Annotated in this window: 43 protein-coding genes and 2 pseudogenes (2 of these 45 cut by a window edge); 20 read left to right on the top strand and 25 right to left on the bottom strand. The window is 61.3% G+C overall.

Annotated elements, in window-relative coordinates:
- Together BLEFHOIH_RS17320 and BLEFHOIH_RS26770 are read left to right on the top strand one after the other, a co-directional pair.
- Positions 1-320: the 3' end of a hypothetical protein gene (locus tag BLEFHOIH_RS17320; protein ID WP_125461766.1), read on the top strand. It extends 412 nt beyond the left edge of the window; only the last 320 of its 732 coding nucleotides appear in the window; its start codon lies off the left edge, out of view; its stop codon occupies positions 318-320.
- Positions 321-334: 14 nt separating this feature from the next.
- Positions 335-1,738 (top strand): hypothetical protein, encoded by a 1,404-nt coding sequence (locus BLEFHOIH_RS26770; protein ID WP_088347273.1) that lies wholly within the window; start codon positions 335-337, stop codon positions 1,736-1,738.
- A 589-nt stretch (positions 1,739-2,327) separates the two neighbouring features.
- On the opposite strand, the gene BLEFHOIH_RS17330 is transcribed toward BLEFHOIH_RS26770, so the two are convergent.
- Positions 2,328-5,969, bottom strand: coding sequence for an ATP-binding protein (locus BLEFHOIH_RS17330; RefSeq protein ID WP_088347274.1), 3,642 nt, complete (start codon positions 5,967-5,969; stop codon positions 2,328-2,330).
- Positions 5,970-6,540: 571 nt separating this feature from the next.
- On the opposite strand from BLEFHOIH_RS17330, the gene BLEFHOIH_RS17335 reads away from it, so the two are divergent.
- On the top strand, positions 6,541-8,628 hold the full coding sequence (locus BLEFHOIH_RS17335) for an ATP-dependent helicase (RefSeq protein ID WP_088347275.1): 2,088 nt from the start codon (positions 6,541-6,543) through the stop codon (positions 8,626-8,628).
- Between the two features lie 46 nt (positions 8,629-8,674).
- Here the strand turns inward: BLEFHOIH_RS17335 and BLEFHOIH_RS17340 are convergent, their stop codons facing one another.
- The 6 genes from BLEFHOIH_RS17340 to BLEFHOIH_RS17365 form a co-directional block, all read right to left on the bottom strand.
- Positions 8,675-11,764 carry a DEAD/DEAH box helicase gene (locus BLEFHOIH_RS17340; RefSeq protein ID WP_088347276.1) on the bottom strand — a complete coding sequence of 1,030 codons (3,090 nt, stop codon included), beginning with the start codon at positions 11,762-11,764 and terminating at the stop codon, positions 8,675-8,677.
- A 4-nt stretch (positions 11,765-11,768) separates the two neighbouring features.
- Complete coding sequence (locus BLEFHOIH_RS17345) at positions 11,769-13,208, bottom strand: EH signature domain-containing protein (protein WP_088347277.1); 1,440 nt, start codon at positions 13,206-13,208, stop codon at positions 11,769-11,771.
- 22 nt (positions 13,209-13,230) lie between these two features.
- A complete protein-coding gene (locus tag BLEFHOIH_RS17350; protein ID WP_088347278.1) occupies positions 13,231-14,112 on the bottom strand; it encodes an OmpA family protein in 882 nt (293 codons plus the stop codon).
- Positions 14,112-16,319, bottom strand: coding sequence for an anti-phage ZorAB system protein ZorA (zorA, locus tag BLEFHOIH_RS17355; protein ID WP_088347279.1), 2,208 nt, complete (start codon positions 16,317-16,319; stop codon positions 14,112-14,114). Before zorA ends, BLEFHOIH_RS17350 begins: the two co-directional genes overlap by 1 nt.
- A 728-nt stretch (positions 16,320-17,047) precedes the next feature.
- The gene (locus tag BLEFHOIH_RS17360; RefSeq protein WP_088347280.1) at positions 17,048-18,043 is read right to left on the bottom strand and encodes a 2-dehydropantoate 2-reductase; all 996 of its coding nucleotides are present in this window, start codon (positions 18,041-18,043) and stop codon (positions 17,048-17,050) included.
- Between the two features lie 144 nt (positions 18,044-18,187).
- The gene (locus BLEFHOIH_RS17365; RefSeq protein WP_170937219.1) at positions 18,188-19,270 is read right to left on the bottom strand and encodes a hypothetical protein; all 1,083 of its coding nucleotides are present in this window, start codon (positions 19,268-19,270) and stop codon (positions 18,188-18,190) included.
- Between the two features lie 79 nt (positions 19,271-19,349).
- Between BLEFHOIH_RS17365 and BLEFHOIH_RS26775 the strand changes: the two genes are divergently transcribed.
- Entirely contained in the window at positions 19,350-19,661 is a 312-nt protein-coding gene (locus BLEFHOIH_RS26775) for a type IV secretory system conjugative DNA transfer family protein (protein WP_245297072.1), read from the top strand.
- A 291-nt stretch (positions 19,662-19,952) separates the two neighbouring features.
- Here the strand turns inward: BLEFHOIH_RS26775 and BLEFHOIH_RS17375 are convergent, their stop codons facing one another.
- From BLEFHOIH_RS17375 to BLEFHOIH_RS17390, 4 genes are read right to left on the bottom strand one after another with little or no spacing between them, the layout of a single operon-like run.
- Complete coding sequence (locus BLEFHOIH_RS17375; protein WP_088347283.1) at positions 19,953-20,819, bottom strand: ThiF family adenylyltransferase; 867 nt, start codon at positions 20,817-20,819, stop codon at positions 19,953-19,955.
- A complete protein-coding gene (locus BLEFHOIH_RS17380; protein ID WP_088360662.1) occupies positions 20,812-21,330 on the bottom strand; it encodes a hypothetical protein in 519 nt (172 codons plus the stop codon). The genes BLEFHOIH_RS17375 and BLEFHOIH_RS17380 overlap by 8 nt, the downstream gene beginning before the upstream one ends.
- Before the next feature lie 4 nt (positions 21,331-21,334).
- Complete coding sequence (locus BLEFHOIH_RS17385; protein ID WP_088347285.1) at positions 21,335-21,724, bottom strand: hypothetical protein; 390 nt, start codon at positions 21,722-21,724, stop codon at positions 21,335-21,337.
- On the bottom strand, positions 21,721-22,470 hold the full coding sequence (locus BLEFHOIH_RS17390) for a multiubiquitin domain-containing protein (RefSeq protein WP_088347286.1): 750 nt from the start codon (positions 22,468-22,470) through the stop codon (positions 21,721-21,723). The genes BLEFHOIH_RS17385 and BLEFHOIH_RS17390 overlap by 4 nt, the downstream gene beginning before the upstream one ends.
- 226 nt (positions 22,471-22,696) lie before the next feature.
- On the opposite strand from BLEFHOIH_RS17390, the gene BLEFHOIH_RS17395 reads away from it, so the two are divergent.
- The 7 genes and pseudogenes from BLEFHOIH_RS17395 to BLEFHOIH_RS27325 all read left to right on the top strand — a co-directional run.
- Positions 22,697-23,020: a hypothetical protein gene (locus BLEFHOIH_RS17395; RefSeq protein WP_088347287.1), complete on the top strand. Its 324-nt coding sequence runs from the start codon at positions 22,697-22,699 to the stop codon at positions 23,018-23,020.
- Positions 23,017-24,135 carry an ImmA/IrrE family metallo-endopeptidase gene (locus BLEFHOIH_RS17400; protein WP_088347288.1) on the top strand — a complete coding sequence of 373 codons (1,119 nt, stop codon included), beginning with the start codon at positions 23,017-23,019 and terminating at the stop codon, positions 24,133-24,135. The genes BLEFHOIH_RS17395 and BLEFHOIH_RS17400 overlap by 4 nt, the downstream gene beginning before the upstream one ends.
- Positions 24,136-24,588: 453 nt before the next feature.
- Complete coding sequence (locus BLEFHOIH_RS17405) at positions 24,589-25,359, top strand: type IV toxin-antitoxin system AbiEi family antitoxin (RefSeq protein ID WP_245297073.1); 771 nt, start codon at positions 24,589-24,591, stop codon at positions 25,357-25,359.
- Positions 25,343-26,770: a nucleotidyl transferase AbiEii/AbiGii toxin family protein gene (locus BLEFHOIH_RS17410; protein ID WP_088347290.1), complete on the top strand. Its 1,428-nt coding sequence runs from the start codon at positions 25,343-25,345 to the stop codon at positions 26,768-26,770. Before BLEFHOIH_RS17405 ends, BLEFHOIH_RS17410 begins: the two co-directional genes overlap by 17 nt.
- Positions 26,771-26,795: 25 nt before the next feature.
- Positions 26,796-27,245 (top strand): hypothetical protein, encoded by a 450-nt coding sequence (locus BLEFHOIH_RS17415; protein WP_210191581.1) that lies wholly within the window; start codon positions 26,796-26,798, stop codon positions 27,243-27,245.
- A 158-nt stretch (positions 27,246-27,403) separates the two neighbouring features.
- Positions 27,404-28,354, top strand: a complete 951-nt coding sequence (gene dmeF, locus BLEFHOIH_RS17420; RefSeq protein ID WP_088347291.1) for a CDF family Co(II)/Ni(II) efflux transporter DmeF — start codon at positions 27,404-27,406, stop codon at positions 28,352-28,354.
- Positions 28,351-28,479: pseudogene (locus BLEFHOIH_RS27325) on the top strand (cation transporter); the annotation flags it as partial. The gene dmeF and the pseudogene BLEFHOIH_RS27325, both read left to right, overlap by 4 nt.
- Here BLEFHOIH_RS27325 and BLEFHOIH_RS26780 read toward each other — a convergent pair.
- A complete protein-coding gene (locus tag BLEFHOIH_RS26780) occupies positions 28,419-28,643 on the bottom strand; it encodes a hypothetical protein (protein WP_170937221.1) in 225 nt (74 codons plus the stop codon). The pseudogene BLEFHOIH_RS27325 and the gene BLEFHOIH_RS26780 sit on opposite strands and share 61 nt — an antisense overlap.
- 461 nt (positions 28,644-29,104) lie before the next feature.
- Between BLEFHOIH_RS26780 and BLEFHOIH_RS17430 the strand changes: the two genes are divergently transcribed.
- Positions 29,105-29,974, top strand: a complete 870-nt coding sequence (locus tag BLEFHOIH_RS17430) for a hypothetical protein (protein ID WP_125461767.1) — start codon at positions 29,105-29,107, stop codon at positions 29,972-29,974.
- A 58-nt stretch (positions 29,975-30,032) separates the two neighbouring features.
- Here BLEFHOIH_RS17430 and BLEFHOIH_RS26785 read toward each other — a convergent pair whose 3' ends face one another.
- A complete protein-coding gene (locus BLEFHOIH_RS26785) occupies positions 30,033-30,194 on the bottom strand; it encodes a hypothetical protein (RefSeq protein WP_170937222.1) in 162 nt (53 codons plus the stop codon).
- Positions 30,195-30,615: 421 nt separating this feature from the next.
- On the opposite strand from BLEFHOIH_RS26785, the gene dcm reads away from it, so the two are divergent.
- Genes dcm through BLEFHOIH_RS17450 form a run of 4 tightly spaced genes read left to right on the top strand, consistent with a single transcriptional unit; the run spans position 30,616 to position 42,302 of the window.
- The gene (dcm, locus tag BLEFHOIH_RS17435; protein ID WP_088347293.1) at positions 30,616-31,815 is read left to right on the top strand and encodes a DNA (cytosine-5-)-methyltransferase; all 1,200 of its coding nucleotides are present in this window, start codon (positions 30,616-30,618) and stop codon (positions 31,813-31,815) included.
- The gene (locus tag BLEFHOIH_RS17440) at positions 31,812-34,337 is read left to right on the top strand and encodes a hypothetical protein (RefSeq protein ID WP_088347294.1); all 2,526 of its coding nucleotides are present in this window, start codon (positions 31,812-31,814) and stop codon (positions 34,335-34,337) included. Before dcm ends, BLEFHOIH_RS17440 begins: the two co-directional genes overlap by 4 nt.
- A 41-nt stretch (positions 34,338-34,378) precedes the next feature.
- A complete protein-coding gene (locus tag BLEFHOIH_RS17445; protein ID WP_088347295.1) occupies positions 34,379-36,430 on the top strand; it encodes a hypothetical protein in 2,052 nt (683 codons plus the stop codon).
- A gap of 22 nt (positions 36,431-36,452) precedes the next feature.
- The gene (locus tag BLEFHOIH_RS17450; protein WP_088347296.1) at positions 36,453-42,302 is read left to right on the top strand and encodes a DEAD/DEAH box helicase; all 5,850 of its coding nucleotides are present in this window, start codon (positions 36,453-36,455) and stop codon (positions 42,300-42,302) included.
- Positions 42,303-42,466: 164 nt separating this feature from the next.
- Here BLEFHOIH_RS17450 and BLEFHOIH_RS17455 read toward each other — a convergent pair whose 3' ends face one another.
- The 5 genes from BLEFHOIH_RS17455 to BLEFHOIH_RS17475 all read right to left on the bottom strand — a co-directional run bounded on the left by BLEFHOIH_RS17455 (position 42,467) and on the right by BLEFHOIH_RS17475 (position 48,492).
- Entirely contained in the window at positions 42,467-42,877 is a 411-nt protein-coding gene (locus BLEFHOIH_RS17455; protein ID WP_210191580.1) for a very short patch repair endonuclease, read from the bottom strand.
- 149 nt (positions 42,878-43,026) lie between these two features.
- The gene (locus BLEFHOIH_RS17460) at positions 43,027-43,989 is read right to left on the bottom strand and encodes a hypothetical protein (protein ID WP_125461768.1); all 963 of its coding nucleotides are present in this window, start codon (positions 43,987-43,989) and stop codon (positions 43,027-43,029) included.
- Between the two features lie 398 nt (positions 43,990-44,387).
- Entirely contained in the window at positions 44,388-45,557 is a 1,170-nt protein-coding gene (locus BLEFHOIH_RS17465; RefSeq protein ID WP_088347299.1) for a hypothetical protein, read from the bottom strand.
- Between the two features lie 2 nt (positions 45,558-45,559).
- Positions 45,560-47,851 (bottom strand): hypothetical protein, encoded by a 2,292-nt coding sequence (locus BLEFHOIH_RS17470; RefSeq protein ID WP_088347300.1) that lies wholly within the window; start codon positions 47,849-47,851, stop codon positions 45,560-45,562.
- Between the two features lie 410 nt (positions 47,852-48,261).
- The gene (locus BLEFHOIH_RS17475; protein ID WP_245297062.1) at positions 48,262-48,492 is read right to left on the bottom strand and encodes a helix-turn-helix transcriptional regulator; all 231 of its coding nucleotides are present in this window, start codon (positions 48,490-48,492) and stop codon (positions 48,262-48,264) included.
- Between the two features lie 169 nt (positions 48,493-48,661).
- On the opposite strand from BLEFHOIH_RS17475, the gene BLEFHOIH_RS17480 reads away from it, so the two are divergent.
- Complete coding sequence (locus BLEFHOIH_RS17480; protein WP_088347301.1) at positions 48,662-48,916, top strand: hypothetical protein; 255 nt, start codon at positions 48,662-48,664, stop codon at positions 48,914-48,916.
- Between the two features lie 99 nt (positions 48,917-49,015).
- Here the strand turns inward: BLEFHOIH_RS17480 and BLEFHOIH_RS17485 are convergent, their stop codons facing one another.
- Both BLEFHOIH_RS17485 and BLEFHOIH_RS17490 read right to left on the bottom strand, forming a co-directional pair.
- Entirely contained in the window at positions 49,016-50,758 is a 1,743-nt protein-coding gene (locus BLEFHOIH_RS17485; RefSeq protein WP_170937223.1) for a DUF3363 domain-containing protein, read from the bottom strand.
- 289 nt (positions 50,759-51,047) lie between these two features.
- Positions 51,048-51,338: a helix-turn-helix transcriptional regulator gene (locus BLEFHOIH_RS17490; protein WP_088347303.1), complete on the bottom strand. Its 291-nt coding sequence runs from the start codon at positions 51,336-51,338 to the stop codon at positions 51,048-51,050.
- A gap of 131 nt (positions 51,339-51,469) precedes the next feature.
- Here BLEFHOIH_RS17490 and BLEFHOIH_RS17495 point away from each other — a divergent pair, with 131 nt between their 5' ends.
- Positions 51,470-51,898, top strand: coding sequence for a hypothetical protein (locus tag BLEFHOIH_RS17495; RefSeq protein WP_088347304.1), 429 nt, complete (start codon positions 51,470-51,472; stop codon positions 51,896-51,898).
- A 68-nt stretch (positions 51,899-51,966) separates the two neighbouring features.
- On the opposite strand, the gene BLEFHOIH_RS26320 is transcribed toward BLEFHOIH_RS17495, so the two are convergent.
- The 3 genes from BLEFHOIH_RS26320 to BLEFHOIH_RS27625 all read right to left on the bottom strand — a co-directional run bounded on the left by BLEFHOIH_RS26320 (position 51,967) and on the right by BLEFHOIH_RS27625 (position 55,141).
- Complete coding sequence (locus tag BLEFHOIH_RS26320; RefSeq protein WP_125461769.1) at positions 51,967-52,551, bottom strand: hypothetical protein; 585 nt, start codon at positions 52,549-52,551, stop codon at positions 51,967-51,969.
- A 235-nt stretch (positions 52,552-52,786) separates the two neighbouring features.
- Positions 52,787-53,149, bottom strand: a complete 363-nt coding sequence (locus BLEFHOIH_RS17505; RefSeq protein WP_088347306.1) for a DUF6876 family protein — start codon at positions 53,147-53,149, stop codon at positions 52,787-52,789.
- 1,824 nt (positions 53,150-54,973) lie between these two features.
- On the bottom strand, positions 54,974-55,141 hold the full coding sequence (locus BLEFHOIH_RS27625; RefSeq protein WP_170937224.1) for a hypothetical protein: 168 nt from the start codon (positions 55,139-55,141) through the stop codon (positions 54,974-54,976).
- A 241-nt stretch (positions 55,142-55,382) separates the two neighbouring features.
- On the opposite strand from BLEFHOIH_RS27625, the pseudogene BLEFHOIH_RS27340 reads away from it, so the two are divergent.
- A pseudogene (locus BLEFHOIH_RS27340) lies at positions 55,383-55,556 on the top strand (IS21 family transposase); the annotation flags it as partial.
- A gap of 264 nt (positions 55,557-55,820) precedes the next feature.
- Here the strand turns inward: BLEFHOIH_RS27340 and BLEFHOIH_RS17525 are convergent.
- Positions 55,821-56,282 (bottom strand): Imm30 family immunity protein, encoded by a 462-nt coding sequence (locus BLEFHOIH_RS17525; RefSeq protein ID WP_088347308.1) that lies wholly within the window; start codon positions 56,280-56,282, stop codon positions 55,821-55,823.
- Positions 56,283-56,723: 441 nt separating this feature from the next.
- Positions 56,724-57,497, bottom strand: coding sequence for a hypothetical protein (locus tag BLEFHOIH_RS17530; RefSeq protein WP_125461770.1), 774 nt, complete (start codon positions 57,495-57,497; stop codon positions 56,724-56,726).
- Positions 57,498-57,649: 152 nt separating this feature from the next.
- On the opposite strand from BLEFHOIH_RS17530, the gene BLEFHOIH_RS17535 reads away from it, so the two are divergent.
- A protein-coding gene (locus BLEFHOIH_RS17535; RefSeq protein WP_088347310.1) for a hypothetical protein crosses the window boundary here: on the top strand, positions 57,650-57,671 show its 5' end (the start). It continues 443 nt past the right edge of the window; the window shows 22 of its 465 coding nt (coding positions 1-22); the start codon lies at positions 57,650-57,652; its stop codon lies off the right edge, out of view.

Below are 57,671 nucleotides of genomic sequence, written 5' to 3' on the forward strand. Positions count from 1 at the left end.
CCTTGCAAGCAATTCCTCGCGTTCAGGGCGCGATAGAGAAACTGGAGGGTTGCGGTGCGGTTGACGCCAATCTGGTACGGCAGGCCCGGCTCGCTACAAATCTCGTTTTTCAGGCCGTGCGATCTGCTGCGCGGAAGCGCGAATTATGGCTGGGCTCCGAACCCGGCGCGGAAGCGCCGTTCGATCCGGTACGATATTACTCGGACGATCATCTGTCCTATGGCGACCAGATCCGCGTCGTGAAACCGCCCGTGATTCGAGGGCAGGGAACAGCGAGCGTGGTGGTACGTATTGGCGAGGCTGCTGCAATCGGCAAGTGAGTGGTGGGGGCAACATGGCACGGCAGAGCAAAAGGCGTGGGGCGGATTGGATCGGCTGCATTGATTTCGGCACCGCTCTGTCCAAATTCGCGATGGTCAAGGCCGTGGACCGCGAGGAGATCGCTCCGGCGACGATCAGGCCGCTTGCTATCGCTCAGGGGCCTGGTCAGCAGGCGCGGAATGCCTTCCTTCTTCCTTCCGTCATCTATGTGAGCGGCGCGCAGATTTTGTTCGGCCAGGAGGCTGAAAGCGCCGCGATCCGGGACGAAGCCAGCGGCCGCCTAGCCTTCGTATCGCCGAAGCAGTATTTGAGCACCTTCGATCTGGATCAGGTCGACGGTCTTCTCCATAAGGACATCGACCCCACGGGCAAGTTCACGCCGCGAAAATTGCTCCAGCTCTTTCTTGCATATTTGGTCGAAAGGGCGGGGAGCGAGGCCGAAAAACAGGGGCTTCCCTGGCCTGTGCGATTGCGGATCGCGCGCCCGGCCTGGAATGCCGGAAGAGCGGAAGCGGGCGAAGCGCTTCTCAAGGATCTCGTCAAAAGCGGCTTCGCGTTGGCCGACAATCTGGGACCCGCTCTGACGGCGCCGGGCGGACTGTCGCAGCGTCAAGCCCTCGCCGCCCTCAAGAAATTGCCGGTTTCGGCGGCAAGCGACGCGGACTTCTTCCAGCTTTCGGCGGACGGCAACGTATCGGTGCGCGAAGCAACCGCCGTCGCCTCGGGATCGATCCGAGACAATGGCAGGCGCGTGGTGGTCGTCGCCGACATTGGCGGCGGTACATCGGATTTCGGCGCTTTTGCCACCGGGCTGGCATGGCGCAATGTGATCGCCGAGATCGAGGGCAGCGCCGCGGTTCTGACCGAGGCCGGGGATCATCTGGATATGCTGCTGCGGCTATTCATCCTCAGGAAAGCGGGCCTGTCGGGAGACCATCCAGCCGGAGCGGGCGCGGCGCGGCGCCTTCTCATTCATGGGCGGCAGAACAAGGAGCGCTTGTTCTCGGAGGAATCGCTGACCGTTGAATTGGGTGACCGCGATGTGGAAGTCACGCTGCGGGAGTTCCTCGAACAGCCCGAGGTTACCCAATTCGCCGACCGGCTTCGCGAGCGCAGCCGCCGTACGGTGGAGGTTGCCGTGGCCTGCGCTCGAGACTTTCAGCGAGTGAGCCGCAGGCGCACTCCTGTGAGTTTCCTGCTCACCGGCGGCGGTCATGATCTGCCGATGGTTAAAGCGCTCGCCGCCGATCCCGGTGTCTCCTGGCATTATGAGGAGGCCAAGCCGAACGTTGCAGCCAATGCCGAGGAACTGGATTTCTACAATGTCTACCGCCAGCTAGCGGTCGCGATTGGCGGCGCTATCCAGGAGTTGCCCAAAGAGACCGCGCCAGTGCGAATGGAACTGCGCGTCGAGTAGGTCCGCTCGAAGTGACGGTCGACGACCGATGCTCACGCCGCGAAACCGATCAACACAAACTGAGACGCTGCCCGAGGCGGCCGTCAGAATGGGGGAGGCCGGAAACCGCTTGTTCTCGCCACTTGCTCCACCCGCCAGGGATCGAAGCCGGGCCGAGACCCTGCGCGGCCTTGGCGTAGCAGGGGCTCGGTTCACGAGAGCCCGGCCTGCCGGATGGCAGGGGCGCCCTGAGCATACTGATCAGGCCTGAATTTCTGGCGCCTTCAATGATCGTCCGACATAAGCTTCGGAACACGGAACGCCATGAAGCCAAGGTCACGGGTCACTTCGGTCGTCAGCCTCCCTCTCCGCCAGCACTCAAATATGCGACTGGGTTGCCTCAGTATTTGGCCTCCATTTTTCGTATCCCCCAATTTATCCCCCTTGCTGTTTGAAAATTTCTCCGCGCCTGACCGCTGAGGTTATCCTTGCCCATGTCGGGGATCTGGATCACGGGCGCCAGCCTATTCGAGGTCCTGCACCTCGTGGGGAATTACCAGCGCGATTTGCCGGCAGATCTGGTTCGACGTACTGAATCCGCGGCCCAATCTTAAACTGGCAACCGCGCAGAAAGCATTTTGAACGCGCCGTGGCTTTGCCAGAGCTGGCGGTTGCCCACGACATAAAGCCTGCGCTTGGCGCGGGTGACAGCAACATTGACAATATTCGGCGGATATCCGGCCCAGCCGCGCGCGCCGTTCTGGTTTTCGTTCGGCGCACCCAGCAGCAAGATCACGGCGTCAGCTTCCCGCCCCTGGAAGGTGTGCACGGTGCCGATCCGCTCATAGGCCCAATTCCTCGCGCTTAGCTTCGAGAAGCGCCGGAGCAGGCCTTCGCGCCGCATGATGAGCTGGCGCATCTGGTCCTGCACGATCCGGAACGGGCTGATGATGAAGATGTCGGGCTCTTCGCATCCCTCATCGGCGACAGATTCCAGAAGGCGCAAAACCGCTTCACCTTCATGGGCGCTCCATTTGCTTGCCGCACTGCTCGTCACATGAATCCAAGAGGACGGCCCCAGCACTTCACCAATGGAAGATGGCTTGCTCTGAACAGCCGAGACCATATTCCTACCGTAAGAGACCGCATTGGAAATCCCGAACATGGGCTCATCGCAACGCCGGTGCACGAGCAGTGGAGCGCCGACGCGAATATAAGCATCTTCTCGCGCGAACACGGCGGCATACGGCCCGGCCCGGTCAGCGAGACGTTGCGCCGAGGAGTCGGGAGACGTCCATTCCAGGTGATTGACGCCAAAGGCTCCGGCCAGCTTTTGCACGAGCATGGGCGATAAGGTAACGACCGGCTCGATTTGGAGCGGATCGCCGACGATGACGGACCGCCTGGCACGCATCAACGCTCCGGCGGCCGCCTGCGGCAGGGCCTGCCCAGCCTCATCGATCAGAAGCCAGCCCAGGCTTTCCGGAGGCATGGGACGGAGCATGCGCCCCACGGACGCGAAGGTTGTCGAGACCACAGGCGTCACCAGGAAGAGCGTTGTCCAGAGCGAGGGCAGCACGTGCATCCGCTCCTCGGTCAGTCCTTTGCCGCGCAGAACATCGAAGAGGCAATTGAGGTTGTTGCGTACCTGTTTGGCGGCAGCTCCAATGAAGGCGCGGTGCAGATCGAAGGCGGCGGTGAATGCTTCATCCCGGAGGCGTTGGGTTTCATCATCCAGCCAGGCAGTCGAGATTTGCAGGTCTTCGTGCGATTGTTCCCAGAACTCTTCTCCGGCCAGCCGCTGGCCGAGCTCGGCATCGGCTTGCATGAGAACAGTGCGTACACGTCCCAAATGCTCTTTCAGATCGTCGGCACGCTGATCCAGCGCGTTGCTGCGGGCCTGGGCAGCGTGCAGCATTTTCTCTGCAGCGGCGGCATGGCTTCCCAGCGAACGAAGCTTCTCGGTGAGGCTCGATTTCTCCTGGACCAAGCTGCGTTCAATTTGCTGCCAACCCCTATATGAGGCTGTCCCGAACAGCCTTGCAAACAAGCCGGGGCGGGCATTTTGGTGCGCCTCTATCCGCCTCTTGTTGGCGAGAATCTCCTGCTCGCAGCGCGCCAGAAGATCGCGAGCCGTGGTATGGGCCTGGAGCACCGTATGCAAAGGCTCCTTCGCTGCATCAGTTTCGGCGCGCGCGGAGGAAAGGGCCTCCTGAAGCTCAGAAAATTGCGAGAGCGCGTCCTGATATTCATCCAGCTGCTCCAGGCGTTTCTCGACGCTGGCGCGGCACTTGCGAAGCTTCTGAACGGCGCTGGTCCAGCGCTTCAGCGCTTCAGCCTGGCTGCGGGGCGGGTTCTCCAGCTCGACGATTTTGGCGAGGCGCTCGAATTCCTGCCCGGTGATCGGGTCTTTTTCGGTAACGATCGGCTTTTTGCCTTCGGCGGCATACAGATAGGCATGCAGCCCGTAGTCCGGGTCCTTCCAGAAGCGTTTCTGAAATTCGAACCTGTTGCTGGAATTGCCGAGCACGGCGGCGGCGAGGCCCCAGCAGGACTCCGGCTCGCCGGTCATGTTGTCGGCGATGGTGCGGAAATATTCCGGCGCGCGGGCCTCTTCGATCTGATCCAGTTCCGGCAACTCGCGCGAGACGTTCTCGACCGCCTTGTTGTTGGAAGAGGCGACCAGGATTTCGTGGCCGCGCACACGCTCATCCATGGTGTAGAGATGCCGGAAGCCCTGACCGATTGTGTATTGTCCGGCGTGAGAAAAGGCGTCTTCGGGTTTTTTGAATTTCGCGAGCGCTTCGGCGCGCGTAAAGACGATGTGGGCGACAATGTCGCGGAGGAGAGTGGTCTTGCCTGTGCCGGGTGGACCGTTCACGGCGACGATCCCGGTCTTATCGGTCAGATGGGCTTTGGCGGCATTGACGGCCGCTTGCTGAAGCAGCACGAGAGAATGCCCGCCCCTAGTCGGCCATCGGGCAAAGGGCGTGCAGAGCGGCGTCACCAATTCCTCAACGGCCTCGCGCTCATTGAGCAGATCAATTTGAGCCTCGGGGTGCTCCATGCCGAGATATTGGCGGAGCGTATGCGGCAGGGCACCGCGGACCACGAGATCGCGGACGCGGGCGAGGTCTTCAAGAAAGAAGCTGTTGAGCAGGAGCGGCTCCGGCTCTCCGCCGACGGAGAAATGCTGATACACGCGGAGCGCAAAATACGGCGCGACAACCTCCCGTTCCTCCAGGGCGAACGTATTGCAGATCGAGCGGAATGCGCCTGCAATCAGCTCCTTGGTCAGCGGCAGGATTTTATCGTCCTTGTAGCGGATCAGATAGTTCTCCAGCGCTTCGACCATACGGCGTTCGATGGCGGGCCATGCTTTGAGCTCGCCCAGATTCCCCTGGCGCGTGTGCTGATAGCCAAAGCCAAAGCTGGAGACCGCGATGCCATTCTCTGGTAGCGGCCTGCCATGCCGGTCCACCGTGATGCAGGCGAGCGGCGCAAAGCCGGTCTTGAGCGTCCGCTCGGAGCGTTTGTCGCCGAACTTCTTCAAGAGAACGGCTGTTGCTTCATCGACGCGGATCGCGCCCAAGGGCACGTAGTAATAAAGCTGGGTGCTCGGGCGCGCTTTCTCCCCGGTCTGCCAGGGAAGGGGTTTTCCGTCAAAACGCGCGACGGTCCTTGGATCACCATCCCACAAGTCGGCAGGCTGCTTGTAGGTCTGCGGCGAGAGCACTTCGAGCGCGGTCCAGCTCTCCACGATATCGGTGGGCTCGTTCCGGATCGGCGCAGCCACGACCTCGACGGGCTCGGACGCCTCGATTTCTCCATCAGTCAGATCGCCGATATCGAACAGAGCGGGCTCCTCCGGTGGCCCATCATCCATCTCGCGCATATAGGTGATCGCTTCTTCTCCAAAGCCATCGAACGATTGATGACCATTCACTTCTTCGGAGCTATCCGGCGTGTCGCCCGGCTCAACGTCGATCTCAATTTCCGGTTCTTCTTCCGGCTCTGGAGGTGTGGGAGGCGGCGGTAGCGGCAGTTCATCTTCCGGAGTGGGCGGAATGCCGCCTTCCGGATGACGGGCAATGGCCATCGCCACCCTCCTGCGGAGCGCTACGGCGCGTGGCACGCTGCGGTGCTGGAGTTCGCACTCCAGGAGTCTGAGCAGCGCAATCTGGTTGGCTGCATCAGCGAATAATTGTTCGAGCGCATTGATGCGCTTGTTGATAAACGGACGCGGGGACATTGGACCTTCAAAGTCTTACAAAAACCAACTGAATACTCGGATATGCGGGAAAGCAGCCGGGGTTATTTATTTTTGCCCGGAAGAATAACGTCTGGAAGCTCCGAGATAAAGAGGGCACGCGCATGAATTCATGCGTGGGCATATGTGGAGCAAATTGCCAAGCGGATGCGAGGTCCTGAAGACACAAAGACCGGGCACAGGCCAGCTCTTCGATGCCATCGCAATCATGATATCTCATGAGCTTATATAAGGGCCCGATGAAAGGTCGGTCTAAGATCATGCGATAGACGCCGAGCGCTTTACATTCCAAAGTTACGCCTGCGACCTGAGACATCGGCTTTGTCCGTCCATTAGCTGTTCCCGGCTATGCCAGCGCTCAACACGGGCCTGTCTCGCCGCTTTTGCCCGTGCGATTTATTGGTGAAAAATCGGAGGTTTTCTTTGTTCAAAGGTACAAAAATGGTCAATCATCTCACTCGATCTAAGCAAGGAGATAATGCAGCAAGCCTGTGTTGTATGTTCTTTCTTCATGAAGTGAAATTGCTTCCCCGCCAAACAAATACGGATCTTCATGCCGCTTGCGAATGCCCCTCTTGACGACGTCCAGCGCCGCTTCGTCGAAGCTGCGGATGGCCATATTCGCCTGCTTGCACCTGCAGGTAGCGGCAAAACGCACTCGCTTCTCCATCGGTGTGTCGAGCTCTTTGAACGTAACGGCGGCGCCGTCCGCTTTCTGATCGTCACTTTTACGCGCGCGGCGCGGGATGAATTGCGCGCGCGCCTGCACACCGGTCCCTTCGCGACGATTGCAAGCTCATGCGATGTCGTGACCTTGAACGGATATGGCTGGCGGTGCGTGCGCGGCGCTTTTACCCAGCCGCGTCTTTCGGTTTCCGAGTTTGACCGGCTGAACCTTGTGCGCGCTCAGCTCTCGTCGGCATGGGCGGAAATCGAGCCTTTGCGCGCCGGGATGGAGGCGCACGCCTTCAACCTTCCAAGGTTGCTGGCCAATCTCCTCGACACGATGAAGACCCTCGGCTTCGACCATGAGAAAGGGACGTTGCGCCATGCCAACGATCGGCTGGAGGCGCTCGATGAACTGGGCCTGATCAATCTTCTCGATGAACCGCGCGAAAAACTCCTGGAGTTCGGAGTGATCGAGAACGGCCGCTGGGAGAGCTTTCTTGACGTCGCCCTGCCGTTTTTCGTCAACGCATGTCGCCTGCAACAGGCCCAGGCCGCCTTCACGATGGAGGATCAGAAATATTTTGGCTGGCTCGTGCTGCGCCGCCATCTCGCTGAGAACAGGCGGCCCGCACTGGATGCGGCGATCACCCATATCCTGGTCGATGAATTCCAGGACATTAATCCGTTGGACCTCAGTCTCGTCCTGACAATCGCCGATCTTCACAGCAGCCGGCTGACCATCGTTGGCGACGACGATCAGGCGATCTTCGAATGGCGTGGCGCCGCGCCGGACTTCATCCTCCTGCCGAAGATGCATCTGGAGCGCGAGTTTTCCACCCATATCCTGACCAAGAACTATCGCTGCCCGCGCAACATCGTCGAAAAAAGTGCAAGGCTGATCGCCCACAACAAGCGGCGGGAAAAGAAGGATATGATTCCCGTCTCGCTGGCCGAGGCGCAGATCGACAGGCTGCACGGCGAAGCCTTTCTCGATACGACCAACAAAATCACGGACGAGATCGCCGGCTTCGTGAGGGCGCGGATTCCCGGCGCGCGCATGGCGCTGCTGTCGAGAAAGCGCGCGCAACTCATTCCCTATCAGATCCTTCTCGCCCGTGATGAGATCCCATTCTGTGCGGCTGAGGATCTGCACGTCTTCCTGTCCGATACATTCGACCGGCTGCTGCGTGCGCTTCGTATCCGCCACACTGCCTCGCAGATGCCCGCGCTTGCGCAGATGGGCATCCGCCTGCCAACCGTCGTTGATGACATTATGGCGCTGAGCGACAGCGTGCAGCGCTATCCGCTGAGAAAGGCAGAAGCCGACGCCATTGCAACCTATCTGCGCAAGTCTCAGCCGATCACCTATGACGCGGCGCTGGAAGCGCTCCAGGCCTATTCCGGTCCCATCCGCGGCAAGGCGGATGACAGCCGGACGGTCCAGAAGTTCGCCATCAGCTTGCGGAAATTTCTGCACGCGCCGCATGTGCGGGGGGCGATCGAGGCTTTGCAGACGCTTTATAGCGGCTTCAAACAGGACTACGGCCGTGGCCAGGAGGACATTTTCCTGGCTGATCCACCATTCTTTTATCTTGCCGCCTTTGCGGGCACCTATGGAGAGGACTTCCAGCGCTTCATCGACGATCTCGACAAGGCCAAGGCGACGTTGGTAAGGCTGCCGGGCATGGATGGGGGCGACGATGGGGTTGATGCCGAGTGGCGCAAGCCCGTGCATCTGATGACCGCGCTGCGGGCCAAGGGGAAGGAGTTCGACACCGTTGTCATGCTCGATGTCGTCGACGGCATCTGGCCGCTGCGCCGCGCAAAGACCGAACGGCAGGTCGAGGGCGAACGCCGGCTCTTTTATGTTGCAATGACGCGGGCGAAAAAGCGGCTGATCGTTACAACGAGCGGTCGCATCGGCGACGAGGTGGCTCTGCCATCTCCATTCCTCGCCGAGGCCGGTCTTTAGTGTATCGAAACGTGTACAGATGGAACACGGTTACGCGTGCGGCGCTCTAGCTGACGCGGCCCAGGGCCTCGCCGAATAGCAGTTCTACGTCGCCATCGTCCACCGGCGGCATCAGCATGTCGCGCGAGAGCGCACGCTTGCGCTCCAGCAATCGGTCCAGTGTGACATCGAAGCTCGCCTCGCCAAAGAACGGATGAACCGCGAGCGGCACATGGACCGTGACCGGCCTGACCTGCCCGATGCGATAGCAGCGGTCGTTACACTGGTCCTCGACAGCCGGATTCCACCAACGCGACAGATGGATCACATGGTTTGCCGCCGTAATGGTGAGGCCAATGCCTGCCGCCTTGGGCGACAGGACCAACAGGCCGAAGCCGTCGCGGGCGTTTTGAAAGGCATCCACGATGGCAAGCCGCTTCTCGCCGGGCACGCCGCCATTGATGATAGCCGGTGGCGCGGCAAGGCTGAAATGCGTGGCCATGGCGCTGGCAAAGATCTTCTGCATTGCCAGATCTTCGAGGAACACCAACGCTTTCTCGCCTTCTTCGGAAATCGTCTTCAGGATAGACTCGCTTTGCGCCAGCCGGGCGGAGCGGCCGATCCAGTTGCGGACTGACGCCTCGTCGAACGGATCGACGCCATCCGTCCCGTCGGGATGCAGCGAGATGCCGCGAAAGGCGTGGATGGCACGCAACATGTCGCCATGGCCGCGTCCCCCTTCCTGGGCGGTAAATCGCGCGTCGGCGTAGGCCTGGGCTTGGGCAGGGGGCATTTCCGCCGGCAGAGTGATCTGCCGTTTCTCGGGTAGTCCTACCAGGATGTCGGATTTCATGCGGCGCAGCATCGGCGCGGGCGTGCGGGCGTCGGGACGGTCGAGCTTGGCTTTCAGCGCACCGCGTTCGCTTTCGTCCCCACTCTCGTACCGCTTTACGAAGCCCTTCAACTCACCCAGATAGCCCGGCACGGCGCGATCCATGATGCACCAGATGTCGGCCAGGCGATTTTCGATCGGTGTCCCCGTCATGGCGAGAATGAAATCGGCATTCATCGCTTTCGCCGCCTGCGTATTGATGGCGCCAGGACTCTTGATCTTCTGCGCCTCGTCGAACAGCACGACCGAAAAGGCCACTCGCGCGAACGCCCGGTGATGGTTGGCGAGCGTCTCATAGGTCGTCAGCACCCAATCGGCATCGCGCAGCCGGGCGACATCGAGCGAATCCTCCTTGCGCCAACCATCGCCCGTCGCGCTTTTCAACCGGGAGAGCGCCGAGCCAAATGCATCCAGCCGCTCGCCGAGAGCGCCCGGCTGGAGGTGGCGCTCGGCTTCATCGATCCAGTTGCGCAGGAGCGCCGTCGGCGCGACGACGAGCATGGGCTGGTGCGCCACGCCCTCATCTATGCCCTGCTGCGCCCGGTTCTTGCGCACCCAGGCCAGGAAGGTGAGAGCCTGGAATGTCTTCCCGAGCCCCATATCGTCGGCGAGCAGGACGCCCGGCCAGCCCGCGGTCCACGCGTCGGCCAGCCAGCGAAATCCCTCTTCCTGATGCGGCTTCGGGCTTGACCACGCGATGGTTCCCGCCGGAAAATCCGGAGCGAGAACTGATATTCGCGGATAATGGCGTCTGAGATAATCGAGGCCGTCGAGGTTCTGACTGATCAGCAGGACATGCTGGTCGGCAGCGGCGTCCGGTCCCGGTGCCGCATCGCCGCCTGCGGGATCTGCACCGGCTTCGCCAGGGCCCCGCCCGTCATCGGGGGCAGGCTGATATGGCTCCCACAATTCGTCAAAGCCTGGCTTCGTCTCCGGTTCGAGCAGTCCGAGGCTGGACAGAACCTTGCCGACCGCCTCCGTCGGTAGGCTATGTCCCAGAACCGTCATCTCGCGCTCGCCGGCTTCGACGGCCTTGCCATGGGCCGCTCTGATCTGGTCGGCCTCTTCGCTGCCCATGACGATTGTCACCGCCCCGATCTTCACCGGGAAACGCTCGGGCATCCATTGGCCGGCCGGCGTTTTGAGCCAGGGCAGACTCGGTTTTTCCCAGATACCGAGCCCGATCACCCTTTCGGCATATTGATGCGTCTCCACGATCAGCCGCGCGGCGATCTTTTCCTGTTCCGGCTCGTCGAATCGATCGTCGGCGCCTGCGCTGTCTCCCCGTACCGCATCAAGAGCCGCCGCAATGGCCGGGCGCGGATTGCGGATGAACGCTTCGCGCTCGGCCCGCGGGGCGCTGCGCTTCTTGCGCAACACGTCGAGTGCGCAGCGAAGCTCCGGCTCGACGACGAGATATTGCTGCCGCCCCAGCACATAGGCCTGCGGCGTGTCCGTCTCCTGCATGAATTTTCGTAAGAACACGCCTTGCAGGTCGGGCGGCAGGAGCGCATCGGCGACCTCATCGCGAGGGCGGCCGAACCCGGCGGGGTCCCCATCCGCATCCGGCACGGGCGCTTCGTCATCCGTTTGCGCCGCCGAGCGCTCGCGCCGCATCACGATGGGCTCGAAGTCTGGACCGTCCCGCGTCTGCCGGATGTCGAGCGCCAGAGAGCCGGCCTGATAGATCGTCAGATGGTCGATATAGGCGTCCGCCCGAGCTGCCTGTCCGGTAACCGTGCGGTAGGCCTCCTGGACCGGCAGCCACGCTTCAATGCGCCGTTCGGCGTTCTGTCCATCGGTCCGATTGTAAGCATCCACGGCCTCGATCAGGCGGTAAAGCGCCTTCGAAAGCCTGCCCTGCCTCTCACCGGAGCGGACAAGGCATCCCTTGCGCTCAGGACGGATGGCAAGAGTGTTTTCGTCGTACCAGCGGCAACGGATATGACCGTCGGCATCGGTCATCAACCCCTCGAAACTCAGCGTGACCGAGAGCGAGGCGAGCGGCGGCAAGCCCATGGCCTCGGCGACGGAAGCGGGCAAGGAGACAGCGTTTTCGTGAGGGATGAGCACGCCATCGCCTGGGCTGCCATGGAGCACGCCGCCACCCTCCTTGACCGTGGCAAGGAGGGTGGCGGCTAGCCGCCTTTCCGCGCCGGCCAGAGCGGACCATTCCGCGGGTGGGACCGTCCGACGCCGCAGGAGGCCGCGCTGCTCGAATGTTATAAGGACACCGTCATCAGTTGGGGTGGCGATAAAGGTCATCTGATTACCGGTATTTCTCTCGCGACAGGCGAATGCCCGTTAGCTCGTGGAGCTTGTCGGCAACAGCATTCTGCCAGGCGCAGCTTGCCGGGCTCATATGCGCGAGATCCCAATCGCAAGAGGAACCGTCGAGCCCCTGCCTCAACTCCCTTGCGGTGTACAAGGCACTGTACAGTCTCGGCGCTCCTTTGTTCTCCGCGTCGTGCCAGATGCGCACCTTACCGTTATGGCTCCATTCGGCGATGACCATTCGGCCGACGCGCAGTAGCAGCACGGATTGGCCGTTCTGAACACCGCTCTGTGCAAATCTCCCCACGGAAATGTCTTTAAGTCCCATCCGCCTGGCCTCAGCGTAGCCGACATCATCGAATACGACCCATGCCTCCTGCACGATGCTTTGGCCATCGCTGCCCTTGGTGTCGAAAACCGCGTTCCAGAACTTGCGCCGCCAACGCCACATCCGGTCGTTCGCAACCGCATCCACGACGTCGAGGAATTGATTGATGCTCTCCTTAGTCAGCCAGCGCCGGGCGATCCGCGCGGCATCTTCCATCGACCGCCATGCGGCTGCCCGTGACCGCGGATCGCCGATGGCACGGAGGATCAGCGCGAGCGTTTCGGATTGCACATCGGCGGGCGGATTCGTCGCGCTGTACGGCAGCAGCAGCGCATTGGCAAATTCAGCCTTGTGGTGAGGGAAGAACAGCTTGCCGGTGGCCTTATCCACGGCCAGCGCCTTAACGAATTCGAGCCTCTCGCGCGGGGAGATGCCGCTGTCCGCGGCCAACTGCTGCAGAGCCGCGAATGCGCAGGGCTCCACGAAGCCGCCTTGTGACAATTGCATGCTTTCAAGGCCAAGACCTTGTAGGACCGCGGTCGGCGGCAGACGGCGTTCGATTGCCTGCCGTCCCAGTCTCTTGGGCCCTTCGGGTAATGAGAACAGTCTCAGATGGCTCTGTAACAGCGCATAAGGATGGCCTGCATGGGCGGAGAGTTGCTCCAGGGCGGCGCTCACCATTTTGAGGCCGGGCCTGTCTTCCCGATATTGCACCAGATAGGCATTGCAGAGCGCACGGGAGGCGCGTTTGTCGGCGAAGTCCTGCAACTGCTTCAGGAAGCGGAGAAGCAGTGACTCCTCGCCGCCAATTGCGGGCCTGGTCTCCCACAGGCACCACGCGCCATCCCGGGCGCGCCGCAGCGAGATCGGAGCGGCGCCCTGCAACTCGCCGGCCAGAAGCTCGGCGACGACGTTATAGTCCTTCCCCGGCCGCCGCTGCGCGTCATCGCCGGGGGCCATGGCTGCCGCCACCTGCGCGAGCCGGCTTTCCGGTGAGCCTGAGCGGCGTCCACCGTGACGGGCATTGAGCTCGGCGATGGCGTGCGCCAAACGACCACCGCTTCCGTGGTGATCGTTGTCGTGTTTGCCGCCCCCTTCGCCGTTCATACGCGCCCTCCGCGATACAGGATCATTCCGGCGTGATCTCCCAACCGCTCGCAGCCTTGCTACCGCCAGGGCCACGCAGCATCTGGATTTTCAGCTCCATTTCGCGCAGCAGGCGAGACACTTCCGAGAGCCTTTCGCGCTGGTTAGCTTCCATCACGAAGCGAAGATCGATGCGCCGGTTGAGGTCATGGTTTTCCTTTGACTGGCCTATCGAGGCGGGGCGCGTGGACGAATAGCCGGAAACCGAGAGCACTTCGCGCTTCTCGCCGTTGCGAAGCTTGCGCAGCGACGGGGCAGTCTCGATGATCGCCCGATAGGTATTGACAGCGCGCTCGGTCGAAAGCTGCCAGTTTCTGTCATCTAGGCCGGTCACGTCCGTATGCCCCTCGATGAAGACGGTCTCAACTCGGTTCACTTCGCTACTTGCCGGACATTTCACGTTCTCGGGACACTGTGTGAAGGCCGGCAAGGTCTCCGCCAGCGCGTTTGCAATTTTCTGCACATTCGTTTTCGCCGGCGGATCGAGATCGGACTTGTCGGGTGCGAACCGCACCGCCTTTTCGGTCAGGCGCAATATGCCATTAGCCTCGTCGATCTCGACGGCGAGCCCATCGGCCTTCAGGCGCCCCTTGAGGGTTTCGAGAAATCGGCGGCGCGCGGCGTCGGCCTCGTTCAGCAGTGCAAACTCCTGGCCAATGCGTCTTTGCAGCTCCTCGATTTGCTGGGCGAGTTCTTTGGCAATGTCGAGCTTGTTGACCTGCTCGTCGGTTTTCTGCCGGAAGTTCAGCGCAAAGACCATGAGCATAATAATGAAAATGAACAGGATGCCGACCATCATGTCGGTCATCGAGATGAAGTAGTTTTCGTCTTCTTCCTCATGGGCAGTCTGATTCTCGGCCAGCATCAGCGTGCCTCATCGTGATGGCCGTTGGCGGCATGTTGCTTGCGGCTGTGGTCGAGAGTGTCGGCCATGCTCTCTGCCGCGAGGGTCAGGCTATCGAGAAGCGGATTGAGCCCCTGTATAGCCTTCGCGAGGGCCAAGTCGACAGCAGTGACCTGCCCCGAAAGAATTTGCGACTGGTCGCCGGTCGATTTTGACAGCGTCTGAACTGCGCGTCCCAACGCCGTATCGACGTCCTTAAAGTTATCCTTGAACTCACTCCAGAAAGCCTGGGTCTGCCCGTTGGTGGCCTGCAAGGCGCCCGCGAGCACACCCACCTCCGTCTGCATTTGCCTCAGCGCCTCAGCGGATTTGTCGAGGCTGCCGTTCATGCTCTCGCTCGCGGCGGCGAACCGCTCGCCGACCTGCGTCAGAGGCACGGTCGCTATGCGAATATCCTGCGCCGTACTGCTGAAGGCGTCGGCGGTCTTGCGCGCTTCGCTCGCCGTGCCCTCCAAAGCCGAGCGCTGATTGCCGAGCGCCGTCTCGACCGCCAGCATTTGTTTTGTAAGCGTGTTGAAGCGCTCGCCTATCTGGCCGACCGCCTGCTCGACGGCGCGGTTCAGCCGTGCCGCCACCTCCTCCAACGCGGTGGCAAGGCTTTCCTGCATGCGCCCTTGCGCGGCGGTCGCCCCTTCCGTGGCCCGATCCAGCAGCGCATGCCGCGCCGTCTGCTGAGTGTCGGCCGCGTGCGCTTGCTGCTCCATCGCGGTCTGCATGGCGTTCAGGCGCTCACCGAGGCCGGTGATCTGGCCGTCGAGCTTGGCCATCACGAGACCCATGGCCTCCTCAAGCTTGCCGGAGGCTTTTCCAGCCGCGCTGCCGAGCCCGGTCTCCACCTCGGCATTGGCCCTTTCCAGCGTCTCCTTCAGTGTTACCAGCACTGACGCGAGCGCATCGCGGCTTTCCGTTGAAGTTTGTCCAAAGCTGCGGCCGGCATCCTCGATGAAGGCTTTCAGTTGCTCGGCGGACTCCGCCATGCGCCGCCCAAAATTCTCCCCGCTGCCGCGAAGATCGTTCTGCATCGCCGCGAGTGTCTTTTCCATTTGCGCCAGCGTCCCGGCGAGAGCCTTCATCTCGGTACCCGCGCTGCCCTGAACGGAGTCGCCGAACTTCGTCAGCATTTCCGTCATGCCTGTCTGGCTATTGGCCTTCAGATCGCCAACCGCTCGCTCGATGCTCGCCGAGACTGGCGCCATGGCCGAGACGATGGCCTCGTTCATCACCGGAGCGATATGCGCGCCCATGCGGGCGAAGAACTCGCCCTGGGTGATATCCTTGAGCTGTGCGAGTTGCTCTCTCAGCGTTGCGTTCATCTCCAGCGAGATGGATTGCGGCGCCGTGTAGAGAAGTCCGCTTTCCAGTGAGGCGCAGAAATCATCCAAGGCCGCCTCGATGGCCATGGAATAGATGCGGAAGACAAGTGACAGGACGATCGAGGCGCCAAGCCCCGCGATGGAGGTCGCGAATTTGAACGTCGCGATATTGAGAAGCTGCGTCATCGCCGTCTGCATGGCTTCAGCGTTCGCGGCCGAAGCGGCTTGCCCTGCCTTGCCGAGCGCCAGGACAAGGCCGATGAATGTCAGAAGCAGACCGATGCCGACAAAATAGCCGGGAATGGCGTTCATCAACTTCAGGCCTGGGAGTTGTTCCCTTGCGAGACCTGCGTTGAAAAAAGCCTGCGGCCGGACGGTGTTGCGGATCTGGTCCTTGTCCGTGTCGGCAAGCGTTTCGCAGAACTTGACGAAGGCATGGCCAACAACCGGCCGCTCGTGCAACTTATCGTAGAGTGCAGGGAAATTCTGTGCGAAAAGGCGGCGGCGCTCGCTCCTCGACTTCGCTTTTCTCGTCACGTCGTCGATCAACTTGCGTGCATCGGCCGCCACAAGGTGCACGCACAAGACGTATAAGAGCCCGTATGCGATGGCCAGGCCCGCCGCGATAACGACCAGAAGGGCTGCGAGGGCGTAGACGAAATCTCTGTTGCTAAGGTCCGCCGTCCCTCCCGCCCACACCTCTCCCAGGGTGGACGAGATTAGCTCCGGATTGTGAAACGGCACCCAACCTGGAGTCAACTCGACCGCTACGACGATGATCGCCAGAAAAGCGATCCATCGGACAATGGGTGGAAAGGTGATCCGCCGGATTATCGAATAAAGAAAAATCGTCATAGTGCCCCCGCCACATTTTTATGTCTGTGACCTACACACCGAAATACCCTCATTCATAGGGGGAGTCTGATTCGGCACCGGCCTGCCGCGAAAGAATCCCCGTTTTTCTTGTTGATGGTTTTGTCTGTGATCCACAAAGTCGGTGGACCGTGAGCAATCGAGGCCTCGGGCCTCTCGGATGCGCTGAGAGCGCGGCGCGTCGGATAAACTCTCCGGCAGACCATAAAACGTTCGCTTTAAGCGTATTTTCATGCTCGCGACGGTGCCGGACTGCGGACGATTTCCGAAGACACGGCCCCCCTGCCCTCGTTGCCTCTGCCGCAACGGCTGGACAGATCTGAGCTACGCGCCCTTTCGTCCGTATCAGGCCTCAATCCTTCGCGCGCGCAGCAAGTCCAGTCGGATTTCGGAGGGACCGTCGTCAGGAGATTCATGCGCACAACTAGAAATTGTCCGGTCGGTCATCTGCCGCTTCGGCACTGCGAACGGCTTGTTTCAGCGATATGTCGGCAGCTCGAGGGATAGCCGCTGTCGCCTTGAAAGTGCGATCGCGAGTGTCCGAATTGGGCGCATCTACGTCGGCTTCGAATAGTCTGCCAGACGCCTTCTTTCTGCTCGGCGTAGATGGTTGGCGGAGGCTGCGGGAACATGGCCCGCCGATCAGCGCCGCCGTACGGTGAATACGGACGTTGGCTGAAGCGAACCGCGGATAGCAGAACGTCATCGGCTTAAGCAGCGGCATCCCTGCGGGTAATCTTCAAGCGCAGGAGTGTCAGCATTGCCTCGGTCAGCGGGACGACAACGCCGGTCAGCCCGGCGAGATCGACGACCGCGCCGACCATCGCGTCCGCTTCCAGCGGGCGGCCAGCTTCGAAATCCTGCAGGATGGATGGCTTGTGCCCGTCATTGCCGCCGCCTCTCGCCAGCCAATCGCTGGCTTCATGCGGGATATCGACGCCCAGCGCGGCTGCCACGGCATGGGCCTCCCGCATCATCGCGCCGAGCAGCGGAATCATGCCCTCGCTGGCCCGCGCCTGTCCGGAGGTTGCTCCGGTCAGCACGGCGCAGGGGCCCACGGACATGTTCACCTGCAATTTGATCCAGATCGCGCGGCGGATCTGATCGGTGATGCTCGTCTCGATGCCCGCGGCGGTGAGCGCCTCGGCTGCCTCGCTCATGCCGGAAGGTGGGGCTTTCACATCCGGTGCGCCGAGCGTCAGGCGCAGGACGCCGGAATGCTCCACGGTGCCGGGCTCGGTCACCTCGGCGGGAATGTTGATCACGCAGCCGATCGTGTGCTCCGGGCGGATGATGCGCCACGCCGTGCCGTCGGGGTCAACGCGCTCGAATGGCCGGTTGCTCAGAGCGGCGCCGGCCCCTTCGAGCGGCTGGCCATGGAAATACCACCGGGGAATGCCGTTCTGCGCGGCGATGACCGGTGCTCCCGGGCCTCGAAGCAGCGCCACCGCCGGTGCCAATGCAGCCAGCGAATGCGCCTTGGCCGTCACGATCACCAGATCGTGCTGGCCGAGCGCCGCGGCATCGTCGCTCGCGGTGGGCCTGCTGTGCAGCCGCTCACCTCTGCTGATCGCCGTCAGACCATGCTCGCGGATCGCCTGCAAATGAGGCCCACGCACCCGCAAGGAAACATCGTGTCCCGCCCGAGCGAGATAGGCCGCGATGACGCTGCCGATCGATCCGGCACCCGCAATGGCAATTTTCATTCGATGCGCCCACTCTTACGTTTCGTTGCGACAGTTCATAGCGCCGACGGCCTGTATCAGACGGCCGGGCGCTCGGGCAAAAGACGCAGCATGCTTGCGACGCTGCCGATCCCGGCAAAACAGCAGCCCATCCATAGTGCCAGCTCAGGCCCGGTGACCGGCGATATCGTCAGACACAGCGCGACCAGCGCGGCCCCCACGCTCTGCCCGATCAGCCGGGCGGTCGCGACGACGCCGCTTGCGCCGCCGCTGCGTTCCGGCGGTGCGTTGCCCATCAGCGCCCTGAGATTGGGGGACTGGAAGAAACCGAAGCCTGCCCCGCACACGATCATGCGCCACGCGATGTCCAGCGTGCCGGCATGGTTCGGCATCAAGGCCAGGCTGGCCAGCCCCCGCGCACAGGACCAGCAGCCCGCCGGTGCCGAGAAGGCCTAGCGGATAGCGGTCCGACAAGGCGCCGGCGATGGGCGCCATCAGCGCCACGACGGCGGGCCACGGGGTCATGAGGAAGCCGGTCGCGACCTGACTGTGGCCCATAACATCCTGGAGTAGGAACGGCAACGAGACGAACGCCAGCCCCTGGGCGGCGAACGAGCAGATCGAGGTCAGCGCGGACAGCGCGAAGGCCGGCCGGCGGAACAGGTCGGTCGCCAGCAGCGGCGCGGGATGGCTCGATTCCCGCCAGACCAGCGCCACCCCGCAGATCAGGGCGCCGGCCCATTCCACCAGAACCAGCGGCCAGCCATCATGGTGCGCAACAGCGGCGAGGCCCAGGATCAGCAACGAGAAGCAGCCGGCGCACAGGGCCGACGCGATCGGATCGAAGCAGCGGTCGGCGCGGTCGGTTACCGGAAGGCTGCGCCATGACAAGGTCGCGTTCGACCGGTACATGCCGCTGGCGCTGTCGGATCCGCCACCAGACGCCGGAGATGAACGGTGTGCCCTTGCCCGGAGGGCCTGCCGCTCGCTGCCGTCAATGGCGTGGGCACATGGTGTGCGCTGGCTTATGTCGTCCATATTCACCGGCGGCGCGAACCGCGCGAGGTTTTCGGGCGCGCCAGCTTCAGCAGCGACCACGCGGCCGCCGCGTGTGAGGAATAGCATGTCGGTATCGTCGAGCAGCACAGCACCGCGTGGCTTGTTCTCCCGGTGGTTCGGCAGCGCCAAACGAACGTCGCGCGGTACATTCGGGCAGGCGACGTGGTCGACACAGGTTACGGCGCTCAATGCCACGTCAGCGGGTGTGGTGGGGCCGTTCGTTGGGAGATGGCCTTCAGGCAAAACGAGCAAGCCGGCCTTGGAGGCGATGCATTATACCAGCAACGGCCATCTGCTGCTGGTCGCACCGTCGCGATCCGGCAAGGCGCGCCACATCCTGGTCCGCAGCCTCCTAACCAACACAGACAGCGCCTTCATCATCGACATCAACGGCGAACTGGCTGCGATTAGGGCGCGGGCCAGGCGCGAGATGGGGCATGAGGTCTACTGCCTCAATCCGTTTGCGCTCGACAGCGCCGCGCCATGGAACCTGCCGCAGCATTGCTTCAATCCGCTGCAGGCGAGCCCCGCCGAATGGCCAGGGCAACATGCGCGTGGAAATCGTCACGCTCATCTATGAAATCCAGATCCTCTTCGAAGCCGTCATTGCAGCACTGGAAACGATGAAAGCCAGCCCCAGGCGAAGCCTATCGCGGATCACCTCGGGGTCATTCAGAAGCTGGCGTCACAGGCCGGCGAAGCGCTGCAGCTGCAGGCGCTCGACGAAGCTATTCAGGGGCTCTTTAAGCAGCGTCGCGCAAGCTGATGAAATACTTGAGCGGGCGGCATGGTTATTAAGTGCCGCCCGCGTCGTCGAAGAAGGCGGGAGTACCGGTTCGACACCATGCCATGCCTTTGCGGGCGTCCGCAGCTACGCTGCTGCTAAGGACCTCACCTTAAAATACCGCTCAAGACCAGCCTTGTCGCGAAGGCCGCGAACGGCCGAGCAATAATAGCAATCTTCGGAAGGCTGCGCAGACGTGCGCGTCACCGTGCCGAGATCGCCGCGGTAGGTTTGAATGGTGTAAGGCAGTTCCATGCCGGTGACGAGTTTCATGAAGGCAGTCACCCCCAGGGACGCAACCACTCCGTTCATCGAAACGACAGAGGGCCCGGTTTCCGATAGGGCGTCGAGGCTGATGCCGTAGACAGCGGCTTCGTTCTCCAGCAGCTCTCTTGATGATAGAGACCGGCGCACGGCATAGGCGTCGAGCAGGTCCAGACAATGAAGGCAGCCCCGGCTGCCGGTGATGACGGCGACGCGCCCGCCAAACTTCCCAGGCTCTGGAACATCAGAAGCGAGGTCGATCAGCGTCTTTTCATACGCGAGGCAGGCTTCGTTCAGGAAAAGCCGCACGCCGTCATCATCAACACATCCAACCACATAGTCGGCCGCCTTCAGAGCATCCAGAGTCGCAAGCGATAAAATGTCGTCATGAATGGCGGTGAACTCGATTCGTGGGTCGATGAGGTGAACATGGCGTTTCGCCAGTTCGACTTTTGGAGAGCCAGGAACGGGATCACTATGCCAGGCACCCGAATAGCGGTTGCGGTTGGAATTGGAAAGGTCTTCCCGGTCAACCGTCGCTATGACGCCGACGCCGAGCAGGGCGGACTGTTGGATAACCCAGCTGCCCAACCCGCCGGCGCCCATAACCACGATCCTCGTTTGCCGCAGGCGGGCCTGCCCCTCCTTGCCAAAAAGGCGCTCATTGCGGTCAAAGCGGTCTTCACTCATCGATCCATCCCTCCAATGAGGCGTTTGTAGGCGCGATCATAGTGCCCTCCACGTCGATCCCGCCGAGCGGCTCAGGCACTAGGTCGTCGCGTGGCCAGACCAGGGCATCGAACCCGGATGGCGCCACGACGATCGCGAGATAAGGTCTCCGGTCCAGGCGCCACCGCATGTGCGGGACTGTTTCTTTCAGGCCGATCCTGTCGGAAATGGAAAAGGCTGCTGGCCAAGGCCCTGGATGAGAATGCATTTCGACGAGCGATGTGCCGAGCTGATGTGCGCGTTTGATCAGCCCTATGCGGGCGTCATCGGTCAGCTCGAGATAATCCGAATGCTGCGCGGCGAAATCGGATGCGGCGAGGAGCGCATGGTCGACGACCTCGAATAACAGGCCATCGGCCGTCTGCGCTGTCTTGCAGAACAGGAAAGCGGCTTGCTCGTCCGCGGTCGTGTCTGGCAGCAGGTGAGACCAGAGACGCGTTTGGAGTGCTGTGCTCAGTTGCAGCGTGTTCATGTCCTCACACTCCTTCGCGCAGACGGTGAGCAAAGGTGCGGACCCACCCCCAGAGATTTGAGCCGGTCGCGAGATCTGCGGTCGGGTGCCAGCCCTCGGCGTTCCACGACAGGAACCGCCAGCTTCCCGCGAAAGGCGGCTGATGCGGGGCCTGGTGCTCCGCCGGCTGCTTCCCGCTGAGGTTCAACTCACTCGGGACGAAAAAGCCATAGGGCGGCGCCCCTGGATGTCCCTGCGTCACGGCGAACACGGCGGAAATCTCCCCCGGCGACCAGCCGCCGGGGGTTTTGACGCCATGCACCTGAAACCAGTACATGGCGTGCGCGACGAGATGGTCCACCAGGGCATAGTGCTGCCGGAGGAGAGCCAGTTCAGCCTCGATGCGGGAGGTCATTTCGCCCCCCGCTTGAACCGCAGCTTCTTCCCGAAGGAGTGGCCTGGCTTCAGCTTGACCACTTCGCCCGGTTTGAGCTGGCGCTCGTTCTGATCGGCGTCGACCTCGATGACGCCCTGGGACGGGTCCCACCCTCCGAGCTGCGCAATTTCCTCGGTGGTGATCGTATCGCGCGGCCAGAAGAACACCTTGTCCTCGATGCAGAGCTTGAACAACAGTCCGGTTCGGAAGCGCTCGACGCCTGCGGGCGAGAGGCTGGCGTGCTGATCGTTGCCGATGAGCTGATCGGGCTCGTCCTGCCGCTCCAGCCAGACGCCGTGCTTTTCCGGATCGACGCCGGCCAGCCACTTCAGGACACGGCCAAGGATTTGGCGGGCGCCCCATTCAAAGCGCACGCCGTCCAAAACGCCACGCCAGGAACGATCGCTGCGGAACACCAGGAACCGCTCCCGATCCTGCCCGCGGATGTCGACGGTCTCGTCGAGAGCGAGTTCGTTGAGGCGGCGCTCCGGGGAGATTTCGAAGAGCAGGTGCTCCTCGGCGGGTCGTAAACCGGCCGCCTCTATGATCTGCCGGGCAGTGGGCATAGGATCGGTGAGGCGGAGAGTTCGAAATTCGAGGTTCTCGTTGCCGACCCGAATTGCAAAGACCGCATCTGACGGGGGCCCGTTGCCGTCATGCACGGCTGCGCGATTCTCTTCCTGCTCGACGCCGGTAAGAGTTTTGTTGGTGGGGTGCTCTGTCATCTCTTCTATTCCCTTCTGAGGTAGGATTCCGGGCCCCCGTGACTCGGCGATGCCATTTACCGGCCCCGGCACGCCATCCGACGGAAGGCATAACCCTTTGGGTTAAGAAATAGAGATAGGCCGGATGGCTGTCAATAAAGTCATAACGGAAGGGGTTAAGAAAAGTTACTTGACACGCAAGCGAATCTTTTGACGTATACCCTTTGAAAATGCCGTGGCGGGGCTCATGCATTTAAGTTTTAGGGACGACGATCTGCGCACACTGTGCAACACGCAGGCGCTGCTGCGGGCGCACTTCGGCGAATGCGGAGCAATCGTCGAGCGTCGGCTCCTAACGCTGTCGCAAGCGAAAGTGTTGGGAGAAATCACGGCGCGCCCGCCGGATCGGCGGCGTCTGGAGCCACGCCTTGGCCCGTGTGCCGCGTCGGTGTGTGCCCGTGATGCCGGGCGTATTTACTTCAATGCTTGCGACTTGGATGGTCGAGACCAGCGGCCGTTTGAAGAGGTTGACCACATCGAGATCTTTGCAATTGGGCGGAACAGCTTATGAAGGGTTTGAAAAAATCCGAATTCGCTCCTGACTATGTGCAGGCGCCCGGAGCTTATCTGGAAGAAATTCTAGACCAGCGCGGCATCCGTAAATCGGACTTTGCCACCCGGTGCGGCCGCCCTGCCAAGACAATCAGCGAGATCATCGCTGGCAAGACGGCAATCTTGCCGGACACAGCTTTGCAATTCGAGCGAGTACTGGGAGACGTGAAGGCTAGCCTGTGGCTGGCGCTCGAGGCGAACTACCAGCTGCACGCTGCACGCGAGCGCGAACGGCAAGGGTTGCAACGCGGCAAGGACTGGGCGCAGCGGTTTCCGCTCAAGGAGATGCAGGAGAAAGGGTACATCGCGCCGACCCGGGATGCCGTCGAAATTGTTGCCAGGCTTCTTAACTTCTTCGGTGTCAGCTCGGTCGCAGCGTGGGAGGGCTATTGGGAAGAGCGGGTTACGACGGCACGCTTCAAGCGTGCCGGACAGCCGGCGATCAATAAATATGCTGTCGCAGCCTGGTTGCGGCGCGGCGATGTCGAGGCCGCTGAAGTCGACTGCGAACCATACAGTGAGGCTCGTTTCAAGGAAGCCTTAGCTCATTTGCGGAAGCTCACTGGGCAATCGTGGCCGGGCTTTCGCGCAGAACTGGTTTCTACCCTTGCCGCCGCCGGCGTGGCCATAGCTTTCGTACCAGATCTGCATAAGCTGAATCTGCGCGGGGCTGCCTATTGGGTATCAAAGGACAAAGCCGTCATCATCGTTAGCGACCGTATGAAGCTGGAAAGTCGGTTTTGGTTCGCGCTATTTCACGAAGCCATGCATATCCTACTGCACAGCAAGAAGGCGCTATTCATTGACTATCACGGGCAATCCGAAGATGAAACTGTAGAGGAAACACAGGCCGATGAGGGCGCAGCCAACGCGCTCATCGCTATTGACCAGATTCAAGAGTTTCTTCGGCGCTATGGACGAACCTGGAATAGCTATTCTGCCTCAATGATTACTAGCTTCGCTCAAGAGATTGATATCGGTCCGTCGTTACTTCTAGTTAGGCTTCAGAAGGATGGATTTATTCCCTGGCGGACAAATTTGAATAAGATGTTTCCTGGCCGGGTGGAATTCTAAACTGAGCTTTGTGCAGGGCCACGTCCTGATATTCCCTCGTGACTGGGACGAATTTTCACAAGTGCTACCCCAGAGTCATTGTTTTTCATAAACTGTCATTGATTTTCATAGCTTCCACCCATTCGTGTGTTTGAGCTTGTTCAGTGCGAAGTCCTGATTTTGATGTTGGCGTGTTTCTCATTGCTCGGGGTGACAACGCGATGCAGCGCTTCGCTCATCAGGCCCGCCGGTTGGATATCTCGGTGGACCAGCTGAGCTGGGAATGTTTTAAGTATATCGTAAATGTAATTTTTCTCGAAATACCGGAATTTTATCATACCAGATATACTATCGATGGCTGGGCGAGGATTTCGTGGCTATATTGCATGTGTCGTGATTCCCGTTTTTCCAGAAAAATTGCAGATGCAGGGTACTACGAAGAACCTAGGCGCACGCCGATCAAGATTGGCCGCCGTGATCAAGGCGGGGGGGGATCTTGTGAGCGTGGACGCTACCGCCCGCACGCTTGATATGCCGCGTCCTCAGGCAGCTAAGATTCTCGCGGCGTGGGCAAAGCAGGGCTGGCTTCAGCGCGTTGGAAGCGGGATTTACGCTCCCGTCGGTCTTGCTATGTTGGGGACCCAACAGGCAGTTGCCGATGCGTGGCTTTTGGTCCCGGCACTATTCGGCTCCGGCTATATCGGCGGCCGTACTGCTGCGGAGTATTGGGACCTCACTGAGCAGCTTTTCCGGGACATCGTTGTTTTCACGGCCCGCCCAATTCGGTCGCGAACCAAGGAGACCGGTGGGGCGACCTTCACACTGCGACATATCAAAGAAGAGCGAATCTTCGGAACGAAAACAGTCTGGCGAGGGCAAACAAGGATCAGTGTGTCCGATGTCGATCGTACTCTGGTCGATATGCTGGATGATCCTGCAATTGGCGGCGGAATAGAGCATGTCGCGGAATGTCTTGACCGCTATCTGCACAAGAAAATGGGTAGAAAAGAACAACTGATTGCCTATGCCGAGCGCCTGGGCAATGGCGCAGTTTTCAAGCGGCTCGGCTTTTTGGCGGAACGCCATGCGCTGGGCGGCGAACTCGCGAGTGCGTGTAAATCACGGCTGACTGAAGGCTACGCCAAGCTGGACCCGGCCCTGAAGTGCAATCGTATTGTTACACGGTGGAAGCTCCGTGTTCCTACGAAATGGATCACGAAAGAAACGCATGATCGGCAAGGTTGAACTGCTCGAAACCGCAGCGAAACTCGGTCTCCGGCCAGATGTCGTCGAAAAGGACTACGTGCTCGGATGGACGCTAGCTGGAATATATGCGCATGACGAACTGCGGGACAGCTGGGTCTTCAAAGGCGGTACGTGTCTGAAGAAATGCTACTTCGAGACCTACCGCTTTTCTGAGGATCTGGATTTCACCCTCAAAGATCCCGCTCATCTTGACGAGGCATTTCTCAAACGGGTGTTCATTGAGGTTGGCGAGTGGATCTACGAGCAAGCCGGCGTAGAAATGCCGCCGGAAGGGCAAGACTTCGATCTGTTTCAGAATCCGAGAGGGAAGCAGGCCTGTCAAGGGAAGCTGAGCTACCGGGGACCGATATCGCCGAACGTCGCTGTCATTCGGCTGCCGCGGGTAAAACTTGATCTGACGTCGGATGAACGCCTTGTCCTGCCGCCGGAGCGCGTACCGATTTTCCACGCATACAGCGATGAGCCGGAGGAGGGCATCGAGGTTCTCGCCTACGCCTATGAAGAGGCCTTCGGGGAAAAGGTCCGCGCCTTGGCGGAGCGGACGCGGCCGCGCGATCTCTATGACGTCGTGAACCTCTATCGGAACGGCGAAGCGCGCCCGTCTTCGGCCGTGCTGCTGGATGTGCTGCGGCAGAAATGTGAATTCAAGGGTATCCCGGTTCCCACGCTTGCCGCCCTCGGACCACATCGGAATGATCTTGAAGGCGGATGGGCAGCCATGCTCGGACATCAGCTGCCGGCTCTGCCGCCAGCTGCCTCATTTTGGGACGTGCTGCCGGAGTTCTTTAGATGGCTTGCCGGCGGAGCGGCCACAGCCCCCGCAGCCTACGCCATGGCTGCGGGCGAAACCGTCATTCGCGAGCGAACGCTAGGCCTTTCTCTGCCGCTCGGCATACAAACGCATCTAGAGATCATCCGCTTCGCGGGTGCCAATCGGCTGTGTGTCGAGCTTGCATATCAGGGATCGACGCGTCGCATCGAACCCTATTCTCTGCGCCGGACGCGCGAAGGCAACATCGTCCTGCATGCGCATAACCTGGACAAGAACGAGCACCGCAATTATCGCGTGGACCGGATCGAGGGAGCGCGGACGACGAATCAGACGTTTGTGCCTCGGCATGCGGTCGAATTGACGCCAACCGGGCCGGTCCACGTGGCGCCGTCGCAGGCGGGTTTAGGGGGTGGCAGACAGCCCACGCCGTTTGCGCGGCTGGCAAGGCCCCGCCGTAGTCCGATCGCTTCGACAGGACCGACCTATGTCTATCAATGTCCGCTATGTCAGAAGAAATTCCGACGCAAAACGCATAACGGCAAACTCAACCCGCACAACGCGCCGAATGGCTGGGCATGCAGTGGACGCACCGGCTTCCTGATTGATACGCAATATTAAATTGGCCATTTAACGAGGCGCCGCCGTGGAGAATCTTGACGATCTGGCTAACAAGATGTTTCGGGTGTTTGCTCGCTGCGAATACGCGCTGAAGGCGGCGGGCTATCATAGAGGCGATGGCAAGGCGGAGCCGAATTGGACGGCTTTCGCAGCTGTGGTGGAGAACGTCCTGGCAGATCCAGACCGTGAAGATTTGAAGGAGGCCATCGCCTATATTCTGAATCAGCCGCCCAAAAAGCAGGTGATCAGGAACGGTATGCTGGAATGGTCCGACGAGCCGCCGCAGGCTGCTTCACAGGCCGATCTCATTCTGCTGTACGTCAGGCGCGTACGGAATAATCTTTTTCATGGCGGGAAGTTCAATGGCCGCTGGTTTGAACCCGAGCGGAGCGAGCAGCTGCTGAGACACTCCCTCGTGATCCTGGACGCGTGCGCCACAGGTTGCAGCGATGTCCGCTATGCCTACGATCACTGACCCTGAAGGGAAGGCGGCTTGAGCGTTGCACAGTGCTGCAGATGATGGCTGGCCGCCTTAGCTCGGCTATGATGGTTTGCCGTCGGCCGCCTGTCCGCCGTTCTCGCGTGCCTATTGAATTGTCATGAGGAGAATTGCTGCTGACTTGAAGAGGCGCTATGCACACCCACTCTCTTGAATCCTGGCGACATGACCATGTGTTTCTCGGCGAGAAGCACGAGCACCGCGAGCGGCGGACCTGGCTCGTTGTCGGGCTGACCGCCGCCATGATGATCGCCGAGATCATCGGCGGCACCATCTACGGCTCGATGGCACTCGTGGCCGACGGATGGCACATGTCCACCCACGCCGGTGCTCTGGCAATTGCGGCGTTGGCCTATCGGTTCGCTCACAGCCACGCGCATGATCCGCGCTTTGCTTTCGGCACGGGGAAGCTCGGCGAGCTGGCCGGGTTCTCCAGTGCCATCATCCTGGCGCTGATTGCGCTGCTTATCGGCTACGAATCGGTCCTGCGCATCCTAAGCCCGGTTCCCATCAGCTTCAACCAGGCGACACTCATTGCCGGGCTCGGGCTCGGCGTCAATCTTCTCAGCGTCTGGCTGCTGCGCGACGGCCACGAACACCACGCCCACGCTCATGACGATGATGGCGACCACCACCACGGTCACGCGCACGACCACAATCTGCGTGCTGCCTATCTCCACGTCCTCGCCGATGCAACGACATCGGTGCTGGCCATTGCTGGACTCTTGGCGGGCCGCTTCTACGGCTGGATCTGGATGGACCCGCTGATGGGCATTGTCGGTGCCGGCGTGATTGCATTCTGGTCGTGGGGGCTGATCCGCTCTTCCGGTGCCGTGCTGCTCGACATCGTGCCCAATCCAAAGCTCGCGGGAGTGATCCGCGACCGGCTCGAGATCGCCGGCGACCGTGTGACCGACCTTCACCTATGGCGCGTAGGCCCCGGCCACACCGCTGTGATTGCTGCCGTCGTCTCCGACCAGCCGCAGCCGTCAGCGGTCTACAAAGCACGGCTCAACGGGCTCCCAGGCATCTCGCATATGACGATCGAGGTGCACGCTTGTCCTGGCCATACGCTGCCCGCATGAGCGCCGACGCCGAGAGGGAAGGATTGCGCCGGGCGGTCCGCCTGGTGATGCTGCTGAACCTCGGCTATTTCGGCGTGGAGTTCGCTGTCGCTCTTGCTATCGGTTCGGTCTCGCTCCTGGCCGAGCCTGCCCCGCATAGATTTTCAGGCGATTCATGCCACGGTTCGGCAAAGGTGTGCTCCCGGTCGGGATAGTCCTCTACAAAGCGCGAGATCTTCTCTGCGATCGGATGCGTGATCGCGGCATCCTCATCCGCAGTCTTCCCGGTCAGAATGGCGAAGTAGATCATGGCATCGAGCTTAGATGTCGATTGAGATGGACTTTGGGCAAGGAATGGCGTTCAGGCCACAAAGATATTCTCCTCGTGAGACTGACGCCAAGAGCGTGGGCGGACTCCCTCTCCGCCAACGCTCAAATATGTAGCTGGTTTTCCTTAGTAATTTTGGCTTCTATTTTTCTATCCACCAGTTTATCCCCCTCGCGATATTGAAATCGCCATTGGTTGAGTTCCAGGTCATAGGGGCATATCAGCCATAGCATTGAAGGGGGCAGCGGCCTACGTTGCACCATAAGAGACACTCGGGAATGTGGCTAAGCTCTCGGGCAGGCATCACTGACTGAGTGTGCGAAGAGCATTGCCCTAGGAAGGCCGCGCCCAGCGAAAAATCAAGGTGTATCTGGCGCTTAGCTTCTTCTGGACAGTCATCCAAATGCAAACGCTGACAGGCGATCCGCTTCCGGTGACGGAGGTTGCGAAGCGGTGCGGAACGCCCGGATTGCGCTCCGGCCGCAGAGCGGCCTAGGCTCCCGGGCATGAGCGATTCTCCCATTCATTTCGATGACGCGCTTGGCTGGCTGATTGAGAAGCTGAGCGAGATTGCGCGGACACCGGGGCCGCTGCCGCTGTGGCGGACGGCGGAGGCGGATGTTGCCCTGGTCGAGTTGATCGATCGTTATTGGATCGGCCGGGACGTCCGGCCGGATCATCTGCGGGCGCAGGCGGATTACCCCTACTATCGGCCGTTCTATGATGCGGCCTGGGAGCTGTGCCGGCGCGGCATCCTGCGGCCAGGCCGGGTGGCGCCGCGCAATCGGACGCATCCCGATGTCATAGGTGATTGGTTCAGCATCACCGAGTTCGGTAAGCGGTGGCTGGCGGAGCAGGCCGACCATACCTTCGTGCCGAGCGATCCGGGGCGATTGACCGAGATCTTGCTCAAGTTCGAGCCGCGTTACGGTCATGGCTTCCGGCAGCGCGCAAGCGAGGCGGTTGCCTGCCATCGACTTGGCACCTATCTGGCATCCTGCGTCATGGCGGGCGCGGCGGCGGAGTCGATCCTCCTGGCGTTGGCCATCGCCAAGATGGGCGAAGAGGCCGCGATGAAGGAATACGCGGGCCGTTCCGGCAGGAAAGCGATAACGGATAAGATCGTGCACGGCCTGCCCGGCGGGACCACCGAGCAGTTTAAAAGCCTGTGCGAGCTGCTGAACTATTGGCGGGACCAGGCCGGACATGGCACGGCCTCGACCATCAGCGAGATCGAGGCCTTTCACGCCATCTCGCGGCTGCTGCGCTTCGCGCAGTTTGCGTCGGACCATTGGGAAACATTAACGCGCTGAGCGCGTCGTCGACACCGGCGCCGCAGTTGGGGGAAAGCCGCCGGGCCTTGGCCTGGGGTCAGGTCGGCGGCAGGAAGTTCTGCTTAGACACGATGGAGTGGCCGAGCATGTTCTCCAACGCCTCGCGGGCGATGGCGGCGACCTTGGCGCTGTTCACGGACGCTTCTTTAGTGGGCACATAGCCGACGGGCTTGCGCTTATCGATGATCTCGACCGCCAACGTCGAGAAGCGCCTGGAGCAACTAGACGGATATCAGGACGCGCTCGCGCTGTGAAGCGGCACGGCATTTAACCCCAAATCGGCGGCTGACTGTCAACCCCGGTGTTCCAGCGCTAAGACCCTATCGGACCACGACAAATTAGCAGCGGAGTGAGGTCAACGTCCGGGCCGAAAAGGGTCAAAGCCGATCCACAGTGTAGTTTGCCGCTTGCACAGCAAGCTGACCGATTGCTGAAGCTGAGAACTCGATGGCTTCCCGGCCACGGTGAAGCTCCGCATCGGTCAGCGAAGCCTGCTTCCCCAGCGCGGCTTCTCGACTTCGGCTGCCCTAAGCTTGTGCACATCGTCCTGCCGCAGCGCGTCACCAATTGATCTTCCTACGCCGAATATGGCAATTCTGTGATGCGGGGGAAATCGGCTAATGGCGAGTGGTTTTCGATTTTACGAATTCTTTGCCGGCGGCGGAATGGCGAGGATTGGCCTGGGTCCGGAATGGACCTGCGCGTTCGCGAACGACAACGCCGTCCAGAAGGTGGCTGCATACAAGGCGCGCTGGGGTGAGGGCGAACTGGACGAGAGGGGGGTCGACGAGATCGGTGTCGACGACCTGCCGGGGACCGCACACCTAGCCTGGGCTTCCTTTCCCTGTCAGGATCTCTCGATCGCTGGCAGCGGGCGGGGCATTGGCACGGCTGGTGAGCGGATCACGCGCTCTAGCGCGCTATGGCCATTCCTAGACCTCATCGAGGCTCTTAAGCTAGAGGGACGACACCCTCGTGTCATCGCGCTGGAGAACGTTACTGGATTGCTCACTTCCAGCGGCGGCCGCGACTTCGCCGCCATATGTCAGGCGCTTGCCGGTATTGGCTATGACTTCGGTACCGTCGTCATCGACGCCAAGCACTTCGTACCACAATCGCGCCCGCGGATCTTTATCGTCGCCGTACGCGAAGACGTGCAGATACCGCTCGGCCTAGCGCATTCGGAGCCTATGCGACCCTGGCACACCGCCGGGGTTGTCAAGGTCCACGCCGATCTGAACGAGATCCTCACCAAGCGATGGCGCTGGTGGAACCTCGGTGAAGCACCGGTTCTTGCGGAGTGCGCGCTCCAGGAGGCGCTAGTGCTAGGCGCGGGCGCGAGTTGGCATACCGAAGCGGAGACCGCGCGGCTGCTCTCGATGATGCCGAGGTCGCATCTCTCACGGCTCGCGGAGGCGAAACGAGCAGGTCGCATCATGATCGGCAGCCTCTATCTTCGCATGCGACCGGAGAACGGCGCGAATGTGCAGCGAGCCGAGATCGCCTTTGGGTCGACGCTTGGCTGCCTCCGAACGCCGCGCGGCGGCGGATCTCGGCCGAGGATCATCATAGTCGACGGCGAGGAGGTGCGAACCCGGCTCCTCTCGCCGCGTGAGGCAGCGGGACTGATGGGGCTTCCACTGGATCATCCGCTTCCCGAGCGGTATCAACACGCGTTCCAGCTAATCGGCGATGGGGTTGTCACGCATGTCGTACGTTTCCTCGCCCACACGCTAATCGAGCCCCTCGCTCAGGCGCCTCTCATGCACAGCTCCCGCACGGCGCATCCGATCTCGATTCCCGAGGAGGAGCCAGCATGAATGAATCGCCCATCGTGCTGCCGACGACGTTTGTTGCGTGGGAGCGCGCGCTCGTGGATCGCTTCCTTCGCGCGTCCTACGGCGAAGATGCGTCACCGCTGCGTTCGTTCGAGATCACCGGGGATACGCTGGCAACTGCATTCAACCACATTCCGTCCTCGGGTGTCGAGGCCGAGGCAGCGTTCCGCGAGGCGATGCGTTCGGATCCACAGGTCTGGCGGGCGCTCGCCCAGGGCCGGCAGCGCGAACCCACTGCTAGCAGTCCGAGCTGCTTCGCATACCTTTGCATGTCACTCCTGATCGACACTCTACTCGACGGTGAGTATTCCGGTCGCGGACAATATCGAGAGCGCCTTCGCACCTGGCTCAGCACTTCGCGCTCGATGATGCAGCTGTCCGGCATCGCCGGAATGTGGAGGAGCCTGGCGTCCTGGCTCGATGAGCGTATCGCCGCCGGCGAGGGTTTTCGGAGGCTCATGCTGCCCGACCCCCGGATGTGGACGCAGATCGGATACACCCGCCGCCTCTCCTTTCCGACCAGATCCGACATCAAATTTCTTGAGCGCGTGCTCCTCAGCGTCCGAGGAGGTTCTGCGGATCCGCCGGGGCTAATCCGCGCCGTCGAGGCTGCCCTCGATCGCCGGGGGGCGTCGTGGGGCATGGAAACCGCCTTCGCCGAGTTCCGCGACGCGTTCCGCAGCGGCGGCGCCTCGAGCGATCACCGATTCTGGCGGCTCGTCCTACGGGCCAAGGGCGGCTCCGGGAGTGCCTCGGAGATGGCGAACGCGAAGCTGGAGATCGAGTTCGACGAGGACGGTCGTCGAGGCCTGAGGCTCGACTCCGCGCCTGCGATAGATCTCGGGGCGGCGATGCAGGCTCCGCCCGTGCTCCGGAGCGCCAACCTAGGCCTTGCGGCAACTCGCGGGATCGTCTTCTTCCGGCAGGTCGGAATGGCTCACTGGCTGGCCGACGCCGAACCGCCGCCTGGAACCGCACACGTCGGTGTCGCCGCGTCGCACGCGGCAATCGCCAGAGGCATGACGATTGCATTCGAACCGAGCGGAGGCTGGCTCTTGACCACTGCGCCGGCTTCACCTCGCACTGTCGACGATCTGCTCACACGGCTGCGCTTGGTACGCCTACGGCAGGAGCGGCTCATCGACATAGGCGTCGAGGGCGGTATCCGTATGGCGGGGGACTTTCTCGGCCGGGCGAGGTTCCTGCCCCGAGTCAACGCCGCCGCGCGCAGCGTGACCATTCGCCCGCTTTCGGAACAGGACGCCGCCGCTGCTGCAAGATGGATCGAAGGCAGCATCGTCGCGGATCAGGCTCTGGATGGACGTTATGAAATCTCGGTGTCGTTGGGACGCAGCGGCGATGCGCCGGAGTGGACGCGCCGGATCCAGTTCCGGCGGGACGCGCAACAGCATCCAGATCTTGGCGGCGCGGCCGAGCGCCAACCGCCGATCGTCGAATGGACAGCAATGGAGCCTGGACGCTGGCGCACCGTGCGGGAGCGGAGCCTTGCGTGGCAAAGCTTATACGGCGATGCAGCGGACCTCTTCGAAGCGATCTACGCGGCAGGGCGCGTGAAGCTCGCGGAAGCCGAGGTGATCGACCTGATATCCCGCGTCTCCGCAGGCGGCACGTCGTCTTGGGACATTCTGCGTGCGATTCACGAAGCTGGCTTCGCAACGGCACGACAAAGAGCGGAATGGCGCGGACGAGTCTGGACGCTAGAGCCGCCGCAACTCGCCAACATAGGTTCAACGGTCATTGTCATGGGCGCGACGTGCGTCGCTATGCAGGATGAGTTTCGCCAAGTCGCCCAGCATGCGGGAGGCTCGCCCTTCCGCACGCTGGGACCATCGCCATGGAGCCCCCCAGTCACCGGCGCGGTCGGCGTTGTGGCTGAGCGCCTCTCCAAAACGCTCGGGTGGGCGATCGCCAAGGCACCGCGTGTCCCGCGCATGCTTCCCGGGCGGTTGGAGACCTCCACGCTGGTTGCGGAGCACCACGTGCTAGCGTCCAGTTGGGACTGGAATCGCCGCAGGTTCGTGCCAGGCACTGCTCCCGGGGCGGTTGTGTCGCTAACGCGTTGGGTCCATCCGAGCGGTCGGGATCACGACCAGTATCGAGTGAATAGCTGGAAAGGAGAGACCCGCCACGCCACCCGAGTGGCAGCGATCCTCCAGGCGCACGTAGTGGCGGGCCGACCATTATTTGCGTTGGAGGGCGACACCCTCGTACGTAGGTCCGCTGAAGGCGCTCTGCCGCTCGAATTCGCGCAGTCGCTGCGCCTTTCCGCGGGTGCCGGCGGCGGGCCGTGCGGGGACGGGAGCTACGTTTATCCGTTGGGCGATATGCTTCTAGCCAGTCTAGCGTCGGCCTTGCCGGGCTGCATCGAAGGGGTTCCCCACAGACTGACGGAGTTGGCGGACGTCGCAGCGATCGTGAGGTCGAGGCGGTCTGGCGGCCGCATCCGCCTGCGCTGGTCAGGCGGCACGGTGTCGGTGACATGACTGCGGGAGGAAACTGGTACGCCGGGCGCCTAGCGCGGAGAATGGGCGCGCGCGTGTCGGTGGACGTGCTCGCGATGGAAGGATCCAGCGGCTGGGAACTTGTTCGCTATCCGCGGAAGCTCTTCCCAAAGAACGGGCAGGTCGAACTACTCAGCGCATCTGCCAACTCTTTTCGATCAGGCGAGTGGCTCGTGTTCCAGATCATGGCCAGCCCGCGACCGAACGCACAACCGTCCCGCATCAGCGCGCATCGCATCCTATCGCGCTTCGCCGACCTCCAAACCCTGGGCACGGTGGAGGCCGCCCGCTTCCTTTTCACGCGGGAGGGATGGGATGGGGCGATCAATCCGGGGCACTGGACCGTGAGGTTCAGCGAAGACTGTATCCTCACGCTTCAACTCGCTCGTAGCCCGGATGGCCGCCTGCGTTGCGTAGACCGGAGCCTTAGCGAGGTGGACTGCTACACCTTTGAAGCGGGGAATCTGCTCGGCGAACCGGCGGCGGAAAATCCACAGCAACTCTACGATCTGCACAGCGAGCGGCCGCTGGTCACTTACAACTGGTCTCCGGGCGCAGATTACGTCGCGCACGTCGTCCGCGCCCTGGCGGGTGCCGACGATCCAAGGCTGCCGGAGCTGATCACCTGGCTCGAGCTGCATCGCGACGAGGTGAGCGGGCGGATCTCGGCAATCGGTACCGACCACAAGCTCGCATTCGAAGCGCTGCGTTCCGGTGAGCTCGCCGCAAGACTCACAGCGGACCGAGAGGTGATGTCTGCATATCTCGACGCTGTGAGGATCGACCCTGCGATCGCGGCCGCGGTTGAGCAAGCGGTAAGAGCGGAGGCCGTAAGGTCACGCGAAGTGGTGCGCACAGAGATAGCGGCAGAACTGGCTGCCGAACAGAGCGCCCGGCGGGCGGAGCAGGATGCAAAGAGCCTAGCTCGTGAGGCGACGCTCGAGCTGGAGCTGCAAGCGCAGATCACCGATCGCGAGCGCGAGCTCAGTGAAGCGCTCGAACGGCGCATCGCCGAACGCGATCGCACCGCGATCGCGGCATCCAAGGCCGAGTGGGAAGCTGCGGTGGCGGAGGTCGAGGCTTTCCGAGCGAGCGTCTCGGACATGAAACGCGAACGGGATGCGCTCGCCGAGGAGGTCGAAGCCCTTAAATCCGAGGCAGAGCGCCAGAGGGAGTTGGTACGCGTGGCGGAGGGTCGATTGACGGAATTGGAACGCGATCTCGCCTCGACAGTACAGCGCTCGGTAACCCGAGCCGTCGCAACGCTACCCGTGATCATGTCCAGCTCCGCTAGGCCAATTGACCGCGCAGAATTGGGCGAGCAAATTGCGCGCTGCGTGCTGCTCACAGGTGTTGGCAAGCAGCTGATGATGAGATTCGCGGCCTACCTCCTCTCCGGAGAGGTGCCGATCCTTGACGGGCCACAGGTCGAGGACTTCTCGCTAATCGCCGAGGCGCTTCTCGCCGCCGGCAGGCTGGTGTCTTTCGACGCGGACGCGACCATCATCGCGCCAGAGGACATCTGGTCGCGTCCAGGATCGCGGCTCGATACCCAGGTTGCCCAGGCCGCCGTGCTGGCGAGTACAGGATATACCTGCCTCGTCAAGCTGCACGAGATCGATCGTTCGGCCGCCCGTTGCTGGTATCCGGCGATTTGCGCACTGGCGCGGCGAGGTCTGCTGCCAAGGCGGCTGCTGATGTTTGCTACCCTTTCGGACCCAGCATCTGAAGAGGCCGCGGCGTTGCCTGCCAATGCCTGCCGGCTGACGGTGGACAGTGCGGTGGCCGAGGGCGCGGCGCTCGTCGCTCCGGGGCTTCTCGGGAGCGGCACGAACGCCACGGCGTTGCACCTCGATCCGGGCGACCGGCCGACCGATCTCTCGTCCGCGATGGCGACGCTGCCTGCACTCGCCGACCTTGGCATTGGACTCGACATTGCGACATCCTTGAGGCTTGCCAGGGCGGTGGTCGAGACCGAGGGCCTCGCACCACCCAACTCTGGACGGGCGTTGGAGACGGCGCGGAACTTTTGCCGGGACACTCGGCGCGATGAAGTCGGCGGGACCGCCGGATAACGCCGGATAACAGGAGAGACGGGTGCTTGATCCGATTGGCGGCTTCGAACGAATAAAGGACTTCTTCACGTCGTACGTGGAGACCAGCTTCCGCATCTCCGATCCCGCGGTCGCCGCCGCACGCTATGAACTTCTGCGGCGCCCCGATATCTTCGCGACACTCCCCTTCGTCGAACCAGTGCCGCGTTACCGCTCCAGCGACCACCTCCTCGAGGACTTCGTCGACATGGACGGAGGCCCTCTCGAACCGCTCTCGCGAGGCGCCCGCGTCGCCTTCGTGGAGCTCGCCCTTTCCGGTTTGTTCGACGGCCGTCCTAGTGACGGCGAGCTACGTCGCCGATCCATATACCCACCGTACCGCCATCAAGTAGGCATGCTGGCCCGTGGTGTGCAGCCAGGTCATCCAGGCATCGTCACCTCCGGCACGGGCTCGGGCAAAACCGAGAGCTTCATGCTTCCGGTACTCGCCGCCATCACCAACGAGGCCGTCAGGTGGGCGAGACCTTCGGCGGGGTACCTCTCGAACGATTGGTGGAACACGCCACGTTCGCGCTGGGCGCCTCAGCGCGCCGGGGAGAACAGGCCAGCTGCGGTGCGGGCGCTCGTCCTCTATCCGATGAACGCGCTCGTCGAGGATCAGATGGTGCGTCTTAGGCGGACCCTCGACTCCGACGACGCGCGAAGCGTCATGGACGTCCGGTTTGGCGGAAACCGCATCTTCTTCGGCCAGTACACGGGCGTGACGCCAGTGACTGGGTACGAGCGCCATCCCCGCATTTTCGGGGAGGAGGCTGAACGCAAACGGCGTGCGCGGCGGCTGCGTGAGCTTCGAGCGACGATGTGCGCGCACGATGAGAACCAAGCGGCCGCCCGACGGCACGATGCCACGGTGATCGCAGAGGCGCTCGCCGCAGGCAAGAGAGCTCCGGATTTGACTCGGTACATCTTTCCGTCGCTAGACGGTGCGGAGATGGTGTCGCGGTGGGACATGCAGGACAGCCCCCCCGACCTGCTGGTGACCAACGCCTCGATGCTCGGTGCGATGCTCGCGCGCGAGGTCGAGCAGGGTATGTTCGAGCAAACTAGAGAGTGGCTGATCTCAAACGATGACGCCTATTTCTATCTCGTATTCGACGAGCTCCATCTGATCCGCGGTTCCGCCGGCACTGAGGTCGCGTTTTTGGTCAAAGCCCTGATCCAACGGCTAGGGCTCGACCGCCCGGGACAACGTCACAAGCTGAGGATACTCGCCTCTTCGGCGTCGCTTCCGATGGACGATGAGCCAGGCGTCCAATCGCGTCGCTACCTCCGCGACATGTTCGCCCCGTTCGGCACCAGCCGCGGCCCAGAGGATCTCGGTTCTGAGAAGGCAGACTTCTGGGAGGAATGCGTTGTCCGCGGAACGGCCGAGCTTCCCGAATGGGCCGGTGGCCGCATCCCTGGGCGGCCTTTCGCCGATCTCCTGCAAGTATGCGCCTCCGGATCGGACTTCGTGGCGCGGCTCAATGATGCCGATCATGTGATGGAGGCGATCGGGGCCGCTGCTGACGCAGTTGGCGTCGCTCGCGACACACGCATGGTGCCGGCGCTCGCCGAGGCGGCCGCTGCGATTCTTACCCAGGCCTGCCGGGACGGCGACAGCGTGCGTGCGCGATCGGTCGACGATATTGCCAACCGAGTCTTCAACGATGAAAGCGGCCCAATCGCAGTCCGAGGTTTGATGCTGGCACGCGCTTTGCCAGAGGCTGAAGCCTTCAACCAGGCCAGTCCACACCCCGCCACTCCCTCATTCCGCGTACACTGCTTCGTGCGCAACATTGAAGGGCTGTTCGCGGCACCGTCGGTCGACGCCGAGGGCCGCGTCACGTATGGCAGTCTTGGCGTAGAGCGCGGGATGTCGCACGCCACGCCGGCACCCGGTGAAACGCGGGGGCCGCGGCTCTTCGAGATGCTTTATTGCGAGGCCTGCGGGGACCTCCTGATGGGTGGTCAGCGGGGCACCATGAACGGCGGCCACAGCGAGACCGAACTCTTACCATCGACCACTGAGCTTGAGAACCTACCAGAGCGGGCGGCGGCGGAGTATTACGACCGCATGACCTTCGATCAGTTCGCTGTCTTCTGGCCGCGTCGATCGGAGCCGCAGCGGCCAGAGAGTGGCTTCGACGAGTGGGAGTCGGCGAGCCTTAACCCCGAGACTGGCGTCGTCAGTGTGGGACAAGCGGTGCCCGATGGATCGATCGCCGGTCATCTGTACTTCCAGACGGACGCGGCGGTCCGGCGTGGTCGCACGCTGGATGTGAAGTCGGCGCAGCCCTTCTGCTGCCCGAAGTGCGGCACCGACTACTCCAACCGGCCATCAACAAGCCGGTCGCGATCGCCGATCCGCGCGTTCCGCACCGGTGTCAGCAAGGCGTCCCAGCTCGTGGCGACGGAGCTATTCGAGCTACTCTATGCGATTGGTGCGGCCCCGAAGTGCATCGTGTTCTCTGACAGTCGGCAGGACGCGGCTAACCAGTCGCTCGAGATCGAACGACTCCACCTGCGCGATCTTCGTCGTGAGATTCTGGTGTCGGTCGCCCGCGCCTACCTCGCTCGGCGGACGGCCGAGACGCTCGATCCGACAGAGACGATGGCGCGCATCAACGAGCTAATGGGCACCGATCCCGCGGCGGCCATGGCTTTAATGGGGCAGTTGAGCAGTCAGAACGGCGATCGGCAGGTAAGCGTCCCCAATAGGAAGGTGCAGCTTGAGCGCATCTTCGACTACCGCGCGGACGGACGGGGAGACGTCGGCGAGCTAATCGCCGAGTATGTCCGCCTGGGCGTTCATCCGTTCGACGAGGTGGGCCTGAAGACGTTCCAGCGCCGGCCTTGGTACGACGCATTTCAGGAGAATGACGGTGCCATCTCCTACAACCCAGGGCTTTCGGACACCGACCGCCAGCAGCTCTGGCTAAAGATCTTCGGTGAGCAGAGTGAGCTCGTGGACGACGTCATCTTCGCGAACACGTTCTTCGCTCTGGAGGAGACCGGGCTCGCATATCCGTCGCTGTCCCGCGATGCCGGCGATGAAGTGGACCGCATGGACGTCTGGGTCCGGGTCTTCTCGAGCGCCACCCGCGTCCACGAGAACAAGTACTTCGACGCGACGCGAGTACGAGAATGGGGGGATTCGTCCGCCGTGCCGCGGACGAATCGGGTTGCCAGGTTCGCGCGCGCCGTTTTCGGTGACGACGGCGGCATAGGCCTGGACGGTATTCTCCGCCGCCTGGGTACGATGGGGCACCAAAACGGTATCATCCGCGTCCAGCGCGTCTATCTGCGCATTGCCCGAGAGGATGATCCGTACTGGCGCTGCGGCTCGTGCGAGCGCGTCCACATGCACCGCGGTGTGGGGATCTGCACCCGCTGCTACTCGCCGCTCGCTCAGGATGAGACCGGAGCCGTCCTGGAACTCTGGCGATCCAACTTCCTCGGACGACGGATCGTACGCGGGCAACAGGAGGGCGTCAGGCGCTTCAGACTACGATGCGAGGAGCTCACGGGGCAGACTGACGACTTCTCGGACCGGCTGCGCAAGTTCAAAGGCATCTTCGTTGATGGCGAGGACCCGGTCTCGCGAAGGGCGCGGGAGATTGACATGTTGTCAGTCACCACGACTATGGAGGTCGGCATCGATATCGGTTCGCTGCAGAGCGTCTACCAGGCGAATATGCCGCCGCAGCGCTTTAACTACCAGCAGCGCGTGGGTCGCGCTGGTCGTCGCGGACAGGCCTTCTCACTCGTCGTTACATTTTGCCGCGGCCGCAGCCACGACGCCTATTACTTCGCGCATCCTGCGGCCATCACAGGTGATCCGCCGCCACCCCCCTTCCTCGCCGTCGATCACGATCCCATTCCGATGCGGCTGCTGCGCAAGGTGTGGCTGAGGGCCGCCTTCGACCTGCTGAGGCGCGAATGCCAAGACCAGGGCGTGGGTTTTCCCAGCGATGGGCTGGTACCACCCGACGTGCACGGGGAGTACGTCCCTACGGACGAATACTATGGCGACGTGCCCAGCGAGGACTGGCAGGCTGAGTTGCGACGCGCGCTCGAAGCCACCATCAACGTGCGCGACGGGTTCGCTGCCGCCGCCGCCATCGATCCGCTGCAGAGGGCGCGCCTGCTCAAGCGAGCCACCGTCAGCGCGCTGATCGAGGAGATCTGGGAGCAGCGCCCATTCAGGCCGAACGGACGTCGAGGTCTCGCTCAGTTCCTTGCGGAGCGCGGCCTCTTACCAATGTACGGCATGCCAACCCGCGTCCGGCAGCTCTACCTCGGCCTGCGCCCGGAGACCGACGAACAGGACACCGATTACGACTGGTCAACGATGGATCGCGATCTCGATACGGCGGTATTCGAGTTCGCACCAAGCTCCGTGCTAACGAAGGACAAGAGGAAGCACCGCGTGGTCGGATTTACCGGCGACATGCTGCCGCCCGAGCGGCGGGGCAGAGATATCCTCGTGGCAGCAGCCTCGCAATGGCGGGAATCCGATCACTATGTTGCCCTGTGCATGCATTGCGGCTCGGCACGCTACTCTGTGGCTGTTCCCACAGCGGCTCTCAAGTGCGAGGACTGCAACGGGGAGGTCCCGTCCGACGCTTTCCAGCTCTACGTCACACCAGCCGGTTTCCGAACCGATTTTCGACCCGAGCGGAACGACCTCGACACCGTCGGGCGGATGGCGACCCGAACCGTAGCAACTGTGCTGCACCAGGGCGAGACCGTCGACGCCCGAAACATCAGAGTTCGGAGGGGCGCTGGCGTCACCATCATGCAATTGAACGATGGTCCGAATGACGATCAGGGATCTAGCAGCCGGTTTAGTGTAGTCGAAACGCCGGATCTCGGAGTTCCTATTCCGCCAACCGGCAATACGACCGAGATCCAGGACCTGCAGGCCATAGACCCGGAGCACGCCTCCAATCCATCCTCGGGAGGTCGGTGGGCGGTGATTCCTAACAGCGCGACAACCTTCGGCCTGATCGCGAAGAAGGAGACGGATGCGCTATACCTTGAGATGAAGTCGTTTGATCCGCGACTGACACTTGATCAGGTCGCTCGCCGGGGATTGCGCTCTCATCTTCCGACGAGGGCGGCCGCGATAAGCGCGACCCAGATGTTGGTGCAGCGCGCCGCGTTGGATTTGGATGTATCCTCGGACGAGTTCGAGGCGTTAGAACCCCGGCTCCGGGATGGACGCCCCATGCTACAAATAGCCGACGCGCTCATCAATGGATCGGGACTCTCGCGCAGGCTCGGTGCCGACCGGAGCGACGGGACTCCCCACATCGTCAACCTGATGCGAAGCATTGTGGAGGACGATATGGAATGGCCTCTAGTAGACCTCCTATCGACCGACGAGGAAGGCGAGCACGCGGCGCGGTGTCAGACGTCATGCTATCGCTGCATCCAGCGGTACGGGAACCGTCCCTATCACGGCCTTCTCGACTGGCGATTGGGCCTTTCCTACCTTCGCGCGATGATTGATCCAACTTACGGATGCGGCCTCGACGCTCGCGACCTGCGATATCCGGAGTTGTCGCTCTGGCCGCAGCGTGCGGCGGCCCTGGCGGAGACGGTGGCGTTGATGCGGCCCGGTTCGCTCACCGCGGGCACCCATGCCGCATCAGCGCTCCCCTGCCTCCACGAAGGCGGACGGACGGACGCTTCCAGCACTATAGTCGTCATACATCCGCTTTGGCGCCGCGACGGTGCGCTGGGATTGGCGCTCGCCGGTGGAGAGGCGATCCGCTTCGTCGACACATTCGAGCTGGAGCGCCGACCTCTTAGGGCTCTGGAGCAAGCGCGAAGAGCCGCAGCGTGACGGTGGTGCTCGACATCGAGGATCATCTACCGCGAGCGGCAGAACGGCGACGGCTCACTTGTGGCGAGAATGGCGGACGTAGTCGACGACTCGGGCCAGCTGACCACTATCTCACACATCATCGGGAGCGCTTCGCGAGCACTGCCCACTAGTCACCGTGCCGACTAATCCACCGTCGTCTTTGCTCGCAGGGCATTCTTGATATACTCCGGTTCACGAAGTCTGCATTCCCACAACACAAGAGCTCGCCAGCCGATGCTCTTGAGCCCCTCAATCGCCGCAGCGTCGCGTGCGATTGTCTGGTTGAACTTATTCGTCCAGTAATCGACGCGTGTGCGGGGCATCGTCGCGTGATCACAGTCCGGATGGCGATGCCAGAAGCAGCCGTGGACGAAGACCGCGAGATGATACCTAGGGAATACCAGGTCCGGGTTGCCTGGAAGATCTCGCCGATGGAGACGGAATCGCAAGCCCAAGCGATGGGCCATGCGCCTGACGATTATCTCGGGAGTGGTGTCTCGAGAGCGGACCGCCCGCATCGTCTTGCGTCGTTGCTCCGGGTCTAGGTTATCCACGCTACGGGTTCCTTGTTGCGAGCTTGCCATGCAGATATGGAAGGATCCCTAATCCCCGTAAGGCGGCTTGCACAGCAGCGCTCTCCTCCGAATGCTTGCCGCATGCGTTATTCGGCGGCTACATGACGCTTCACCGCTCAAGATGGTTGTCAAACGGATTTCTCGGCGAGTAAATGGTTGCCCTGGCTGGCAGACTTTGAATCCACGTCACCGCGCGCACCTTTCGACGTCTCTGGCGTCACGTCATATCCGTCCTTCACCTCGCTGACCCTGAAGCAAGTGCCGTTGAGTCGAAAGCTCCTGGGCAGAGAGATAGTGGCATGCGGGTTGGCCACCAGCTGAAAGTCGCCCCCAAGCAAGGCTGGCTTGTTCGCGGCATCGACACGAGAGCAAAGCAGGCCGCTTAGCGCGGCGCACTCTTTTCGTTGAAACACGCCCGTTGGGACAAGCGCACCAGCGGCCTTGGGGATTTCATTTCGGAAATGATAGCCCGTTCGAACGGCTTTCAGCGTCTCGCGATTTATGACGACGTAAAGGGGGCCAACCGTGAAGGCCGCCTGAAGGATACGGGGCGGCTCGGAATCAGCGTGTTCAAATCCAATCCCGCGTGGATTGATGGCGATCACGAAAGCGTCTTTGTCGGAGATCGTCCCGTTCTTGATCCACTGCGCGTATTGGCGATCAAACTTGTCCGAGATGCAGTTTAGATATCGGAGGATGATTTTTTCTTCTGGAACATTCTGAACCGTCCCATCGTGCTTCATTTCTGGCACTTGGTCGGCATGGCCATCTGCCCCGCGCGTCGGTGAAACGGCCTCGAACCAGATGCGGCGGTCTTCGAAATCAACACCGAGATCCGGTCCCGGCTTGGGCGCATGAATCTCGAATCCATGCTCGATAAAATAGGCACCAAGATACATTTCCCAGTAGCGAGCGTCGAAATTGGTCCGCAGCTCGACGAGGAATTGGGCGTCAGCGTAAGGCTCAAAGAGGTCCCATAACGCTTCGCAATGCTCCTTCGCTTCCTTCAGGGGGCCACCCTTCGCTTCGCGAATGTTGATATAGCCGAGGTCCGTAGCGGCTTCATTGGAGAAAAGGGGAGACTTAACCATAGGTGCTTCCTGGCTGCTCTGATAACGGGGATTATCCATCGACGCCGCGAGGGCAGTCTTGGCCGAATGAATTGAGAGACATTGGTTTTATACCTCGACGATTCGTAAATTTCGTCCACCAAATCAGCTTGATCTTCTACCCGAAACTGGGCCGAGTTGGATTGCAATTTTCCATTGGAAGCTTTGGCTGAGGAAGGGAATTTCCGCAAAGCGCTCGAGGTTCAATGAGGCGCGGATTGCCTTTATTTTGCAGCAGGCGGGTATTGCCGATGCCACGTTTTACGATTGGCGCAAAAAAATATGCCAGGTGACGCCATAGCTTTGCCTCGAAGCGGATCAAAGCGCCATACCGTCTTCGCATCGAATCCTAATTCGGCAGGACATATTCGCCGCAGCCATCACGGCCGCTTCATTTTCGATGGTCGCGGCAAGATAATTGCTGCAGAAACGCCTTTTATTGACTCTAGCCCTGACTTCAGCTCTTGATGCTGTTCGGTCTGGGCACGATCGTCCCAGACGAAGGCTACGATGCTGTCGTATATATCTGTCTTGCTGAGATACAGGCTTGCGTCTGCTGCGATCTCCTCGATGACCTTCGCGCATGCGGCTTGACCGCTACCGCGCATGAATTTCACTTCGACAATCGTCCTCAGAGATGGAATGCCCAGATCGGCACGTGGATGCTTGTGGCCAATCGACGGCAGGTTTTCTTCGTCTTCCAGGTCTGCAAACACCGGTGCGAGAACTGTCCAAAGGAGATTTTGGACATGATATTCGTTCTCGATCTCCCACCTTGCAATGGCAGAATTTGGCGTTCGACTTTTGGACTCGTATGTCCATAGTCGCATCGAGCGGGCCAAATTGTTCAATAAACTAATGAGGTCGTTTCTGTTCGCGCCAGCGATGGCGATCTGCCCCTGTCGCGCAAGCACGTGATCGAACAAGGCCAATCGAACCGCGTCACGACCCGGATCACCATTATGCGCTTCGAGCCGCGCTGTGATTTCCCAGCCCCGGGTCAGATCACCGCTATCACACGCTCTAATTCCTTTCGCATTCATGGCGACGGCCAGATCGGGCGGCACCAGATGCAGACCGGTCTCGCCGACCACCAAGCGCGCGGCTCTGACAAGCCCCGTCTGCCATGCATCACTCGACAAATGCGCTTCCGATTGAACCAGCAGCTCCCTCAGCCATTGGCGATCGCTGGGTTTCTCGTCTCTCACAATGCCGAGCGATACGCCAAGCAAAGCGATCCCATCGACTTCGAAACGAAGCGGCCGCTTTGGCGCAAAGAAGCCTCGACCGGTGAGATGCGTGATTTCATTCTGAAGAAGATCGTATTCCTCGGGTGTCAGCAAACCGCTTGCCGCGCCGTAACCGAGCGCAGCGACATATTCGGGATGGAAGATCTTTCCCGCGAAGCCTAGCGCCTCTTCGACACGCCGCCGAAGCATAGCATCGTCCGAAATCATCCATGCGCAGAATGCGCCAACGTGGCATGGGAGGTCTTTGCCTTTGGCGAGTTCTGAGACCAGCGTGGTTCGTACGTCATTGAGGTTCATCATGACTACAAGAACCACAAGGTGCTGCCGATCTGCCCGAAATGGACCGCGTCGGAATCCCAGCCCTCTATGGCGCTGAGCCCTGCTAGCCGTTGGGCAATCAAATCTGAATAGCGGATAGTGATCGGGTAGGCCTCGGGCGCCAACATCCGCCACGAATGGCCGGAAAACTCGAACGCCTGCCGCGCCAAATAGGTCATGTCAGTAAAGGTCGAAAGCCGATGCAGCTTCAAGAGACAAGGTCTTGGCATTCCGTCTCTCGCCTGCTTCAATTCCGAAGCGCCGGAGAACACAATCAAAGACTCGCGGTCTCCCAATTTCATGTGCAGGCCCCGCTCGGGTCCGAGCACGCCTTTTTTGGGAGGGCGATATCCTATCCCCTGTTGCGAGTTGTCGAAAATTAGGTAGGGATGGCTTGGCGCGATATGGACGAATGCGAACGTCACGTTATCCAGATCGAGCGCTTCCACGGTTCGCTTTATCGCTTCGGCCTCCGTGTCTTTTGGCGGTTTGAACATGTGAAAGACGAGGCGGACTTTATCGGTGCTGCGCCAGTTATCCTGCTTGCGAACCGTCATAATCGATTTTTTCAGCGTTTCGTAAAGCGCCTCCGCATAGCCTTCGAACGGCACCACGGCGGTCCGATCACTGAGCAAGTAGCTTCCGTCACTAGAGAAAACGGTCGTAATGCCAACAAACCTCTGGCTTGATCCAATCCGGCTGCTCGAAACCGAATGCGACCCCAAGCCGATTACCAGTTCATGGGCGACTGTTTGCTGAGAGGCTAAAAGCCACGGCACGCCGCCCAGCTTCGCATAGGTTGCGAGGCTCATATGGTTCATCGAGAATACGAGTTCTGTGTCCGGCTGCCCCATCGTTTCCAAGCGCACGCTTTGGACAGGCACGTCCCGCTTCAAAAACACCGACTTGGTCGCATAGTATGGATTTGATCCGTCATCGAAGCTTTTGAACTCTTCTTCTACCTGGACGAGTGCCAAGTCCCATTTGAATCCTTCGTCCGTCGCCTGCGCTAAAGCGCGGCGGCTTGCCGCCAAATAGTCTTTGGCACTTGCGCTCTCGGAAGTGAAAAAGGTGACGCTGGGTTTTTCCAGGCAGAAGCGACGCAAAAAGCCATCACCGTACCGCGCCGTCTTGTGCTTGCCACCTGTGAGGGTCTCCGGCATGCCGTCGAGAAACTTCGCGACAAAGCGGTCGACTTGCCCCTCATATTTGCCCTGGCATACGACGGCAATTCTCAATCGCTTCGGACTGAACGTTCTCTGGTCATAAGGCCCATTCTTTTTGAGACCCCGCTCGTTCCAGTCGTCCTTGCGCGTGCCGCTTGGGTCGAAAACGAGCACGGATTTTGGAATTATTTCCGTGGTCGGAAATTCTTGGCTCCCAGAGGCAAGCATCGGGCCGAACGTGAACTTCGCGCCGGGAACCGCCTCAAGCGAGGCCTTCTCTCTCAGGTAGGAAAGGGCATCATCAATCTGCTTCTTCCGGCCCGGCCCCGAATGAAGCGCCGCCGCTTCGGCTGCCGCATTGTCGAGAACCATCTGCGCGCTTCCGCAAAGGATTTGACCTATGCAGTAATCAAACGCTTCTCGCCGGGCTTCCAGGAAAGCCTCTGCCGCACAAACCGTTTCAAATCCTTCCTTATGATCCTCCAATATGAGGACATCGCCTTCGACTGCCACAACCCGCCCGACCAACATGCGCGGTTTCATGAGCCGCTCGTCACGAGGCGCAACCTCTATCTGCACGTATCGTCCCATCAGGGAAATGCCCAGCGCCATCAAATCCGCGCAGGTCCCCAATATCAAATTTTTCAGACGCGTCTCGCAGACAAGGCCCAGCGTTCCCTTATCGCGCGACCGATAGATCCAGCGTGTCTCGAATTTCAACAACGTTCGTTTTTGTATCCATTCGGGTAGATCCCGGTGTTTCACCAGCCCCCGCTGCGCAGCGCCGATCACCGTTACCGGGGCGTCGAAGAGAATGTCACGATTGCCGCTGAAAGCCCTGACAAGAGCAGCCGAGAACAGAGGCGGCCAGAGCGCAGGCGTTTTCGCAAGATCGACTTCTTCTCGGATATTCGCGAGCGGACTTTGCCCGATGACGATCGGAATATCGACGATAGAGTTCTCGGCCCCGTCGCGCCGAAAGACGTGAGTTTCATGGAACTCCCTCCGCAATGTTTCCAGGCGCTCTTTCGCGTAAGGCTGTCGACCAATCAGAACTTGGGTCTCTCCTTGAATACCGATCGGCGCAAAATTTATGGTGTAATTCGACATGGCGGGTTGGATATTTCAGATAAAGTGTTTTTATCTCTCAAATTACACTGAGAATACTAAGGCAATACAAATGTCGGCAGACGGGTTGAAAGGGTCAAACCACCTTTGGCCTAGCATCGAGATTAGGCCATGGGGCTGTATTTCGTATCATACAATCTAGCTGATTCAACTCTCGTTGTGGGTAGTAAAGAGTGGATCGGGGCGCGTGCCGATCTGGTTTTCTTTGGGAGCACGGTTCGGCGTTAGGCTGTCGTGAACCTCGCCATCATCGCAGGCTCAGGGGCTGCGACAAACCGCTGGCTAGTTCTCCCTTCTGGAGCGCTCAGTTTTGTTTTGCTGGGCTGCCACAAGTCGCTAAGAACCACGGTGACCACCGCGACGATGGCGTGCGCCCCTGTGATCCGCCTGTCTTAGGAAGACTTCTTCATCCGTACTCCTGGTTGATCACCATTCGTGAATTCAACACCGGCCTTTTCCAGCGCATTCCGGATGGCCTCCAAAGTGCGCGGCTTCAACTCTTCACCGTTTTCAAGTCGTGCCAGTGTGTTCGTCGAGACGTTTGACATGGTGGCTACATCGCGGACGCTCAATCTTAATGCAGCGCGCGCCATACGATATTGCTCGGAGGTAATTATCGCCATGGTGTATCGAAATCGAGTTGACATGTCGAATTAAGCGCAGCATGATCAAGCTGCAGTATCGATTTCGCTACCGTATGGCAGAATCGGTTTGCTGCAAACGAAAACGGCCCGACGAGGTGCTGGTAACACCATCGCCGGACCTGACCAGCAACCTGTTGAAGAGGTAAGCATGGCTGAGAATGAGAATACCCCGCCCAATGGCGAGGGCAATATACGCGTGGAAATCGTCACGCTGATATACGAAATCCAGATCCTGTTCGAGACCGTCGTGATGGCGCTCGAGAGTCTTAAGGTTCTGCCTGAGGCAAAGTCGATCGCCGAGCAGCTCGGCGTCATCCAGAAGCTCGCATCCCAGGCAGGAGAAGCACTGGAGACACTGGGCAACGCCATCCAACGGGTCTTCCAGCCGCGCCCAGCGAACTGAGGCGATCCCCGAGACATGGCGGCGTTCGCCGCCATGTCCACAGATCGGCCGTCACGCAGGACGGTTCTTGGCCGCGATATGCGCTACTCCACACCTCCATCATGCACGTCCTGGAAGTCCACGTCCGCGGTCGAGAGACCAGCTCACCCGGCTCGGCGTCGTGATGCCTGTAACCGGACGACCGCGGAATGGCTCCAGCGATGGCCGCCATGGCGCGAGCGTGAATGCATCCACTTGGCGAATGATCGCCAGCCGCCCGGTTGGCGTCGAGACCGATCTCTCGTAAGTACCGGAGATCCGTGCTCCAGGCTCTGGCGGAAGGTAGGCTGCCTTCAGCTCTCGGGCCAGCGCGCCAGCCAGACGCTGGGTTTCGCGTTGGCGCAAGACTGCGATCAGTTGCGGCTTGATCTCAAGCTCGCCTGCCGAGGTTCGGCGAGCGAGCCCTTTGCGGGCCAGCCAGTCGGCGCGGACGGCGAGAGCTTCTTTCAGCTCGGCTGCGAATCCGCGAGGATGATCCTCCAGGGTTTGGCGCTTCAAGAGCGCCTGATCCAGCCAGGTCGGACCGTCATAAGCAGGAAGCTTGTTGAGCTCGACCGTCGATAGGATTTCAAGGCGCGGTGTTCCGCTCGGCTTGCCATTCAGCCGGTTGCCGACGAGCGCCACAATTATGCCTCGCGACGGCACCTCGGAGGGGGTGAGGCGGCCGAGCTCGGCATAGTGGGCGCGGCCATCGAGGGCGTCGATCACCACCCAGCTGCGATCGGTGATTTCATCGACCATGCCCACGCCGGCGACTTTGCCGATGACCGGCGCCTTGCGGGTGCCGCGCTCGAAGACGGCAAGGTCGGCGGCGGCGCGTTCGATGCCCGCTTCGCGCAGCGCGCGCTGCATCATCTTGAAGGTGTCAGCACGCTCACCGAGCGCACGCAGTTTCGGCTCGAGCGCTGGATCGAGACGCCAGACGCCCGGCTGCAGCTCGGAAGCAAGGCCAAGCCGGCCGAGCGTCTGCAGGCGGCCGATCTGCAGGCTCTGCTGCTGCGGATCGGAGGCATGCATGGCTGTGACAGTGAGAATGTCATCCACCGCCCGTCCGACGATCTTGCGGTCAAGACGCGTCAAGCGCTCCTGGTCGACCTCCTTGGTCAATTTCCGCAGGCGCTCAATTTCAGTCTCGGGACCAAGCTCAAGGGTGACCAGTGCCTGGGCCCGCGCACGGATGCCGTAGGCGATATAGTCGCGCGCCATCACCAGCTCCCGGCCGTTTTGATCGCGGCCCCGGATCACGAGATGGGTGTGGGGATGCCCGGTGTTGAAGTGGTCGACCGCAACCCAGTCGAGGCGGGCATCGAGATCATGCTCCATCTGCGCAACCAGATCGCGGATGAACGGCTTCAGATCGGCGATGCGATCGCTATCCTCGGGGGCGATGATGAAGCGGAATTGGTGCGGGTCGTTCTCGGAGCGGCGGAGGAACGCCGCCGCGTCGGCAGGGTCATCGCCAGCCGTGTAGAGCTCTCCGGCCTCGCCGTCGCGTGTGACGCCATCGCGCAGGATGTAGTGGAGATGCGCACGAGCGGTACCGAGATCGCCAGCTTTGATGACCGCATAGCGCGCCTTCACGATGACACGGCGGCCGCTCGGATTAATCAATCCATTTGCGGCGCGCAGCCCAGCGCCGGTGCCACGGCGTATGCTGCCCGGCTTGAGGTGGCCGTAGTGGCGCAAGGCGCGTGCGCCGGTGCGCCCGGCAACGCGAAGCGCTTTGGTACTGTGGCTTTGCAGACGGCCGCGGCCGGCATCGCCAATCCGGCCGAGCTTGAGTTCAAGGTCGTCGTCCGCCATTGGTGCAGCTCCCATCGCCGGTGAATGGGCCGACGTGGCTATAGGCGCCGAGACGTCAAGATGGAGTCGTTATAGGCTTTTGATTCCAGGTGATATTCGGCAACGATCACGCTGCCATGCGATATAGGGAGTCGCGCCAAGTCTTGAATTCTCAAGGACTTTCTCGCTGCGTGGCGCTCTGTCTTTATCTTGATCTCCCGCCAGTCCCATTTGCATTCAAAATCCTCGTCAATCGGTTGCGTTCGGCTATGCTTATTCGGTCCGTGCGTAGTGGCCGGAACTCAACGGCTCAACGTGCTTTTGTGTTTTCGCGGGTTGACGGTTCTTGCTGTTCTGAGGATTTGAGGATGTCATGCAATTCGTCGAGGAGATCGGAGGGGCGGATCTGGAGCGCTTCGGCGATGTCGATGAATTCGATGATGCTCAAACGCCGCTCCCCACCCTCGTATTTGGCGACAAAGGATTGCGGCTTGTCGAGGCGCTTCGCCAGCTCGGCCTGGGTCAGGCCATGGTCAGTGCGCCGCCTGAGAAGCAGCTTGCGCAGCTCGAGCTGTCGCGGCGAGCGCAAGGTGTCGCGCATGGGAGAGGCCAGCCTGGATGTAAAGCGGCCTCAGGAAATAATCCCATTTCCGGATTATCCCATTTTAGGATAATTCGATAAGGGAGCTTAATCCGCGCCACCTGTCTGACCGGCGCGAACGGAGGAAGCGCATGGGCAAGACAATGACGCTGTGCGCCTATATTGAGCGTGCAGAGGGGACGGACGGTTCGGATGGATATGTTGCCGGGCTGAGGAGTGCCGACGGCGGTGAGGTCTGGCTCCAGCTCTTGCTGCCAGCAGACGCTGTCGAGTGCTCGGTCCTGAAAGGCGCGCGTCTCTCGGTCATGCTGTCGCCCTGCGGCAGACTCGTCCTCGACGCCGAGGGGCTGAGCGAAGGAGCCCTTGAGGTCGTCAGTGCGGATGCGCCTTTGCGGGATTTGACTCTGGAGAAGCTGGTGCGCCTGTGCCTGGAGCCCGCGCTCCTGAAGGGTGAAGACGACCTGCCAAGGGACCTTGATGCCCTTTATGATCAGTTGCAGCGGGCCTTGCAGCTTGTCAACGAGACTCGCAGCGGGCTGACCCGGCCAGCGCAATCTTGATCCCGCTGGAAGTGGCGCGAAGCTGAGCCTTGACAATGCTTCGGGCTGCCTTCACAGAAGGACGGGCACTATCGGCGTCGGCAGGCAGGACCTACACCATGGCGTCGCCGGCTCGTCACGGTCCGTCCGCCGAGCCCTTCGCAGCGGAAGCTCTTGTCCTCTGTGTGAATAAGCGCAATCAGCGCTTGCCGAAGAGGGGATAATGACGCGAATGGTGCTCGATAATGTCGAGTAGGCCGCGCGCGAAGGCTTGGTCGTCGGCCACGAGCATTTGGAAAATTCTCGATGCAGATAGTGCTGTCATCAGCCGTGTCGAAAGGCTCGCCGCGCCGCGCCGCGCGTCGTTGAAAGCGTCGAGGTTGGCCGCTCCAAGGCTCGTAGTCGAACCGCTCGCGCCATTTCAGCGCGGCGGGCATCTCATCAATGAAGTGCTCCGGTCCGCTCCTGAAGATCAGCATGCCATAGCCAAGGCTGTCGAGTGCCGCGATCGCTGTGGCATGGTCTTGGCGGCGTGCGAAGAGATTCACGGTGCTGTTGCGCAGGAGCGGCCAGTCGGCACGATTGTGCGTTTCGAGAAAGAACATGGCCTTCACAACTGGGTTGACCAGGAAATGACCCTCTTGGAAGTTTCTTTCACGAAGTTGCTCGGGCAATTTCAGCTCTGACCTGTGGGTCCGGGACCTTTGCCGACGCTGTCGCCCATAGCAAGGGGCAGAGACGATGGTTCACGTCCGCCTCGGCGATGTCGATCGCCTGGTGCCGATCGGCCGTGTCGAACTGCGCGAGACATCGGAAGGCGTTTCGTCGCCGCCTCCACGTTTCACGAAGTCAGGGCAACATGCCGACAAATGAATGCGGGAGGCAAAGCCTCCCGCAAAAAGCGGTCTGTCAATATTCGCTCGGCAGCAGGATGGTGTTGTCGGTGAGGTAGAGTTGGATCCGGTCTAGCGGAAAATCCGTGTATTCGATCTGCTTACGGAACACCGGATTGCCGTTGCCATCCTCGCAGGTGAGAAGGGCGGCGCGGTCCTTGCTGACCTCAAGCGTCCAGAGCTGGAACGGCTCGCCGGCAACCGCTCGGTTTGCCTTCTGGGCGAGGACGATTTCGTCGAGGAGCCAGTAGGCTCCGCCCTGCTCGGCGACGTATTGCGCGCCGTCGGTATAGAGGATGTGGCGGACCAGGCCGTGGCGATACCAGGTTTCGGAGCCGGTGAACTGCCGCAGATCGGCGGGGGTGAGCGTCTTCTCCATAGGGTGGTCCTTTCCCGGGCTGGCGGGCCGCCGGGGTGGCGGCCTCGATGCCGGATCGCCCGAGCCCTGCGGATGAGCGGGCGCGTCAACAGGCCGAAGGCCCGAAGCCGTAATGGAGGGTCCCTTCAGGGAGGCGGCCGTTCGGTGTTGAGGCACACGCGTGCAGGCTCAGAAACGGCATGGGAGAGGCCGCTTCCGGCTGGCCCGCCAGCCTGGGAAAGGTGGCTGAGGGCAAAGACGCCGCCCCTGGCTTAATGCGGGCGGTTTGGCGATGCGGCATTGCAGTATGCCGTCACGCTGCCATGACGGTAGAGCCGCTCCTTCACCGGCGCGAGAACGGCCTTTTTCAGGCGCGCTTTGGATGCAACTCATAGGTCCTGATTGAGATCAGCGGCTCGTGATGGACAACGTTGCCGGGACGCAATGCGATCCATATCGAAAATGTCGAGCTCTTGGCCGCATCGGCGTTCGATCGCTTCCCGCGATCGGGTAGTGTCCCAATTTCAATTCGGCTACCGCCCCGCTAATCTTCTCAGGTCACGTCCCAACAGGGATTGGGACAGAGCCGACCGTGCTTCTTAAATCCGGTCCAACCATTGAGATTGGCAAACCTCTATGCTTCCATCTTCCCTTAAACATGAATGAAGTTGGCGATGCCCAGAGCCGTAATTGTTGGCGGGACCGGACAGATCGGCCTTGCAACGGCCTGTCGTCTGCTTGGTGAAGCCTGGGACGTGACTATTGTAAGCCGCCACGCGACAGCTCTGCCGGACGGCTGTCGCCACACTGAAGCCCTGCGCGCGACGCTGAGACGTTACGCGCCGCGATCGGCTCGGATACCGACCTCCTGCTATCCTCCGTGGCCTTCGACGCGGCTGATGCGGAATGCCTCGCTCGGGCCGGGCGTACCGCGGGCCGTATCGTGGCGATCTCAAGTGCGGGCGTCTATCGTGACGAGGAGGGCAGAACTTTGGGTGAGGCGTCTGCATGCGGCTTTCCGGCATTCCCCGTACCGTTGACCGAGGCAAGCCCGACCGTCGCTCCAGGGCCGAAGACCTATGCGACCCGCAAGATTGCGATGGAGCAGGCGCTTCTGGACGGCGCGTCGTGCCCGGTGACCATCCTGCGGCCCTGCGCCGTACATGGCAGAAAGCAAGAGCGCGCGGGAATGGTGGTTCGTGAAGCGGTTTGCGCGGCGACAAACAGGATGAGAGAGCACCCAGATTGTCGCGCTATAGCGGTTACTGGATGGCAGGTCGGCAATCCCCTTGGCCTACCGTGGTCAAAGCCGCTTTCAGACCACGTCCGTCGCCGCTATCGCCAATGCCGTTCTGCGAGCGCAAGCCGGAGATCTGCCGGCAGTCGCCAACGTTTCTGACGCCGACAGCCCGACCGTTGCCGAAATCGGGCATGCAATCATGGACGTCATGGATGTTCGGGCTGAGCTTATCCGCTTGCCCGATTCCTCGACCTACCCGCCGGAATTGGGTCGAACACCGTGGTCGATTCCCCGGCCCATGGTGTGCTCGGCTGCGGCGGCCGCAGAATCGACTTATGCGCAGTCCGTCAAACCGGCGGTTGTCTGCTTCTCGACGTCGTTCGGAGCGAGAATTGGTGCGAGCGCCTACCGCAACTCGCAGCATATCCCGGAGATCTGTTCGACTACCAAGCCGAAGAGCGCGCGTTGCAGTTGCCGGGGGCAGCATCGCTGGCTGTTTGATGGCGCTGCGGGGTTGCTTCGAGACACAGCGGTCGTCTCGCTGTGGAGCCGCGGCGGCCGCTGTAGCCGCCAACCCCTGAAGGGACAGCTCCATGCGATTTCCGTTACGGTGCTTGACGCTGGAAGAAATGGATCGCGCCGCCACTGTTCACCGCGCCTCGTTCGACGACCAGCATCCCTGGCTCGCAGGTCTCCACACGCCTGAGGAAGACCGTAAGCGCTTTCCCGCCCCCACCTTCCACCGCCTGCTTTTCCGCGCGATGATCGGTCATGAGCCGAGAGCGACTTAACGACAACCGTAAGGTCGACCGTCTGGTCGACCCGAAGCCCTATAGCCCGCGCCGGATCGAGGTGATCACGGGGGCGGACACGCGCCGCCGGTCGAGCGAGGAGACGAAGGCGCGGATCGTGGCGGAGAGCTTTGCCGAGGGCGCGGTGGTTGCGCAGGTGGCGCGCCGACGGGGGCGAGACGCGGGTGAAGGATTTCGTTCGCGGCCTCGGACGACGCCTGCGCCGGAACCGGTGGTGCGTTTCGAGACCGTGCCGGGCCGGCAGATGCAGGCCGACTGGGCGACGGTGGGGCGCGGCGCGGGCAGGCTGTGCGTGTTCGCGACGACGCTGGGCTGGAGCCGTGCGGCTTACGTGGAGTTCTGCTCCGACGAGCGGATCGAGACTTTGGTTCGCTGTGCTGCCGGCTCCTCAGACGAAGGCGTTTTCGCCAACATCGGCGCACCGCTACCCGAAAAACTGCCTCTCCTTCAGAAGGGCGGAGGTGCGATGGATGAGTTCGGTGAAGATCTCACTTTCGAGGTGACGACACACTTTTTCGGCAGGCGGCTTGATGACTTCGAGGGGATACCGTTGCAGATGACCCAGTTCAGAAAACCACCCGCCACAGGGCGCAGCTTTTTCGGAAAACGCCTCGGGCGCGGGTAAGCATGAGAGCACCCGCTAACTGTCAGTCAGCACGGTGCGCAGCTTGATGAGCTTGGGAGCGATCTGGGGAGACTGATCAGCCAGCTCGTTGATGAGATTCAGAACGGCGCGCCTGACATCGGGCGGCGCTGTCTTCAGAAGCCTCGTAAGATGGCTGCAGGCCTTGTCGTTGTTGAACACTCGAGAATAGAGAGTGGCCAACCATTCCGGGGCCTGCTTGACGAGGGTCGGTGACTGAGCCAGCAGATGAGACAGATACACGCTTTGAGCGAAATGCTCGACAGTATGAATGAGCGAGAACATGGCCTCGTCATACATGCATTTGTCATCAAACAGCCCGAAGAGTAACGGAACTGCATCCGGATCGTCCAATGCGATGATCTCGGCAAGTCCCGCGTCGAACTCGCGGACCCAGCCGGGGCTGTTCGATGTGCTAAGCGATCGCAGCCTGGCGACCGTGTCTTCCAAGGTGTTCATTTTTCCGTCGGCTTTACGGTGAGGTGTTGAGGATACTTGGCCTTTCTGTCCGCGGAACTGCCGCCACAAGGTCAATGATCAGCGCCGGTTCATACGTCAACCGACGCAGACCAACCTCCATCTACCAGACCGGGCCTCGTCAGAGGACAATACGACCGCTTCCGTTGTTGCAATGGAGCGTCGCCGATTGGAGGGATCGATCTTCTTCACCATGGGCTCGCCTTCGCAGCGTACGACCTGGCGGGTGCGTTGACCCTCCAGCAACGCGCATTCACAAATGCCAATTGCGCCAGCGTGCCCGGAGATCACACCTGTGAACAGCGTTCTGCCGTTGGCAAGCCGGAAGACCTCCTCGATCTGCATTTCAAACCTCACGGCACCCCTCCTTTCTCGACGCACTGCGACTATTCATCACCGACCACGTCATCGGAAAATCGCAGCTCAGCGAATCAGCACGTCGCTGAACACCAGCTTCGCGCGGACCTCGGCCAGCGAGGCACTGTCGACGCTCCATAGCCGCAGGTCACTGTCATCGAGGCTCTGCAACGTGGAGCCGCGATCCTCCTGAATGAACTCGCGCAGCGACGTCCCACCGCCGACCTTCGCGGCCAGCTGCTGGTCATTGACCAGATAGAACGGATAGACATCGCGCAACTTGCGGACACGGTCGCTCGGCGAGGAGGCGTACCACGCATTCAGCAGCTTGCTCTCCGCAGGCGTCAACTTGCCATCATCCAGCCCCAGCACATGAAACAGGGGCTTTTTCTTGATGGGCTGGCACAGGGCGTAACCGAAGTCCCACTTTTGCAGCGCGACCAGCGATGCCAATATCCGCTTGAATTGCGGACCACCGAAATCGGCGAACCGTTCCTCGATCGACAGCGTCAGCAGCGACTCGCTGATATTCGCGATGTGCGCAAGACCAATGTGGGCGAATGCGTCGTAGCCGGGCTGCTTGCTGCCTTCCGGATTGGCCACTACAGCCAGCGTACGAATTCCGGCAAATCCAGCCTGCGAGAGGCGGATCTGCGCCGCGCCGCTGAACGGCACCAGATCGCCGGTATCCTGCGGACCATCCGCAGCGAAATAAGTTGGCTTGATGCCCAGGTCCTGAAAGGTCGACAACGCCAGGTCAAAGAATTGGCCAAAGCCTTCCGCCCCCGGCGGTGGCACCGAGTAACTAAAAAGCGCAAGAGCCCAAGCGTTCTCCTCCATTTTCCTCAGATCCCCTATACTTGCGGCAGGCCACAGAGTATCCAATGATCTGCCATGCGCGCAAAGGACGAAACGCCTTCGTTCCCGTACGAATCGCGTTGGCAGAAGGGACGTTCGAAGGCGGTGCCAGCGCCGCGCTGTAGGAAACTGCAATGATAGTCGACTATGGCGACC

Origin of the sequence: Rhodomicrobium sp. R_RK_3 (assembly GCF_002198715.1) — a bacterium.
GTDB lineage: Bacteria > Pseudomonadota > Alphaproteobacteria > Rhizobiales > Rhodomicrobiaceae > R-RK-3.

What these genes read in the sequence shown, in the direction of transcription:
- BLEFHOIH_RS17400 (WP_088347288.1), top strand. Translation starts at nt 23,017, where the DNA reads ATGAAGGGTTTGAAAAAATCCGAATTCGCTCCTGACTATGTGCAGGCG.
- BLEFHOIH_RS17465 (WP_088347299.1), bottom strand. Translation starts at nt 45,557, where the DNA reads ATGATGAACCTCAATGACGTACGAACCACGCTGGTCTCAGAACTCGCC.
- BLEFHOIH_RS17445 (WP_088347295.1), top strand. Translation starts at nt 34,379, where the DNA reads ATGGGCGCGCGCGTGTCGGTGGACGTGCTCGCGATGGAAGGATCCAGC.
- BLEFHOIH_RS17395 (WP_088347287.1), top strand. Translation starts at nt 22,697, where the DNA reads ATGCATTTAAGTTTTAGGGACGACGATCTGCGCACACTGTGCAACACG.
- BLEFHOIH_RS17440 (WP_088347294.1), top strand. Translation starts at nt 31,812, where the DNA reads ATGAATGAATCGCCCATCGTGCTGCCGACGACGTTTGTTGCGTGGGAG.
- BLEFHOIH_RS17340 (WP_088347276.1), bottom strand. Translation starts at nt 11,764, where the DNA reads ATGACCTTTATCGCCACCCCAACTGATGACGGTGTCCTTATAACATTC.
- BLEFHOIH_RS17460 (WP_125461768.1), bottom strand. Translation starts at nt 43,989, where the DNA reads ATGGTTAAGTCTCCCCTTTTCTCCAATGAAGCCGCTACGGACCTCGGC.
- BLEFHOIH_RS17390 (WP_088347286.1), bottom strand. Translation starts at nt 22,470, where the DNA reads ATGACAGAGCACCCCACCAACAAAACTCTTACCGGCGTCGAGCAGGAA.
- BLEFHOIH_RS17525 (WP_088347308.1), bottom strand. Translation starts at nt 56,282, where the DNA reads ATGAACACCTTGGAAGACACGGTCGCCAGGCTGCGATCGCTTAGCACA.
- BLEFHOIH_RS17410 (WP_088347290.1), top strand. Translation starts at nt 25,343, where the DNA reads ATGATCGGCAAGGTTGAACTGCTCGAAACCGCAGCGAAACTCGGTCTC.
- dcm (WP_088347293.1), top strand. Translation starts at nt 30,616, where the DNA reads ATGGCGAGTGGTTTTCGATTTTACGAATTCTTTGCCGGCGGCGGAATG.
- BLEFHOIH_RS17380 (WP_088360662.1), bottom strand. Translation starts at nt 21,330, where the DNA reads ATGAACACGCTGCAACTGAGCACAGCACTCCAAACGCGTCTCTGGTCT.
- BLEFHOIH_RS17480 (WP_088347301.1), top strand. Translation starts at nt 48,662, where the DNA reads ATGGCTGAGAATGAGAATACCCCGCCCAATGGCGAGGGCAATATACGC.
- BLEFHOIH_RS26780 (WP_170937221.1), bottom strand. Translation starts at nt 28,643, where the DNA reads ATGATCTACTTCGCCATTCTGACCGGGAAGACTGCGGATGAGGATGCC.
- BLEFHOIH_RS17335 (WP_088347275.1), top strand. Translation starts at nt 6,541, where the DNA reads ATGCCGCTTGCGAATGCCCCTCTTGACGACGTCCAGCGCCGCTTCGTC.
- BLEFHOIH_RS17495 (WP_088347304.1), top strand. Translation starts at nt 51,470, where the DNA reads ATGGGCAAGACAATGACGCTGTGCGCCTATATTGAGCGTGCAGAGGGG.
- BLEFHOIH_RS27625 (WP_170937224.1), bottom strand. Translation starts at nt 55,141, where the DNA reads ATGACCGATCATCGCGCGGAAAAGCAGGCGGTGGAAGGTGGGGGCGGG.
- zorA (WP_088347279.1), bottom strand. Translation starts at nt 16,319, where the DNA reads ATGACGATTTTTCTTTATTCGATAATCCGGCGGATCACCTTTCCACCC.
- BLEFHOIH_RS17470 (WP_088347300.1), bottom strand. Translation starts at nt 47,851, where the DNA reads ATGTCGAATTACACCATAAATTTTGCGCCGATCGGTATTCAAGGAGAG.
- BLEFHOIH_RS17490 (WP_088347303.1), bottom strand. Translation starts at nt 51,338, where the DNA reads ATGCGCGACACCTTGCGCTCGCCGCGACAGCTCGAGCTGCGCAAGCTG.
- BLEFHOIH_RS17345 (WP_088347277.1), bottom strand. Translation starts at nt 13,208, where the DNA reads ATGAACGGCGAAGGGGGCGGCAAACACGACAACGATCACCACGGAAGC.
- BLEFHOIH_RS17350 (WP_088347278.1), bottom strand. Translation starts at nt 14,112, where the DNA reads ATGCTGGCCGAGAATCAGACTGCCCATGAGGAAGAAGACGAAAACTAC.
- BLEFHOIH_RS17475 (WP_245297062.1), bottom strand. Translation starts at nt 48,492, where the DNA reads ATGGCGATAATTACCTCCGAGCAATATCGTATGGCGCGCGCTGCATTA.
- BLEFHOIH_RS17530 (WP_125461770.1), bottom strand. Translation starts at nt 57,497, where the DNA reads ATGGAGGAGAACGCTTGGGCTCTTGCGCTTTTTAGTTACTCGGTGCCA.
- dmeF (WP_088347291.1), top strand. Translation starts at nt 27,404, where the DNA reads ATGCACACCCACTCTCTTGAATCCTGGCGACATGACCATGTGTTTCTC.
- BLEFHOIH_RS17485 (WP_170937223.1), bottom strand. Translation starts at nt 50,758, where the DNA reads ATGGCGGACGACGACCTTGAACTCAAGCTCGGCCGGATTGGCGATGCC.
- BLEFHOIH_RS17505 (WP_088347306.1), bottom strand. Translation starts at nt 53,149, where the DNA reads ATGGAGAAGACGCTCACCCCCGCCGATCTGCGGCAGTTCACCGGCTCC.
- BLEFHOIH_RS17360 (WP_088347280.1), bottom strand. Translation starts at nt 18,043, where the DNA reads ATGAAAATTGCCATTGCGGGTGCCGGATCGATCGGCAGCGTCATCGCG.
- BLEFHOIH_RS17375 (WP_088347283.1), bottom strand. Translation starts at nt 20,819, where the DNA reads ATGAGTGAAGACCGCTTTGACCGCAATGAGCGCCTTTTTGGCAAGGAG.
- BLEFHOIH_RS26770 (WP_088347273.1), top strand. Translation starts at nt 335, where the DNA reads ATGGCACGGCAGAGCAAAAGGCGTGGGGCGGATTGGATCGGCTGCATT.
- BLEFHOIH_RS26775 (WP_245297072.1), top strand. Translation starts at nt 19,350, where the DNA reads ATGCATTATACCAGCAACGGCCATCTGCTGCTGGTCGCACCGTCGCGA.
- BLEFHOIH_RS17330 (WP_088347274.1), bottom strand. Translation starts at nt 5,969, where the DNA reads ATGTCCCCGCGTCCGTTTATCAACAAGCGCATCAATGCGCTCGAACAA.
- BLEFHOIH_RS17385 (WP_088347285.1), bottom strand. Translation starts at nt 21,724, where the DNA reads ATGACCTCCCGCATCGAGGCTGAACTGGCTCTCCTCCGGCAGCACTAT.